Annotated in this window: 47 protein-coding genes, 2 pseudogenes and 1 riboswitch; of the genes and pseudogenes, 22 read left to right on the forward strand and 27 right to left on the reverse strand. The window is 72.9% G+C overall.

Going from position 1 to position 56884, the window contains the following annotated elements:
• A pseudogene (locus ACFYWG_RS32290) lies at positions 1-480 on the forward strand (2-oxoacid:ferredoxin oxidoreductase subunit beta); the annotation flags it as partial.
• Between the two features lie 48 nt (positions 481-528).
• Here ACFYWG_RS32290 and ACFYWG_RS32295 read toward each other — a convergent pair.
• Positions 529-915 (reverse strand): winged helix-turn-helix transcriptional regulator, encoded by a 387-nt coding sequence (locus tag ACFYWG_RS32295; RefSeq protein WP_389204398.1) that lies wholly within the window; start codon positions 913-915, stop codon positions 529-531.
• 90 nt (positions 916-1005) lie between these two features.
• On the opposite strand from ACFYWG_RS32295, the gene ACFYWG_RS32300 reads away from it, so the two are divergent.
• Together ACFYWG_RS32300 and rarD are read left to right on the forward strand one after the other, a co-directional pair.
• Positions 1006-1860 (forward strand): SDR family oxidoreductase, encoded by an 855-nt coding sequence (locus ACFYWG_RS32300; protein WP_389204399.1) that lies wholly within the window; start codon positions 1006-1008, stop codon positions 1858-1860.
• Positions 1861-2010: 150 nt separating this feature from the next.
• Positions 2011-3024 carry an EamA family transporter RarD gene (gene rarD / locus ACFYWG_RS32305; RefSeq protein WP_376330913.1) on the forward strand — a complete coding sequence of 338 codons (1014 nt, stop codon included), beginning with the start codon at positions 2011-2013 and terminating at the stop codon, positions 3022-3024.
• Between the two features lie 80 nt (positions 3025-3104).
• Here the strand turns inward: rarD and ACFYWG_RS32310 are convergent.
• Positions 3105-4352 (reverse strand): annotated as a pseudogene (locus ACFYWG_RS32310) (MFS transporter); the annotation flags it as partial.
• On the opposite strand from ACFYWG_RS32310, the gene ACFYWG_RS32315 reads away from it, so the two are divergent.
• Entirely contained in the window at positions 4351-4800 is a 450-nt protein-coding gene (locus ACFYWG_RS32315) for a winged helix-turn-helix transcriptional regulator (RefSeq protein ID WP_389204400.1), read from the forward strand. The pseudogene ACFYWG_RS32310 and the gene ACFYWG_RS32315 overlap by 2 nt on opposite strands.
• 57 nt (positions 4801-4857) lie before the next feature.
• Here the strand turns inward: ACFYWG_RS32315 and ACFYWG_RS32320 are convergent, their stop codons facing one another.
• The gene (locus tag ACFYWG_RS32320) at positions 4858-5481 is read right to left on the reverse strand and encodes a CGNR zinc finger domain-containing protein (RefSeq protein ID WP_385419473.1); all 624 of its coding nucleotides are present in this window, start codon (positions 5479-5481) and stop codon (positions 4858-4860) included.
• Positions 5482-5502: 21 nt separating this feature from the next.
• Here ACFYWG_RS32320 and ACFYWG_RS32325 point away from each other — a divergent pair, with 21 nt between their 5' ends.
• Positions 5503-5982: a VOC family protein gene (locus ACFYWG_RS32325; protein ID WP_376330918.1), complete on the forward strand. Its 480-nt coding sequence runs from the start codon at positions 5503-5505 to the stop codon at positions 5980-5982.
• 172 nt (positions 5983-6154) lie between these two features.
• Complete coding sequence (locus ACFYWG_RS32330; protein ID WP_389204401.1) at positions 6155-7105, forward strand: M28 family metallopeptidase; 951 nt, start codon at positions 6155-6157, stop codon at positions 7103-7105.
• A 24-nt stretch (positions 7106-7129) separates the two neighbouring features.
• On the opposite strand, the gene ACFYWG_RS32335 is transcribed toward ACFYWG_RS32330, so the two are convergent.
• Positions 7130-8512 carry a tetratricopeptide repeat protein gene (locus ACFYWG_RS32335; protein WP_389204402.1) on the reverse strand — a complete coding sequence of 461 codons (1383 nt, stop codon included), beginning with the start codon at positions 8510-8512 and terminating at the stop codon, positions 7130-7132.
• Between the two features lie 160 nt (positions 8513-8672).
• Between ACFYWG_RS32335 and ACFYWG_RS32340 the strand changes: the two genes are divergently transcribed.
• The 3 genes from ACFYWG_RS32340 (at position 8673) to ACFYWG_RS32350 (ending at position 11060) form a co-directional block, all read left to right on the forward strand.
• Entirely contained in the window at positions 8673-9173 is a 501-nt protein-coding gene (locus ACFYWG_RS32340; RefSeq protein ID WP_376330924.1) for a DUF6668 family protein, read from the forward strand.
• Entirely contained in the window at positions 9170-10378 is a 1209-nt protein-coding gene (locus ACFYWG_RS32345; protein WP_389204445.1) for an amidase, read from the forward strand. Before ACFYWG_RS32340 ends, ACFYWG_RS32345 begins: the two co-directional genes overlap by 4 nt.
• A gap of 100 nt (positions 10379-10478) precedes the next feature.
• Positions 10479-11060, forward strand: coding sequence for a flavodoxin family protein (locus tag ACFYWG_RS32350; protein ID WP_383504517.1), 582 nt, complete (start codon positions 10479-10481; stop codon positions 11058-11060).
• Between the two features lie 303 nt (positions 11061-11363).
• Here ACFYWG_RS32350 and ACFYWG_RS32355 read toward each other — a convergent pair whose 3' ends face one another.
• Together ACFYWG_RS32355 and ACFYWG_RS32360 are read right to left on the reverse strand one after the other, a co-directional pair.
• Complete coding sequence (locus tag ACFYWG_RS32355; RefSeq protein WP_389204403.1) at positions 11364-12593, reverse strand: outer membrane lipoprotein carrier protein LolA; 1230 nt, start codon at positions 12591-12593, stop codon at positions 11364-11366.
• Positions 12594-12823: 230 nt separating this feature from the next.
• On the reverse strand, positions 12824-13834 hold the full coding sequence (locus tag ACFYWG_RS32360; RefSeq protein WP_376330930.1) for a polyprenyl synthetase family protein: 1011 nt from the start codon (positions 13832-13834) through the stop codon (positions 12824-12826).
• Between the two features lie 508 nt (positions 13835-14342).
• Positions 14343-14512, forward strand: a riboswitch (cyclic di-AMP (ydaO/yuaA leader).
• 3 nt (positions 14513-14515) lie between these two features.
• Between ACFYWG_RS32360 and ACFYWG_RS32365 the strand changes: the two genes are divergently transcribed.
• Positions 14516-15319, forward strand: coding sequence for a transglycosylase SLT domain-containing protein (locus tag ACFYWG_RS32365; RefSeq protein ID WP_383504523.1), 804 nt, complete (start codon positions 14516-14518; stop codon positions 15317-15319).
• Here the strand turns inward: ACFYWG_RS32365 and ACFYWG_RS32370 are convergent.
• Positions 15283-16131, reverse strand: coding sequence for an HAD family hydrolase (locus ACFYWG_RS32370; RefSeq protein ID WP_383504526.1), 849 nt, complete (start codon positions 16129-16131; stop codon positions 15283-15285). The two genes, ACFYWG_RS32365 and ACFYWG_RS32370, sit on opposite strands and share 37 nt — an antisense overlap.
• 186 nt (positions 16132-16317) lie before the next feature.
• Between ACFYWG_RS32370 and ACFYWG_RS32375 the strand changes: the two genes are divergently transcribed.
• From ACFYWG_RS32375 to ACFYWG_RS32390, 4 genes are all read left to right on the forward strand, one after another.
• Entirely contained in the window at positions 16318-17388 is a 1071-nt protein-coding gene (locus ACFYWG_RS32375) for a GNAT family N-acetyltransferase (RefSeq protein ID WP_389204446.1), read from the forward strand.
• A 20-nt stretch (positions 17389-17408) separates the two neighbouring features.
• Positions 17409-18695 (forward strand): glycosyltransferase, encoded by a 1287-nt coding sequence (locus tag ACFYWG_RS32380; RefSeq protein WP_389204404.1) that lies wholly within the window; start codon positions 17409-17411, stop codon positions 18693-18695.
• 194 nt (positions 18696-18889) lie between these two features.
• On the forward strand, positions 18890-19699 hold the full coding sequence (locus tag ACFYWG_RS32385) for a polysaccharide deacetylase family protein (RefSeq protein WP_389204447.1): 810 nt from the start codon (positions 18890-18892) through the stop codon (positions 19697-19699).
• Positions 19700-19859: 160 nt separating this feature from the next.
• The gene (locus tag ACFYWG_RS32390) at positions 19860-20624 is read left to right on the forward strand and encodes a hypothetical protein (protein WP_385419496.1); all 765 of its coding nucleotides are present in this window, start codon (positions 19860-19862) and stop codon (positions 20622-20624) included.
• Between the two features lie 48 nt (positions 20625-20672).
• On the opposite strand, the gene ACFYWG_RS32395 is transcribed toward ACFYWG_RS32390, so the two are convergent.
• The 5 genes from ACFYWG_RS32395 to ACFYWG_RS32415 all read right to left on the reverse strand — a co-directional run bounded on the left by ACFYWG_RS32395 (position 20673) and on the right by ACFYWG_RS32415 (position 27862).
• Positions 20673-21818, reverse strand: a complete 1146-nt coding sequence (locus ACFYWG_RS32395) for a glycosyl hydrolase (protein WP_389204405.1) — start codon at positions 21816-21818, stop codon at positions 20673-20675.
• On the reverse strand, positions 21815-22255 hold the full coding sequence (locus tag ACFYWG_RS32400) for a hypothetical protein (RefSeq protein ID WP_389204406.1): 441 nt from the start codon (positions 22253-22255) through the stop codon (positions 21815-21817). Before ACFYWG_RS32400 ends, ACFYWG_RS32395 begins: the two co-directional genes overlap by 4 nt.
• Positions 22252-24063, reverse strand: a complete 1812-nt coding sequence (locus ACFYWG_RS32405) for a glycosyltransferase (RefSeq protein ID WP_389204448.1) — start codon at positions 24061-24063, stop codon at positions 22252-22254. Before ACFYWG_RS32405 ends, ACFYWG_RS32400 begins: the two co-directional genes overlap by 4 nt.
• Before the next feature lie 204 nt (positions 24064-24267).
• Complete coding sequence (locus ACFYWG_RS32410; protein ID WP_389204407.1) at positions 24268-26679, reverse strand: lipopolysaccharide biosynthesis protein; 2412 nt, start codon at positions 26677-26679, stop codon at positions 24268-24270.
• 4 nt (positions 26680-26683) lie between these two features.
• On the reverse strand, positions 26684-27862 hold the full coding sequence (locus tag ACFYWG_RS32415; protein ID WP_389204408.1) for a DegT/DnrJ/EryC1/StrS family aminotransferase: 1179 nt from the start codon (positions 27860-27862) through the stop codon (positions 26684-26686).
• Positions 27863-28265: 403 nt separating this feature from the next.
• Here ACFYWG_RS32415 and fahA point away from each other — a divergent pair, with 403 nt between their 5' ends.
• The 8 genes from fahA to ACFYWG_RS32455 all read left to right on the forward strand — a co-directional run bounded on the left by fahA (position 28266) and on the right by ACFYWG_RS32455 (position 37910).
• Positions 28266-29477 carry a fumarylacetoacetase gene (fahA, locus tag ACFYWG_RS32420; RefSeq protein WP_389204409.1) on the forward strand — a complete coding sequence of 404 codons (1212 nt, stop codon included), beginning with the start codon at positions 28266-28268 and terminating at the stop codon, positions 29475-29477.
• A gap of 178 nt (positions 29478-29655) precedes the next feature.
• Positions 29656-30594, forward strand: a complete 939-nt coding sequence (locus tag ACFYWG_RS32425) for a M56 family metallopeptidase (protein WP_376331052.1) — start codon at positions 29656-29658, stop codon at positions 30592-30594.
• 144 nt (positions 30595-30738) lie between these two features.
• Positions 30739-31527, forward strand: coding sequence for a GntR family transcriptional regulator (locus ACFYWG_RS32430; RefSeq protein ID WP_376330948.1), 789 nt, complete (start codon positions 30739-30741; stop codon positions 31525-31527).
• Between the two features lie 36 nt (positions 31528-31563).
• Entirely contained in the window at positions 31564-31791 is a 228-nt protein-coding gene (locus ACFYWG_RS32435) for a ferredoxin family protein (protein ID WP_003992261.1), read from the forward strand.
• 15 nt (positions 31792-31806) lie between these two features.
• A complete protein-coding gene (locus ACFYWG_RS32440) occupies positions 31807-33153 on the forward strand; it encodes an ABC transporter substrate-binding protein (protein ID WP_389204410.1) in 1347 nt (448 codons plus the stop codon).
• Positions 33150-34040 carry an ABC transporter permease gene (locus ACFYWG_RS32445; RefSeq protein ID WP_389204411.1) on the forward strand — a complete coding sequence of 297 codons (891 nt, stop codon included), beginning with the start codon at positions 33150-33152 and terminating at the stop codon, positions 34038-34040. The genes ACFYWG_RS32440 and ACFYWG_RS32445 overlap by 4 nt, the downstream gene beginning before the upstream one ends.
• Positions 34024-34842 (forward strand): ABC transporter ATP-binding protein, encoded by an 819-nt coding sequence (locus ACFYWG_RS32450; protein WP_389204412.1) that lies wholly within the window; start codon positions 34024-34026, stop codon positions 34840-34842. The genes ACFYWG_RS32445 and ACFYWG_RS32450 overlap by 17 nt, the downstream gene beginning before the upstream one ends.
• Before the next feature lie 11 nt (positions 34843-34853).
• Entirely contained in the window at positions 34854-37910 is a 3057-nt protein-coding gene (locus tag ACFYWG_RS32455) for a fumarate reductase/succinate dehydrogenase flavoprotein subunit (RefSeq protein ID WP_389204413.1), read from the forward strand.
• 43 nt (positions 37911-37953) lie between these two features.
• Here ACFYWG_RS32455 and recQ read toward each other — a convergent pair whose 3' ends face one another.
• The 15 genes from recQ to ACFYWG_RS32530 all read right to left on the reverse strand — a co-directional run bounded on the left by recQ (position 37954) and on the right by ACFYWG_RS32530 (position 56510).
• A complete protein-coding gene (gene recQ / locus ACFYWG_RS32460; protein WP_389204449.1) occupies positions 37954-40041 on the reverse strand; it encodes a DNA helicase RecQ in 2088 nt (695 codons plus the stop codon).
• 406 nt (positions 40042-40447) lie between these two features.
• Positions 40448-42097 (reverse strand): NADH-quinone oxidoreductase subunit NuoN, encoded by a 1650-nt coding sequence (gene nuoN / locus ACFYWG_RS32465; RefSeq protein WP_383510219.1) that lies wholly within the window; start codon positions 42095-42097, stop codon positions 40448-40450.
• Positions 42094-43665 carry an NADH-quinone oxidoreductase subunit M gene (locus ACFYWG_RS32470; RefSeq protein WP_376330958.1) on the reverse strand — a complete coding sequence of 524 codons (1572 nt, stop codon included), beginning with the start codon at positions 43663-43665 and terminating at the stop codon, positions 42094-42096. The genes nuoN and ACFYWG_RS32470 overlap by 4 nt, the downstream gene beginning before the upstream one ends.
• A gap of 5 nt (positions 43666-43670) precedes the next feature.
• The gene (gene nuoL / locus ACFYWG_RS32475; RefSeq protein ID WP_376330960.1) at positions 43671-45635 is read right to left on the reverse strand and encodes an NADH-quinone oxidoreductase subunit L; all 1965 of its coding nucleotides are present in this window, start codon (positions 45633-45635) and stop codon (positions 43671-43673) included.
• A gap of 15 nt (positions 45636-45650) precedes the next feature.
• Positions 45651-45950, reverse strand: a complete 300-nt coding sequence (gene nuoK / locus ACFYWG_RS32480; RefSeq protein ID WP_003992252.1) for an NADH-quinone oxidoreductase subunit NuoK — start codon at positions 45948-45950, stop codon at positions 45651-45653.
• Complete coding sequence (locus ACFYWG_RS32485) at positions 45947-46789, reverse strand: NADH-quinone oxidoreductase subunit J (protein WP_389204414.1); 843 nt, start codon at positions 46787-46789, stop codon at positions 45947-45949. Before ACFYWG_RS32485 ends, nuoK begins: the two co-directional genes overlap by 4 nt.
• Entirely contained in the window at positions 46786-47451 is a 666-nt protein-coding gene (gene nuoI, locus ACFYWG_RS32490; protein ID WP_376330964.1) for an NADH-quinone oxidoreductase subunit NuoI, read from the reverse strand. The genes ACFYWG_RS32485 and nuoI overlap by 4 nt, the downstream gene beginning before the upstream one ends.
• Positions 47444-48820 (reverse strand): NADH-quinone oxidoreductase subunit NuoH, encoded by a 1377-nt coding sequence (gene nuoH / locus ACFYWG_RS32495; protein WP_376330966.1) that lies wholly within the window; start codon positions 48818-48820, stop codon positions 47444-47446. The genes nuoI and nuoH overlap by 8 nt, the downstream gene beginning before the upstream one ends.
• Complete coding sequence (locus tag ACFYWG_RS32500) at positions 48817-51321, reverse strand: NADH-quinone oxidoreductase subunit G (protein WP_383510231.1); 2505 nt, start codon at positions 51319-51321, stop codon at positions 48817-48819. Before ACFYWG_RS32500 ends, nuoH begins: the two co-directional genes overlap by 4 nt.
• On the reverse strand, positions 51318-52664 hold the full coding sequence (gene nuoF, locus ACFYWG_RS32505; RefSeq protein ID WP_383510233.1) for an NADH-quinone oxidoreductase subunit NuoF: 1347 nt from the start codon (positions 52662-52664) through the stop codon (positions 51318-51320). The genes ACFYWG_RS32500 and nuoF overlap by 4 nt, the downstream gene beginning before the upstream one ends.
• Positions 52664-53524: an NADH-quinone oxidoreductase subunit NuoE gene (nuoE, locus tag ACFYWG_RS32510; protein ID WP_376330970.1), complete on the reverse strand. Its 861-nt coding sequence runs from the start codon at positions 53522-53524 to the stop codon at positions 52664-52666. The genes nuoF and nuoE overlap by 1 nt, the downstream gene beginning before the upstream one ends.
• A complete protein-coding gene (locus tag ACFYWG_RS32515; RefSeq protein WP_376330972.1) occupies positions 53521-54843 on the reverse strand; it encodes an NADH-quinone oxidoreductase subunit D in 1323 nt (440 codons plus the stop codon). Before ACFYWG_RS32515 ends, nuoE begins: the two co-directional genes overlap by 4 nt.
• Entirely contained in the window at positions 54840-55586 is a 747-nt protein-coding gene (locus tag ACFYWG_RS32520; protein ID WP_376330973.1) for an NADH-quinone oxidoreductase subunit C, read from the reverse strand. Before ACFYWG_RS32520 ends, ACFYWG_RS32515 begins: the two co-directional genes overlap by 4 nt.
• Positions 55583-56137 (reverse strand): NADH-quinone oxidoreductase subunit B family protein, encoded by a 555-nt coding sequence (locus tag ACFYWG_RS32525; protein WP_007383964.1) that lies wholly within the window; start codon positions 56135-56137, stop codon positions 55583-55585. Before ACFYWG_RS32525 ends, ACFYWG_RS32520 begins: the two co-directional genes overlap by 4 nt.
• A gap of 13 nt (positions 56138-56150) precedes the next feature.
• Positions 56151-56510, reverse strand: coding sequence for an NADH-quinone oxidoreductase subunit A (locus ACFYWG_RS32530; RefSeq protein ID WP_019755222.1), 360 nt, complete (start codon positions 56508-56510; stop codon positions 56151-56153).
• Positions 56511-56884: the final 374 nt, after the last annotated feature.

Here is a 56884-nt window from a genome sequence, read left to right on the forward strand (position 1 = left end):
ACCGAGGTGCTGCGCCAGGCCGCCGCCCACCAGGGCACCGCCCTGATCGAGATCTACCAGAACTGCAACATCTTCAACGACGGCGCCTTCGAGGTCCTGAAGGACAAGCAACAGGCCGAGGAAGCGGTGATCCGCCTGGAGCACGGCAAGCCGATCCGCTTCGGCACCGACGGCTCCAAGGGCGTCGTGCGGGACCAGCTCACCGGGGACCTGCGGGTGGTGGCGGTGACGCCCGGCAACGAGAGCCAGATCCTGGTCCACGACGCGCACGCGCCCTCCCCGACCACGGCGTTCGCGCTGTCCCGGCTGGCCGACCCCGACACCCTGCACCACACCCCGATCGGCGTGTTCCGCTCGGTCGACCGGCCCGTCTACGACACGCAGATGGCCGACCAGCTCGAGAAGGCCGTCGAACAGCACGGCAAGGGCGACCTGGCCGCCCTGCTGGCCGGCGGCGACACCTGGACGGTCGTCGGCTGACCATACAGGAGCACTGACCGCACAGGAGCACCGCGAGGCCCGGGACCGCTACAGAGCGGCCCGGGCCTCGTCGTAGGTGCGGCGGGCCTGCTCCACGTCGTCCATGCGCCGGTGCGTCCACCGGGCGAGGGCGCGGACCTGCTCGGCGGCCTCGCGGCCGAGGTGGGTGAGGGAGTAGTCGACGCGCGGGGGGATGACCGGCCGGGCGTCGCGGTGGACCAGCCCGTCGCGCTCCAGGGTCTGCAGGGTCTGGGTGAGCATCTTCTCGCTGACCGCACGGCCCCCGGTGGCGCCGACGGCGCGGCGCAGTTCACTGAACCGGTGCGAGCGCTCCAGGAGCTCGATCAGCACGAGCACGCCCCAGCGGCTGGTGACGTGCTCCAGGACGAGCCGGTGCGGGCAGAGGGCCTCGTTCCCCCGGTCACTTACTGGCATGCCCGTACCTTACTTCAAAGTGGGTACTTTCCCACGGTTAGCGCCACTCCTATGGTTAGTGCCATCGCACCCCACAAGGAGAGTCATCCCATGAGCATCGTCGTCACCGGAGCCACCGGACACCTCGGCCGCCACGTCGTGGAGCAGCTGCTGGAGAAGGTCCCCGCCGGGCGGATCACCGCCGTCGTGCGCACCCCGGAGAAGGCCGCCGGCCTGGCGGAGCGCGGCGTGCGGATCGCCACGGCCGACTACAACGACCCGGCGTCCTTCGGCGGCCTGTTCGCGGCCGGCGACAAGGTGCTGCTGGTGTCGGGCAACGAGTTCGACAAGGGCCGGGTGCAGCAGCACACGGTCGTCATCGAGGCGGCCGAGGCGGCCGGTGTGGCGCTGCTCGCCTACACCAGCGCCCCCAGCGGCCTGACCGCCGCGCTCGCCGACGACCACCGGGGCACCGAGAAGGTCCTGGTCGAGTCGGGCGTGCCCTACACGCTGCTGCGCAACGGCTGGTACCACGAGAACTACACCGAGAACCTCGCCCCGGTGCTGGCGCACGACGCGGTCGTCGCCGCCGCCGGTGACGGCAGGGTCTCCTCCGCCTCCCGGGCCGACTACGCCGCCGCCGCCGTCGCCGTGCTGACCGGCGAGGGGCACGAGAACACGGCGTACGAGCTGGGCGGCGACACCGCGTGGAGCTTCGCCGAGTACGCGGCCGAGCTGAGCCGGCAGACCGGGAAGGACATCGCCTACGACGCCGTCTCCCCCGAGACCCTGGTCGCCGTCCTGACCGGCGCGGGCGTGCCCGAGCCCTTCGCGCGGATCCTCGCGGGCGTCGACGTCTCCATCGAGAAGGGCGAGCTGGTCGTCCCCGGCGGGGACCTGTCCCGGCTGATCGGCCGCCCGACCACTCCGCTCTCCGAGGCCGTCGCCGCGGCCCTCAGGGGCTGACTCCGGAACCCCGTCGCCGTCCTCGCGGACCCGCCACCGCCGCACCCCCGGGACTGTCATGACCGTATGGCGATACGGGCATGACAGCCGGGGGTACCCGGCGTTACCGTCGTCCACGCGGACACACGGCAAGGCGCGAAGGAGGGGCCCGTGACCGGCAAGCCGAGGGGTGAGCGGCACATAGGACTGCTGAACGGCTTCGCGGCCTACGGGATGTGGGGCCTGGTGCCCCTGTTCTGGCCCCTGCTGAAGCCCGCCGGCGCGGTGGAGATCCTCGCCCACCGGATGGTGTGGTCGCTGGTCTTCGTCGGGGCCGCGCTGCTCGTGCTGCGCCGCTGGGCCTGGGCGGGCGAACTGCTGCGGCAGCCGCGCAAGCTCGGGCTGGTCACGGTCGCCGCCGCCGTCATCACGGTCAACTGGGGCCTGTACATCTGGTCCGTGAACTCCGGCCACGTCGTGGAGGCCTCACTCGGGTACTTCATCAACCCGCTGGTCACCATCGCGATCGGCGTGCTGCTGCTGAAGGAGCGGTTGCGGCCCGTGCAGTGGGCGGCCGTCGCGACCGGCTGCGCCGCGGTGGTCGTGCTGACCGTCGGCTACGGCCGGCCCCCGTGGATCTCGCTGGCGCTGGCCTTCTCCTTCGCCACGTACGGCCTGGTGAAGAAGAAGGTGAACCTCGGCGGCGTGGAGTCGCTCGCCGCCGAGACCGCGATCCAGTTCCTGCCCGCGCTCGCCTTCCTGATGTGGCTGGGCGCACAGGGCGAGTCCACCTTCGCCGCCGAGGGCGCGGGGCACGCGGCGCTGCTCGCCTCGGCCGGCATCGTCACCGCGCTCCCGCTGGTCTGCTTCGGCGCCGCCGCCATCCGCATCCCGCTGTCCACCATCGGGCTCCTGCAGTACATGACGCCGGTCTTCCAGTTCCTGCTCGGGATCCTCTACTTCCACGAGGAGATGCCGCCGGAGCGCTGGGCCGGGTTCACGCTGGTGTGGCTGGCGCTCGCGCTGCTCACCTGGGACGCGTTGCGCACCGCCCGCCGCGCCTCGCGGGCGCTCACCAGGGAGATCAGCGCGCCCAGCGCCACCAGGACGACCGGCACGGACAGCGCCGCGCGGAAGGCCGAGAGCGTCTCCTCGGGGCCGGACCCGGTGGAGGCCAGGCCGTAGACGGCCGTCACCGCGGAGATGCCGACGGCGGAGCCGAACTGCGTCGCCGTGGTGAGCAGCCCGCCCGCCAGGCCCTGCTCCGACTCGCCCACCCCGTCCGTCGCGGCGATGGTCAGCGGACCGTAGGCCAGGGCGAAGGCGAGGCCCGACAGGAAGAGCGTCGGGAACATCATGGCGTAGGACCAGTCCATGCCGACCGGCAGGAACAGCGCGTAGGCGGCCACCGCCAGGGCGAACCCGCCGACGATCACCCGGGCGTTGCCGAAGCGGGCGACCAGCCGCGGGGTGAGGGTCGGGGCGAGGACGGCGTCGATGCCCATGACCAGCAGAGCGAGGGCGGTCTCCATGGACGACCAGCCGCGCAGCTCCTGCAGGTAGAGCGTGACGACGAACTGGAAGCCGAAGAACGCGCCGAGGAACAGCAGCGCTCCCAGGTCGGCCCGCACGACCGGGCCCTGGCGCAGGATGCCCAGGCGGACCAGCGGATCGGGGCAGCGGCGTTCGACCACGACGAAGGCGGCGGCCAGGAGCAGCGCCGCGAGGCCCGTGGCGAGGGTGAGCGGCCACTGGTGCAGTCCGTGCTCCAGGCGCACGACGGTGTAGGCGGCGAGCAGCATGGCGCCCGCGGCGGTGGCCGCGCCGGGCAGGTCGAAGGGGCGCCGGCGGGAGGGCGGAGCGTCGCGCCGGGGAATCAGGCGGACGGCCGCGGCGAGCAGGGCCGCGGCCAGCAGCACGGGTGCGAAGAACACCCAGCGCCAGCCCAGCTCGGTGAGCAGTCCGCCGATCACCAGGCCGAGGGAGAACCCGGCCGCGCCGGTCCCGGCGAAGATCAGCAGGGCCTTGTTGCGCTTGGGTCCCTCCGCGTAGGAGGTGGTGATCAGGGAGAGCGCGGCCGGGGTCATGAAGGCGGCGGCGACGCCCGTGACGAACCGGGCGACGATCAGCATCCAGCCCTCGGTCGCGAAGCCGCCGAGCCCCGAGAAGGCGAGGAAGACGGTCAGCCACAGCAGGAACATCCGCCGCCGGCCGAGCAGGTCGGCGGCCCGGCCGCCGAGCAGGGTGAAGCCGGCGTAGCCGAGGACGTAGGCGCTCATCACCCAGGCCGCGGTGCCGGTGGTCAGGCCGAGGTCGGAGCGGACGGCGGGTACCGCCACCGCCATCATCGCGACGTCGATGCCTTCGAGGAAGATCGTTCCGCACAGGACGAGCAGCAGCGCCCAGGCCCGCGTGCCCATGAATCCACACTCCTCCGCTGGAGACCGGTTACGCAAGCGAGGGTCGGTTCCCTCTTGTAACCAGGACCACCCTGCGGCAGCATCGGCAGACATGGAAGAAGGCACTTCGAAGTCACCGAGTAACTGCGCGAGCACCGTGGACTACGGCGACGCGGACCCCTTCCAGTGGGACACCCGGGAGGACTGCCAGGTCCGGCAGATCCTCGACCGGATCGCCGACAAGTGGTCGCTGCTCGTCATCGCGCTGCTGGAGAACCGGCGGCTGCGCTTCACGGAGCTGCGCCGGGAGATCGACGGGGTCAGCCAGCGCATGCTCACCGTCACGCTGCGGTCGCTGGAGCGGGACGGCCTGGTGGAGCGCACGGTCCACCCGGTGGTGCCGCCGCGCGTCGAGTACGAGCTGACCTCGCTCGGCAGGACGCTGCACAGCACCATCCAGTCCCTGGTGACCTGGACGGAACAGCACCAGGACGAGATCGCCGCGGCCCGCACCGCCTACGACGCCCGCGCCGCCGGGGACACCGCGCCCACGGCGTCGTAGGCGCAGCGGGGGCCAGGACGGCGGCCTGCGGCGCACGCCCCGGGGGAGGTGCCGCGACTACGGCGTCGCGGGCGCGCGGCGGGCGCGGTGCGCCCGGACCTTGTGGCGGTTGCCGCAGTGCTCCATCGCGCACCAGCGGCGGCGGCCCGGGCGGGAGGTGTCGACGAAGAGCAGACGGCAGTCGTGGGCGCCGCACTCGCGCACACGGCCGGCGTGCGGCCCCGTGAACAGGGCGACGGCGTCCCGCGCGACGGTCGACAGCAGACCGGTACCGGTGGCGCCGGGAGCCCAGGCGTGCCGGCCGTCCGGTGTCATGCGGGCGACGAGCGGGGGCGCGGCCGCCGCCGCGTTGACGGCGTCCACGTGGGTGCCGCGCGGCGGGCGGCCGTGCGCGCGGTCGGCGGTGAACAGGAACAGCGCGTCGCGCAGGGCGCGGGCGCGCCGGAGCTCCTCGGCGGAGACGGTGAGATCCAGCCCGTCGGGCAGCCGGCTGCGCGCGGCCCAGGCGATCAGGTCGGCGGGCTCGTGCAGCACCTCCCAGCGGGCGAAGGCACCGGGGCCGCCGGTGGTGAGCAGTTCCAGGCACAGGGCGCCGGGATCGAAGCGGAAGGGCTTGCCCTGAGCCGTGACCAGGGTCAGGCCGTGGGACGGTTCCGGCGATTCGGCAGCGCGTTCGCTCACCTCACCAGTATAAGTGGTTACATGACGCAGACTCCGGAAACCCCGGCCCCGACCCCCGTCCATTTCAAGGTCGTCATCGACGCCGGGAACCCGCAGGCGCAGGCCGACTTCTGGGCCGCCGCCCTGCACTACGAGATCGAGGACAACAGCGCCCTCATCGAGAAGCTGCTCGGATTCGGCGCCCTGCCCGAGGAGGCCACGGTCTCCTTCCACGGCCGCCGGGCCTTCCGGGACCTGGTCGCCGTGCGCCACCCCGGGGACCCGGTGGAGGAGGAGAGCGGTACCGGGCTGGGGCGGCGGCTGCTGTTCCAGCGGGTACCGGAGGCCAAGACGGTCAAGAACCGCCTCCACCTCGACCTGCACCCGGGCCGGGGGCGGCGCGAGGAGGAGGTCGCGCGGCTGGAGGAGCTGGGGGCGAGCGTGCTGCGGCGGGTGAAGGAGCAGGGCGGCGAGTGGGTCCTGATGGCGGACCCGGAGGGGAACGAGTTCTGCGTGCAGTGACTCCCAACTCCTCCCCTTTCTTGACCGGTTGACGAGACCGTCATCTCCAACTCGGTGGCCGATTCGCAGCCTTGACGGAAAGTCAGTACCAGCTTCACCATCTGGGCACCCCATTCACTCCGGGCTGCCCGTGGACACCCCACGGCTTCCCGACGGAATCCGGAGTCCCCACATGAAGCTCTCCGTTTCCGCGCGCACCGTCGCCGCGGGCGGCATGGCGACCGCCATGCTCCTGACCGGCGGTGCCGTGGCCGGCGCCGCGTCCTCCGCTCCCTCCGGAGCGGCGGCCGCGCCCGACATACCGGTGGCGAACGTCAAGACGCACCTGTCCCAGCTGCAGTCCATAGCCACCGCCAACGGCGGCAACCGCGCGCACGGCCGGACCGGCTACAAGGCCTCCCTGGACTACATCAAGGCCAAGCTGGACGCGGCCGGGTACACCACCTCCGTCCAGCAGTTCACCGCCTCCGGCCGCACCGGCTACAACCTCGTCGCCGACTGGCCCGGCGGTGACACGAATCAGGTCGTGATGGCCGGCTCGCACCTCGACAGCGTCTCCTCCGGTCCCGGCATCAACGACAACGGCTCGGGCTCGGCCGCCGTGCTGGAGACCGCGCTCGCCGTGTCCCGGGCCCAGTACAAGCCCACCAAGCACCTGCGGTTCGCCTGGTGGGGCGCCGAGGAACTCGGCCTCGTCGGCTCCCGCTACTACGTCAACCGGCTCACCAGCGGCGACCGTTCACGGATCAGCGCCTACCTGAACTTCGACATGATCGGCTCCCCGAACCCGGGCTACTTCGTCTACGACGACGACCCGGCGATCGAGAAGACCTTCAAGGACTACTTCACCGGCATCGGCGTCCCCACCGAGATCGAGACCGAGGGCGACGGCCGCTCCGACCACGCGCCCTTCAAGAGCGCGGGCGTGCCGGTGGGCGGGCTGTTCACCGGGGCGAGCCGGACGATGACCTCGGCGCAGGCGGCCAAGTGGGGCGGCACGGCGGGCCGGGCCTTCGACCGCTGCTACCACTCCTCCTGCGACACCACCGCCAACATCAACGACACCGCCCTGAACCGCAACAGCGACGCCCTCGCGTACGCGGTGTGGGAGCTGTCCGAGTAGCGGTCCCGGCCCGGCCCCGTCCGCCTAGGCGCCGCCGGCGCGTGCGGTGAGGCGGCCCATGCGGGCGCGGGCGGACTCCAGTTCCTCGATCTCCTCCGCGGCCGCACCGCCCTCGGCGGCGAGTTCGGTCCACAGGGCGATCAGCTCGTGCCCCAGCTCCAGCCCGGTCGCCGCGTCGCGCACCGCCCGCCAGGCGGTCGCGGCGCTGCGCACGTTGCCGTAGGCACCCTCCGCGTCACCGGTGCGGCGACGGGCGCCGGCCAGGTCCAGCGACATCCGGAAGGCCCGGAGCGGATCGCCCGCCAAGTAGGAGATGTACGCGCCGAGTTCGCGCAGCCGGAGCACCTCGGGGTGCTCCGGCCCGAGCGTGCCGGACGCCCGGGTGACGGTCTGCTCGGCCAGTTCGGCGGCCGCGTCGAGCCGGCCCTCCTTCACCGCCTCGTTGATCCGCACGACCGGCTCCGCGAGCAGCGCGGGGGCGGTCGGGTCGCCCGGGGCGGTGAGGGGCTCGTCCCCGAGCACGGCCTCCGCGACGGCGTCGAAGCCGCGCGGCGGGGTGGGCTTGGGGTCGGGGTCGGCCGCGAGCAGGGCGGCCTCGGGCACCGGGGCGGGCCGCCGTGCCGGGGCGTCCTCCGGCCCGGGCAGCGGCCTGACCTCCATGGCCGGGGGCGGGCCGAAGGAGCCGGTCGGGGGTGCGACGGTGCCGGGGGGCGCCGGCGGGACCGGGGGCGCGTCGTCCCGGACGGCGCGCAGTGCGAAGGTCGGGACGGGCTCACCGGCGGGCTGCGGCTCGGGCACCGCCCGCAGCGGGAACGTCGGGGCGGCGCCCCGCTCCGGCGCGGGACGCAGGACGTGTGTGGCGCTGTCCTCCCGCCCGGGCCGCGGCGGCTCGGACGCACCGGGAGCAGGCCGCTGCGGCTCGCGCACCGCGGGATCGGACTGCCGCGGCTCGGGGGCGCCGGGAACACCGGGAACGCCCGGAGCAGGATGCTGCCGCTGCACGGCGGCTCCGAGGACCGGACCCTGCCGCTCGGGAGCGCCGGGAGGAGGCGCCTGCGGTCCGGGCGCCTTGGGGACCGGTTCGGAGGTGAAGTGACTGGAGCCGTCCGGGTCGACCCGCAGCGGGACGACGTAGCCGATGCGCTCGTCGTCCACCGTGGCCAGCACGGGGTGCCCGGTCGCCAGGGCGATGTGGTGCAGGCGGGCGAGGACGGCCCGCTGGATCTCCTCGCCGGGGGCCGCGAAGACCGGGACCCCGCCGACCGACGCGCCGTCGGACGCCCCGCCCGGACCCGCCGGGGAGTCCGTGCCCGCCCGGGGGACGTGGACCTCGATCGGCGCCGCCGGGGTCGCCGCGCGCACGGCCTGCTTGTGTTCCCGCTTCTTCTCGCGGCTGAGTCGAGACATCGTCCCCTCACTCGGCGTCGTACACCTACTGTCGAGTGTGTCCGCTCGCCCACGCTTCTCACGTCACCGCGGTGTCACAGGCTCGTCCCAAGGACAACGCCCGCCGGAGGGGATCGTTCCGCGGGGGGCGGGCACCGAACACACGAGGGAGGAGCGGGGCATGCAGACAGGGCGGCAGGGGCCGGAGATCTGGTTGCGCGGCCCGGTGGCCGCGCCCGGTCCGGGAGCGCCGGGGCACGCGCTCGACCGTGCCGCGCCACGGGCCTTCTCGTGGGTCGGCACGCACGGCGGCGCGGGGGTCTCCACCCTCGCCGCGGTCTACGGCGGGCACGACAGCGGCCGCTCCTGGCCCGGTGCGGGCGCCCCGCGCTCGGTGCTGCTGGTCGCCCGGACGCACGCGACCGGTCTGGCCGCGGTCGCCGCGGCCGTGGAGACCTTCCGGCGCGGTCAGGCGCCGCCCGGGCTCGACCTCGACGCAGTCGTCCTCGTGGCCGACGCCCCGGGGCGGCTGCCGCGCCCGCTCGCCCAGCGCGTCAGGTTCCTGGAGTCGGTGATCGACGTGTACCGCGTGCCGTGGGTGACGTCCTGGCGGCTGGGCGAGCCGGCCGGGCCGCCCCGTGAGACGGAGGCCCTGGCCCGCCTGACCGGAGCGGCACGCTGACGGCGCCGCCCCCGTCCGCCACGCTCGTCGCGGCGGCCGTACGCTCCCGGCGCCTGCGCGCGGCCGACGTCACCGCGGCCGCCCTGCACCGGATCGACCGGGCGGAGCCGGACCTGTGCGCGTTCCTGGAGGTCTGGCCCGCGGAGGCACGGCGCCGGGCGGCGGAGGTGGACGCGCTCCTGGACGAGGGCCTCCCGCAAGCCTCCGGCCGCCCCGGCCGCGGCCCGAACGACGAGCCCCTCCTCCTCGCCGGGGTGCCCGTCGCCGTGAAGGGCCGGTACGGCCTGAGGTCCGCGGGGGCGCTGGTGGAAGCCGGGTGCGTGGTCGTGGGGGCCACCTCCGTGCCGGGGCCGGGGACGGCGTGGCAGACCTGGGGGCTCGGGGCCCGGGGGCGGACGGTGAACCCGTGGCGGGCCGACCGGACCCCCGGAGGCTCCTCGGCCGGGGCCGCCGTGGCGGTCGCGGCCGGACTCGTACCGCTGGCGACCGGCGCCGACGGGGCCGGATCGGTGCGGATCCCGGCGGCGTGGTGCGGGGTCCTCGGACTGAAGGCGACGAACGGACGGCTGCCCACCGCCGACCGTACGGGGCTCGCCGCCCCCGGCGTGCTCGCCCGCTCGGCGTCGGACGCCGCCCTGTGGTGGCGGGTGGTCTCGGGGGAACCGCCACCGCCCGCGACCGCCCTGCCCGTCCCCGCCGTCTGGTCCCCCGACCTGGGGTTCGCCGCGCCCGACCCCGGGCCGGTCGCCCTGGCCCGGGCGGCCGTGGAGCGGCTCGTGGCCGCGGGTGTCGTCCGGCTCGTCCGGCCGCGTGTGCCGGTGGAGCTCGCCGATCCCGGGCCGGCGTGGCTCGCGCTGCGGGCGGCCGGGGCCGGGCGGCCGGCGGAGGGTGCGGGAGCCGGGCTCGACGAGGCCCACCGGGTGCGGGCGCTGAACGACCGGCGGCTGGCCGGGCTGTTCGGGGACGCCGAGCTGTTGCTCACCCCCACCGCGCCCACGGCGCCGCACGGCCACGACGGCCCCGGGGACCGCTACTCCACCTCCCTCACCTGGGCGTTCAACCTCAGCGGGCATCCGGCGCTGAGCCTGCCCGCCGGGTTCGGCGGGGACGGCTGCCCGGCCGGGCTGCAGCTGGTCGCACCGCACGGACGGGAAGCGCTGCTGCTGGCCGTGGCCCGGGAGGCGGAGACCCGGACCCCGCGCTGAACACCACCCCTGGCGGATTTACTTGCGCGCGCATATGATGCAGGCGCGTGTAGATGCATGCGCCTGCATTTGACCTACGCCCATCCATCAGGGGGACGCCATGACCCGCCGCTTCCTTTTCGTCCTGGGCAGTGCCCGCTCCGACGGCAACTCCGAGCTCCTGGCCCGCCGGGCCGCCGAGCAGCTGCCCGCGGACGCCGAGCAGCAGTGGCTCGACCTCGGCACCCACCCCCTGCCGGACTTCGAGGACCTGCGGCACGACAGCGACCACGTCCGCCCGACCGAGGGCAACGTGGCCCTGCTGCTCGACGCCACGCTCGCGGCGACCGACATCGTGATCGTGTCGCCCCTCTACTGGTACTCGGTCTCCGCGCAGACCAAGCGCTACCTGGACCACTGGTCGGGCTGGCTGCGCACGCCCGGCCTGGACTTCAAGCAGACCCTGGCCGGACGGACGCTGTGGGGCGTGACCGCCCTCGCGCACGAGGAGCAGGTCGTCGCCGACCCGCTGATCGGGACGCTGCACAACTCGGCCGCGTACATGGGCATGCGGTTCGGCGGGGTGCTGCTCGGCAACGGCAGCAAGCCCGGTGACGTGCTGGCCGACAGCGAGGCGCTGGCCCGGGCCAAGACGTTCTTCGCCCAGGAGGCCCCGTTCGCGCGGTTCCTGTACGAGGAGTGAGCGCCCGGCAGGAGCAGCGACGCCCCGACCGCCAGGGCCGGGACGGCCAGGCCGGCTGGAGCGACCCCGGCCGCATGCGGACGGCGGTGGCCGTGCCGGAGCCGTAGGGACCGGGAAGCCGAAGGCGCCGCCCGCCGGGGCCGCCGGGTCCGGACGGCCGGCGGGGAGCCGGCCGCCGCGGGAGCGCTTCGTGAGCGCGCGGGTGGCGACGACCGGCTCCGCGGCGGACGCTCCGCCCTCCGCCTCATCGTCCCTTGACGGCCCCGGCCGCGCGCTGCCGGTTCCCCCGGCGCGCGAGGGGAGTCACTTGCCGGCGTCGGCCGCCTTCACCAGCGCGTCCTTGGTGACCGCACCGACGTAGACCTGGCCGTCGTCGGTGACGAGGGCGTTGATCAGGCGGGTGGAGAAGACCGTGCCCGAGCCGAACTCGCCGGTGACCTTGTCGCCGAGCGAGTCGACGAACCCGCCGAGGTCGCCCCCGCCGCCGGAGGGAACGCCCTCGCCGCCGGTGTCGAAGGTCGCGATCGCGTTCCAGCCCTCGCCGATGGTCTTCATGCCGTCGCCGTCCCGGCCGAGGTCCTTCCCGGACTTCGGGGCGTGCTTCTCGAGGTCCTTCTCGAAGTCCTTGCCGAAGCCCTTGCCGAAGTCCTTGCCGGCATCCTTCTCCTCGGTGACCTTCGCGCCCTCGGGCGGGGTGAAGTCGAAGGTGGAGGCGGCCGGCCGGGAGAAGTCGACCTTGGTGAAGCCGGCGTCGACGACGGCCGAGCCGCCGCTCGCGGGAACCAGGGTGAACTTCAGCGGCATCCCGGTCTCGGCGTCCACCGCCACGGTGACGGCACCGACCGTCGAACCGGACTGCTTCGGCTTGACGACCAGCTTGTAGGCGTCGCGGTCGGCGACCCGCGCGGTGCCGTCCACCGTGACGGAGGTGGTGCCGTCGACGGCCTTCAGCACCTCCTCGGCGAAGTCCTTCGGCGTGGCGGGCGGCTGCTCCTTCCCGGCCTTCGGGCTCTGCGCACCGGTGCCGTGGTAGACCTCGCCGGACTTGCTGTCGTAGGCCCAGACGTCCTTGCCGTTGTGGATGACGCTGTACTCGGCCGCGTCCTCCAGCAGGGAGAGCTTCTGCCGGTCCGGGCCGTCGGCGGCGACGCGCAACGTGTGCGTGCCGGAGGCGAGTCGGGTGAGCTTGGCGGTCGGGTCGGCGGAGGAGCCGTCGCCGCCGCTCGCGGCTCCGGACAGCAGGCCGGACTCCAGGCCGCCGAGGTCCGGCAGACCCAGGTCGGTGGTGATCTTCACCGTGCCGGACAGCTGCTCGACGTCCGACTCGGCGATCTTCTCGATGAGCTGCTGGGCGGTGATCTCCGGGAGGTCGGGGTCGCCGGAGTCGGCGAGTGCGGGGACCAGGCCGATCGTCGCAGCCGCCACCCCGATCACCGTGACCGGGACGACGTACCGAGCGGCCCTGCGCCGCCGGGAGCCCTGCTCGTCGGCCTCCCCGCCGGTCGTGCTGTCGTCGGATGCGTACGGTGCCATGTGTGCCTTACCTCCGTCGTCGGCGGCGGCTGTCCGTGTCGTGCACGCACTCGTCCCTGAGCCGCCATTCTCACCCGAACAGGTGAGGGTGGTGTCTTCCGTGCTTTCCATCTGACCAAAAAGGCCGACCGGATACGTCAGACCGCGGGCTCAACTCCGCGTACTGCTGGGGTATGACACACGGGGGTTGCTCCTCCCCCGACCCGTAGGGGTCGAGGGAGTCACGGCGGCTAGCCGGCGCGGTGCACCACGGCGTCGCACAGCTCCAGCAGCGCCGTCTTCGCGGCGCAGTCGGGCAGCGGCGCCAGCGCCGAGCGGGCGTCCCGGGCGTAGCGGACGGTGTCCTGGCGGGCCTGCTCCAGCGCCGGGTGGGCGCGCAGGCGCCGCAGCGCCTCGGCGTGCCGGGCGTCGTCGGTGAGGTCGGAGTCGAGCAGTTCGCACAGGGCGACGTCCTCGGCGAGGCCGAGCCGGGCGGCCCGCTCGCGCAGCCGGAGCACCGGCAGGGTGGGGATGCCCTCGCGCAGGTCGGTGCCGGGGGTCTTGCCGGACTCGTGGGAGTCGGAGGCGATGTCCAGGACGTCGTCCGCGAGCTGGAAGGCGACACCGAGCCGCTCGCCGTACTGGGTCAGGACGTGCACGACCCCCTCGTCGGCGCCGGACATCATCGCGCCGAACCGGCACGAGACGGCGACGAGCGAGCCGGTCTTGCCGCCCAGCACGTCGAGGTAGTGCTCGACGGGATCGCGGCCGTCCTGCGGTCCGGCGGTCTCCAGGATCTGGCCGGTCACCAGCCGTTCGAACGCCTCGGCCTGCACCCGCACGGCCTCCGGGCCGAGGTCGGCCAGGATGTGCGAGGCGCGGGCGAAGAGGAAGTCGCCGGTGAGGACCGCGACGGAGTTGCCCCAGCGGGTGTTCGCGCTCGCGACGCCGCGGCGCACGGCGGCCTCGTCCATCACGTCGTCGTGGTACAGCGTGGCGAGGTGGGTCAGCTCCACGACGACGGCCGAGGGCACGATCCCCGGCGCGTACCGGTCGCCGAACTGGGCGGCGAGCATCACGAGCAGCGGCCTGAACCGCTTGCCGCCGGCGCGCACCAAGTGCTGGGCGGCCTCCGTGATGAAGGGCACCTCGCTCTTGGTGGCCTCGAGCAAGCCTTCCTCGACAGCCGTCAGTCCGGCCTGGACATCGGCTTCCAGAGCCTGGTCCCGCACGCTCAGCCCGAACGGCCCGACGTCGGTCACGAGGGGTCTCCTGTCTGCTGGTGTCTGCCGGTGCTTACGCGGATTGTCGATAGGTCGCTGCCCTCACTCGAGTCAGCGTATCCGGTCACGTTTCGATCACCGCCAGCGCCCATGGTTACAGGCCGGGTGGTATCCGATCACGACCGCAATGTTTTCGATCAGGTCATATGAGCAGACATTTATCGCCTTACCCGGAGGTAGTGACCTATGCCTGATTTGCCCTTATGAGTAAGCGAATCGCCGTTTGCGGAATTTGCTCCACCAGGCGTGATCAGTGAGTTGAATCACGCCCACCCTTTCACGGCCCGTGGCAGACCGCCGCTCCTACGCCCTTTCCCGGCACGCGAGTTGAGCCTTGGCCAATGCAAAGGATCAAGCTGCCCCATACCGGTCGACCAAGGTCAACAAGCGTCATATGTGACTCCGGTGCTTGTTCCCGACATGTGCTCTCGCATACGTTCCCGCCCTGTCCGGCGGACGCCGAATCCTGCCACCGCCCGGACACCCATCAACCGACTCACTCACGCAGGGCAGGAGCGGGGGACCCAGGTACGTCGCCGGTCCGCACCGCGGAACGGCTCGGGGTGAAGCCGCGCACGGCACACGGTGCCGCACGCGGCCGGGCACCTCCCGGCCCGAACCCGACAGCTCACCTCGCAGGCGCCGGAGAGGAACATCGCCATGCCCGGACGAGGCAAGCACCGTCGCGCCCGCATGAACCCGATCACCCGTGGTGTCGTCGCAGCCGGCACCGGCGGGGCGGCCCTGACCCTGCCGCTCCTCGGCGCGGCCCACGCCGTCGCCGCCGAGCCGCAGAGCGCGCCCGCCGCGCACGTCCTGCCGCAGGCCGCCCAGCCCGCGAAGTCGCTGACGTACACCGTCGCCAAGGGCGACACGCTCTACCGCATCGCCGACACCCACGACGTCTCCGGCGGCTGGAAGCAGCTGTACAAGGACAACCGCGCGGCCGTCGGCGACAACCCGAAGCTGATCCACCCGGGTCTGAAGCTGAAGGTGAAGGGCGCCGAGGCCACCACCCCCGGGAAGAAGGCGGCCCCGTCGTCGGCGCCCGCCGAGAAGCCCGCCGTGAAGCCGGCCGCCGCGCCCGCGGTGAAGCCCGCCGGCGGTGTCGCCCAGGCCACCCAGGCCTCCGCGAAGACCTACGCGGACAACCTGGACGGCTGGATCCGCGAGGCGCTGGACATCATGGCGCAGAAGGGGATCCCGGGCACCTACGACGGCATCCACCGCAACATCATGCGCGAGTCCTCCGGCAACCCCCTGGCGATCAACAACTGGGACTCGAACGCGGCCAAGGGCACCCCGTCCAAGGGGCTGCTCCAGGTCATCGACCCGACCTTCGCCGCCTACCACGTGGACGGAACCCCCTTCGACCCGTACGACCCGGTCGCCAACATCACGGCGGCCTGCAACTACGCGGCCGACCGCTACGGCTCGATCGACAACGTCAACGGCCCGTACTGAGCCGCCCCGCCCAGCAGTCGCTCGAGGACGACGGCGATGCCGTCGTCCTCGTTCGACAGGGTCACCTCGTCGGCCACCGCCTTCAGCTCGGGGTGGGCGTTGGCCATCGCCACCCCGCGCGCGGCCCAGTCGAACATCGGGATGTCGTTGGGCATGTCACCGAAGGCCAGGGTGTCCTCGGGCCGCAGCCCCAGGTGCTCCGCCGCCAGCGCCAGGCCCGTCGCCTTGGTCACCCCGCACGGCTGCAGCTCCACCGTGCCCGGCCCGGACATCGTGACCGTCGCCAGTGAGCCGACCACCGAACGGGCCGTCGCCGCCAGTTCGTCGTCCGACAGGTAGGGGTGGCGCAGCAGCACCTTGCTGATCGGCGCGCACCACAGGTCGTCGCGCCGCTCGACGCGGACCGCGGGCAGGGTCGGGTGCGGCATGAGGTAGCCCGGCTCGATGAGCGTCAGGCCGTCCACACCGTCCTGGTCGACCGCCGCGTACACCTGGCCCACCTCGGCCTCGATCTTGCCCAGGGCGGTCTCCGCCAGCTCCCGGTCCAGCGTGATGGACCACAGCAGCCGGTCCGCGCCGGCGTCGTACACCTGCGCGCCCTGTCCGCACACCGCGAGCCCCGTGCAGCGCAGGTCGTCCAGGAGGGGCCGCACTCTGGGCGCCGGGCGGCCCGTCACCACGAGGTGCTGGGCGCCGGCGTCCGCCACCCGCGCGAGCACGGCAAGAGACCGGTCGGACAGGGTGTCGTCGCCGCGCAGCAGCGTCCCGTCCAGATCGGTGGCGATGAGTGAATAAGCGAGGGGTGCGGCCATGATCAGAGAATACGGACAGTGCACCCCTTCGTTTCATCGTGCTGCGGACACCGATTGCCCGGTTGAAGGCCTCTGCACCGGTTGGCAACAACATGCTCCGTTACCTACCCGAGGGACCGTCCCGGGCGGTACCTTCCATGTGTCCAGGGGGGACTTGATCGGGGGGTCGGGTTGAGCAGTGGACGCATACGTGTGGCCGGGCCCGGGGAGCTCGGCGAAGAGGAGCGGGAGCACTGGCGTGCGCTGCGCGCCGCCTCCCACGCTCCGCGCAACCCCTTCATGGAACCGGAGTTCACCGAGGCCGTCGGCCTGGTGAGGCCGCGGGCCCGCGTGGCCGTGGTCCACGACGGGGCGCAGCCGGCCGGCTTCCTGCCGTACGAGCGCGGCCCGTTGGGGCAGGGCCGGGCCATCGGGCTCGGCGTCTCCGACGCCCAGGGCGCGATCCTGCGTCCCGGCCTGGCCCTGGAAACGGGCGAACTGCTGCGGGCCTGCTCGCTGTCGAGCTTCGCCTTCGACAACCTGGAGGCGGAGCAGCGGCTGTTCGTCGGGCACGCGGCCGAGGAGCACGCCACGTTCGTCGTCGACGTGGAGAAGGGCTACGAGACCTACGAGTCGGTGCTGCGCGGCCGGTCGCCGAAGTTCCTCAAGACGACCCTGGCCAAGGAGCGCCGGCTGGGACGGCAGGTGGGCGCGCTGCGCTTCGTCTTCGACGAGCGCGACCCGGCCGCGCTGCGCACGCTCATGGAGTGGAAGTCGGCGCAGTACCGCAGGACGGGGCGCCGGGACCGGTTCGCGCAGGAGTGGATCACCCGGCTCGTGGGGCGGCTGGCCCGGACGCGGGCGGCGCAGTGCAGCGGCACACTGTCCGTGCTGTACGCGGGTGAGCGGCCCGTCGCCGCCCACTTCGGACTGCGCTCCGCCTCGGTCCTGGCCTGCTGGTTCCCGGCCTACGACCCGGAGTTCGCGAAGTTCTCGCCGGGTCTGGTGCTGCATCTGCGCATGGCCGAGGCGGCGGCCGCCGAGGGCATCGCCACGCTCGACCTGGGGCGGGGGGCCGCCGAGTACAAGGACGCGCTGAAGACGGGCGAACTGCCCGTGTACGAAGGCGCGGTGCTGCGGCCGGGGGCGGGCGCGGTACTGCACTGGCTGCGCCGCGAGCCGGTACGCCGCGCGCACAGCTTCGTCCGCGCCCGGCCGCCGCTGGCGGCCCTGGCGGCGCGGACCCTGAAGGGCGCGGCCCGGCTGCGCCGTACCTGACACCAGTGGAGGGAGGGCGCATGGCCCGTACGGCACGTGCGCGGCAGGAGATACGGCGGTTCCTGGCCATCGGGGCGGTACAGGTCGCCGAACTGGACCTCGACGGCGAGGAGGCGGTGCTCGTCCCCGGCCCGGGCAGTCCCCCGGTCACGGCCGGGGAGGTGTTCGTGCTGGTGCGCAGAAGGGGCCGGCCGGTGGGCACGCTGCTCGCCCACGTGCCGCGGGGCGCCGACCCGAAGGCCGTGCTGGCGGCCCGGGCGGCGATGGAGTGCCCCGCGGTTCCCGTCACGGAAGGGGGGCGGTCCGGCAAGCCGCCGTTCGCCAGTGTCGTCGTGGCCACGCGGGAACGGGCCGGGCAGCTGGCCCGCGCGCTGGACTCCCTGCTGGCGCAGGACCATCCGCGCTTCGAGATCGTCGTCGTGGACAACGCGCCCGTGACGGACGAGACGCGGGAGCTGGTGGAGCGGAAGTACGCCGAGCGTGTGCGGTACGTCTGCGAGCCCGTTCCGGGGCTCGCAGCCGCGCACAACGCGGGGCTGGCCGCCGTGGCCGGCGAGGTGGTGGCCTTCACCGACGACGACGTGGTCGCCGACCCGCGCTGGCTGCGCGAGCTGACCGCGCCGTTCGCCGCGGACGCCCGGCTGGGCTGCGCCACCGGCCTGATCCTGCCCGCACGGCTCACCACCCCGGCCCAGGTCCTGCTGGAGAGCCACGGCGGCTTCGCGAAGGGCTTCACCCCGAGGACGTACGACCCGGCGAGGCCCCCGGGCGACGAGCCGCTGTTCCCGTTCACGGCGGGGCGGTTCGGCTCCGGCGCCAGCATGGCGTTCCGGACGCGGGTGCTGCGCGAGGTGGGCGGTTTCGATCCGGCCACCGGCGCGGGGACGGCCGCCCGGGGCGGTGACGACCTGTACTGCTTCGTCCGGGTGCTGGCCGAGGGCCACCGGCTGCACTACACGCCGTACGCCCTGGTCTGGCACCACCACCGGGAGACCTGGCGGGACCTGGAGACGCAGGCCTACGGCTACGGGGCGGGGCTCACCGCCTACCTCACGGCGGTGCTGGTGAACCGGCCCGGGCTGCTGCCGGCGTTCCTCGCGCGGCTGCCGCGCGGCCTCGCCCACGCCCGTGCGCTGACCGCCGTACGGGAGGCCCCGGGCGGCGGAACGCCGGGCGACCACGACGTACGGACCCACCCCTGGCCGCGGCGGCTGTCCCGGCTGCAGCGCAGGGGCATGCTGTACGGCCCGGTCGGCTACCTCAGGGCGCGGCGGGCGCTGCGCGTGGCGGCGCGGGGGGCGAGATGAGGCCGGACGGCCAGGACCGGGCGGGTCGTCGGACCCGGCAGGGGCGCGCGGCGCGCGGACGGCGCGACATGGGCGGCTCCACGGTCGCGGGTGACACGGGTGGCTCCACGGTCGCGGGTGACATGAGTGGCACCGCGGTCGCGGGCGGTGCGGAGGGTGCCGGTGTCGTGGGCGACACGGGCGGTGCCGCCGTCATGAGGGACGCGGGCCGTGCCGGTGTCGTCCCCGTTTTCCTCTACCACTGCGTCAGCGACGATCCGCCGGACTGGATCGCCGAGTTCACAGTGACGCCGAAGCAGTTCGCCGCGCACCTGGACGCCGTGGTCCGCAGCGGGCGCACCCCCGTCACCATCAGCGCGCTCGCCGATCACCTGGCGGGGCGGGCACCGCTGCCGCCGCGGCCGGTGCTGCTCACCTTCGACGACGGGTTCGCCGACCTGCCCGGCCCCACCGCCGAGGCACTGGCCCGGCGGGGGCTGCCCGCCACCGCGTATCTGACCACCGGCGCCGTCACCCCGGGCGGCCGCAGTCTGCTGCCGCCCGCCCCGATGATGACCCTGGACCGGGCCGCGGAGCTGGAACGTTCCGGCATGGAGATCGGCAGCCACACCGTCACCCACGCCCAGCTCGACACGCTGTCCCAGCGGGACCTGGCGTACGAACTGCGCACGTCCAAGGCGGTGCTGGAGGACGCCCTCGGGCACGAGGTGCGCCATCTGGCCTATCCGCACGGCTACAACAGCCCGCGGGTGCGGGCCATGTCGGCCCGGGCGGGCTACGAGACGGCGACCGCCGTCCGGCACGCGCTCAGCTCCGAGCGCGACGAGACCCACCGCATCGCGCGGCTCATCGTCCGGCGGTCCCACACCCTCGCGCAGGTGGAGGGCTGGCTGGCGGGGAGGGGCGCCCGGATCGCCCCGTACCGGGACGGGCCGAGGACGATCGCCTGGCGCTGGTACCGGCGGGGCCGCGCGTTGGTCAACGGCCCCGAGTTCGCGGGCTGACCGGGTGGGGCCGGGCCTCCCGGGCCCACCCGCACCGAGGCCTGCCGTTCGATGCCCCATCGTGATGCGCGGGCGTACAACCCCGCGTCGATGCCGGCCGTCTGTAAGGCGCCCGAGGGATGAGCCCTCGGTGCCTGTGCGTACGGAGAATGGGGATCAGGTGGGGAAGCAGGTCTGGAGGGTCGCCGTGGCCGGTGCCGCGGCGGCGGTGTTCACGGCCGTGGCGGCGGTGCCGGCCGCGGCGGCCGAGGGTGGGGCCTCGTTCACCCGTGTCCAGGTGAACGGCGGCAAGCCGATCGTGATCGGGGTGTCGAAGGAGGTCGCGGCGCCGGCCTCCTTCCGGATGTCGACCACGCGCGAGTGGAAGTGGCCGGCGGTCTTCCTGTACCGGAGCGGCGGGGACGACCGGCTGTGGCACGCCATCGAGACGAGCGACTGCCACAGGGTGAGCTCGGGCGTCTGCGACTTCGACGAGACGATGTACTTCGACCCGAGCGTGTGGGACATGCGCAACAGCGAGGCCGGGGCCTGGAAGGTCGGCGCCGAGGTGTACTTCCAGGGCGGCGGCGGTGACGTCGACGACGAGGGTCTGACGGTCCACGTCAAGCGCAACTCCCGCCTGAGCGTCAACGCCTCGCCCGAACCGGTGGCCGAGGGCGGGACCCTCACCGTGACCGGAAAGGTCACCCGGGCCGACTGGGAGACCAGGAGGTACGCCTCCTACGGAGGCCGCCTGGTGAGCCTGCAGTTCAAGCCGGCCGGCGCCGCCTCCTACACCACGGTCAAGAAGGTGTACGCCAACGGCTCGGGTGATCTCCGCACGACCGTGAAGGCCTCCACGACGGGTACGTGGCGCTGGGCGTACTACGGCAACACCACCACCGGGCCGTCGACGTCGTCCGGGGACAGCGTCGTGGTCCAGTGAGGTCCGCGGCCCCTGCCGGCAGGCCGGCAGGGGCCGGGTCCGCACCGCTCAGTCGAGCGGCTGGTCGAGGTACGGGTCCGAGACCGCCGTGCGCAGGCTGTCCCAGGCCGCGTCGTTCGCCAGGGCCAGGTCGCAGTGGGGCCCGGGGTCGCGGTAATTCCATTGCAGGGCCGCCTTGACGCCGTCCAGTCGCTTCAGCACGGCGGGGACCCGGGCGTACCACTCGGCCTGCCGGTCCGGGCGGTCCGGGTCGGCGGCGGTGCCGAACTCGGAGAGCATCAGCGGCTTGCCGCCGGAGACGTGCTCGCGGATCCAGGCGTGCGTGGCCTCCTGGGTGCGGGCGAAGGTGCGCCAGCCGGTGTCGTGGCAGCGGTAGTAGTTGTACTGGTTGTAGCCGACCCAGTCGACGTAGTCGTCGCCCGGGTACATGGCCTTCATCGTGTCGGCGTGGTCGAGGTAGCCGGTGGTGATCCACGTCCACACCACGTTGCCGACGCCCAGCTCCCCGAACCGGTCGTGGATGTGCCGCCAGGCCCGCACGAACTCAGCGGGCGTGCCGTTGGCCGGGGTGCGGGTGTCCATCTCCAGGTCGAAGGAGAGGAAGACCTTCTTGCCGTAGTCCTTGATGCGCCGGGCCTGGACGTCGATGACCTTCTCGTCCAGTTCCCCGGCGGCGATCTGCCGCCACGTCGGCTGCTGCTGCTTCGTGCCGCCCCACCATTTGCTCTCCCAGGACAGCAGCAGCATGCGGTCCTCGCCGACGCGCCGCTCCTCCGGGGTGAGCAGCTGCCCTTCACGGCGGGTGCCGGCGGGCAGCGACATGTCGTGGTACGTGTACACGATGTCGAGCTTGCGGCCCACGCGCTGCTCGTAGGCGCGGACCTTTTCCGGCAGGTCGTCCCGCTCGTGCGGCACGAACGCGCCGAACCAGGCCCCGCAGGGCGGCTCCAGCAGGGCCGTGGGGCGGCAGCCGGCCCGCGAGCCGGCCGCACCCGGTTCCGGCCCGGAGGCGTTGCGCAGCGCCAGGACGGCGACCAGGACGGCGCTGACGACCGTCGCGGACGTGACCAGCAGCCGGCGGCGTTTCGAGGCGAACGGCCCGCCGGGGCGCCGCTCCTCGGAGGGCTCCCGGCGGGGCGGTCCGGCCGCGGCCGGACCGCGGCGGAGGAAGGGGCGGGGACGGTCGAACCTCACTGAGCGGAACCCTCCGGTGTCGTCGGCGTCGTCGGCGCCCGCGGGGAGGCGCGCAGCGGCGGGCAGAGCGCGGCGAGCGTGGTCAGCAGCGTCAGCGTCAGCAGGACCCGCTGCGCGCTGAAGGTGTGCGTGGCGATCAGGACGGTCGCGACGAGCATGACGGCCGCGATGCTGACGAACAGGGCCAGCATCAGCCGCTCCAGCAGGTCGGAGCGGCGGGCGAAGTCCGCCTCGCGGCGCTCGGCCGGGCCTTCCGCGGGCCGGGCCGCCAGGGCGGGCGCGCACACCCGGATCAGGGCGGCGCCCGGTCCGGCCGCCAGGAAGAGCACGACCGCGGCGCCGCGCAGCGGTGACCCGCCGGGCAGCGCCAGCGCGGCGAGGGCGAGCCAGCCGCCGAAGGGGGGCACCATCCGGACCACGAGTTCCTGCGGTGTCATCGCTCCGCTCCCCCTGACTTGTTCAGTTCGTAGAGCCACCCGGCGCTGTTCTCCGCCACCAGCTCGAACCGCGGCGAGGCCGCGACGGAGGCGCGGATGCGGTCCAGCTGCGCCTTGGTGAGCTGCCCGTTCATCTCGGAGTTGGCGTACTGGCCCTGGGTGAGCAGCAGGTAGGCGCGGGCCGGCCGCTCCACGCCTGCCATGTCGGTGGCGAGGGTCGCGGCCGGCCGGGCGACGATCTCGTCGACGTGGCTGCGCGCGTCGTCGAGGAACCAGTAGTGGTCGACGCTCCCGTAGGAGTCGTGGGCCAGCGGGTAGTTGCGGTTGGCGGCGACGACGAGGGAGCCGTCGGGCGCCCGGTCGAACAGCTGCCGCACGAGGGACACCTCCTGCGGCGGGAAGTAGTTGATCCGGTCCTTGCCCGAGTAGGCGGGGACGAACGCCAGGGTCCCGACCAGGAGCGCGCCCAGGGGCACCCAGGTGGCGCTCCCCCACCGGCCGGTCGCCGGGAGGGTGCTCCGGGCGCTGCCGGTCTCCTGCGCGGGGTCCGCGGCCGGGGCGCCCGCCCGGGGCAGGATCGCGGCGGCGGCGAAGAAGGCCGCGCCGGGGAGCATGAACAGCAGGACCCTGAAGATCATCTCGCTGCCGTAGCTGCTCGCCGCGACCATGGGCAGCGGGGCCGCCGCGATCAGCAGCAGCGGCCGCGCCCGGTGGCGCAGCACCCGCCGGCGCAGCACGCCGGCCGCGGCGAGCAGCAGCACCGAGCCGGACAGCAGCCGGGCGGCCCAGGAGGTGGCGACGGCACCGGTGCCGGTCGGGGTGGCGCCGTAGCCGGTCTCGACGTTGGCGCCGACGTCCCCGACCGAGCGGATCATGTCGGGCATGGCGGCGGACAGGAACGGCAGCGCCGCCGTGAGGCACCAGGCCAGGAAGATCACGACGGTGGTGGCCACGGGCACCCAGTCGCGGTGGCCGCGGCTGAGGCACAGCGCGAGCAGGCAGACGACGAGCATGCCCGGGGTGAGCTGGTGGGAGATGACGATCGCGGTGACCAGCAGCGTGACGAGCACCGTCCACACCGCGGGCCGCGGCCCGGCGCCGCCCGCCGCGGACCGGCCGAAGCGGCGCAGCACCACGGCGAGCACGCCCAGGTGCAGCGCGTACGCCACCGACTGGGGCGAGAAGTAGTCCTGCCCGACCCAGTTGGCGACGTAGAAGAGCCAGACGGCGGTCCAGATCAGCCGCCGGTCCTCGGTGAAGGTGCGGTAGATCAGCAGCAGTGGGAGCAGCAGCATCAGGCTGGAGACCAGGGGCCACCAGGCCATGAACATCGTGGACGACTCCACGCCCAGCAGCCGCACCAGGGCGGCCTGGGCGGCGAAGAAGCCCGGCCACTGGTCGTAGACGGCCATGTCGCCGACCTGGTCGGCCGTCTGGAGGCCGCCCGCCGTCAGCAGGTGGTCGATGACCGCGTCGTGCTTCCACGCCCAGGCGTACAGCGGCGTCGGGTAGAGCACTGCCTGGGTGGCCCGCTCCATCACCAGCAGCCCCAGCACGTACGCCGCTCCCCAGGCTCCCGGGCGTCGCGGATCGCGGACCGTGCGGAAGAACCCGGCGGTGAGGACCGCGAGTCCCGCCCAGAACGCCGGGTGCAGCGCGCTGACCAGCCCGTAGTCGTCCAGTCGCGACACGTCGGTGTGCCGCACGGCGTAGACCCAGAGCGCGAGCGCCACGAGCAGGGGGAGGCCCGGTCCGGTGAGCGCGCCGCGCCCCGGCAGGACGGGGGGCAGGTCCGACAGGTCCGTCACCGGCTCGCGCACGGCGCCCGGCGCCTCCGGGGAGGCGGGGCCGACCGGCTGCCCGGCGGTCCCCGGACCGGGGTCCGGGGTGCCGGGGGTGTCCGCGCCGTCCCGTGCGGCTGCGGGTTCCGGCGTGGATCTCTCCCTCGGAGTGGCTGGCGGACGCACGGTGGTTCCCCCCTGGCGGTTCGGCTCTGTTCGGCTCTGGCTTGATCAGTCGCGGCGGCCGGTGGGCGGCCGGTCGGCGGTGCGGCCGGCCGGCGGCACGTCCGCGGGGCGGCCGGCCGGTGGTCGGCCCGTGATGCGGCGGGCCGCGGAACGAGTGGTGCGGACGAGGCTCCCCGCCGGTGCGGCACGGCGTGCGAGCGGCAGGAGCGGGGCGAGCGCGGCGAGGACGCACAGGGCGGCGAGCAGCGCCGGCGCGAAGGGCGCGAGCGCCTCACGCCACACCCAGCCGCCGACCGCGGCGAGGTACAGCAGCCCCCACCGCCCCTGCCACGGCACGCGTCCGGCCACGCGGGCGAGCAGCGGCCACAGCGGCACGAGGCACAGCAGCAGGCAGACCGGCGGCGCCCAGCGCAGCAGCGGCTCGGGCCCGCCGAGCCCCAGCACGTCGGCGAGGAAACCGGCCGCCCGCTCGTACCACGCCCCCTCCACCGGCCGCGGTCGCCGTCCGAGGGCGATCGGTGCGGTGTGGAGGGCGAGCAGGGCGGCGGCCAGGGCGGTGCCGGGCAGCCAGGGGTCGCGCCGGGCGGACAGGGTGACGGCGGCGGCGAGCACCACCAGCAGCACGGCGCCCGCGCTGAGCGACGGCAGCGGCAGGCCGTGCAGCAACTGCCGTCCCGTCGGCGCCGTTTCGCTGGGGTGCGCGAGCCAGGGCAGGTCGCGCAGCGGGGCGCAGAAGAAGATCACGGCGGCGCCGAGGAGACTCCACAGGGCGCCGCGCAGCCGCCGCTCCCCCGGGTCCTGTCCGGTGGGCGGGTCCGCCGGGCCGGGCGGACTGCCCGTCTCCTGGTGCGCCGACGCCCCGCGCGCGGGGGCCTCCCCGGGCACCTGGGCTCCCCGGGCGGCTCCCTCCGGCCGTACGACGATCGCCAGCGTGTCCGCCTGGAGGGCCTCGCGTTCGTAGCCCGGGCGCCCGATGAACAGGGTGACCGTGTCCTGGTCGCCGCTCCCGGGCCGGTGGGCGGCGTCGCGGGCCCAGGTCGTGCCGTACCCGGCGGTGGCGTTGAGTCTGGCCCAGCGAGTGCCGTAGGCAGGGGGGTCCGGGTCCGGGTCGGCGGGCGGGAGGGGCGCGGGCGGCGGGCTGTCGTCCGGGCGCAGGGCCGCTCGCAGCCCGACGGCGGAGACGACGGCGATCAGGGTCATGCTCAGCAGCACCGCCCAGCCGGCGCCGGCGATCCCGGCCGGGGTGAACAGCACGGCCGCGCAGCCCAGCACCAGGGCGCACATGGCGCCCTGGAGGGCGGCGAGCACGCCCGTGCGCCCCTGGACGCGCAGGACGCCGATGTACAGCTCCACCACGACCCGCGGCAGCGCACCGAGGGCGAGCAGCCGCAGCACGGTCGAGCCGTGTTCGGCGTAGTCGGGGCTGAAGGGCGTGAGGATGTACGGGGCGAACAGGACCAGGACCGCCACGACCGGGACCAGCAGCAGCGTCATGCGGCGCAGGGCGCCCCGGACGCCGTCGGCGAGCCGGCGGGGGTCGTGCGAGGCGTGGGCGGTCAGGGAGGAGGCCATGTTGATGGCCATGAACTCCATCGTGCCGCCGACGGTGTACGCCACGTAGAAGTAGCCGTTCTCCGCCGCGCTGAAGCGGACCGCGACCATCACCGGCAGCAGGTTGATCATGGCGAGGCTGAACAGCGCGCCCAGGGAGTCACCGGCCAGGAACCGGCCCATGTCCCGCAGCTTCGGGGGGTCCTTGTCCCGGTCGGCGCGGGCCTGCCGCGGGATGAGCCGGCGGAAGATCAGCCAGCCCAGCGGCAGCGTGGAGAAGGCGATCGCCACCGCCCAGGAGACGAAGATGCCGAGCACGGGCAGGGTGCCGGCGAACACGGCCAGCAGGACCAGCTTGCCGACGGAGAACACGGCGTTGCCGGCCGGCACCCACTCGGCCTTGCGCAGGCCGGTGAGCACGCCGTCCTGGAGGGTGAGCAGCGCCCAGGCCACGCACGCGGCGACAAACACCGCGCCCGCCCAGGGCGTGCCCAGCGGCGCGTACGAGGCGCCCCACGCGTCCAGCGTGAGCAGGAAGACGGCGGCGGCGAGGGCGACGACCAGCGAACTGGCCGCGTAGGTGCCCCACACCAGGCGCCCGGTCTCCCGGCCGGCGCGCGGGACGAAGCGGACGACGGCGCCGATCATCGTGGTCGCGGTGATGCTGGCGAGCAGCCGCATCGCGGCGATGGCGGCCGAGCCCTGGCCGACCGCCTCCTCGGCGTAGTAGCGGGCCGCCACCAGCCAGAAGCCCAGCCCCAGGACGGCCGAGACGCCGGTGCTGAGCATGAGGAAGTAGGCGTTCTTGAACAGCGAGTCGTGGGTGTGCCCGCTGTCGGCAGGCCGCGGTCCGCCGCTGTCGCCGGCGCGCGCGGCGGCGGACTCGTGCACCTGGGTCTCAGCCACGGAACTACCCCAGCCCTCCCGCTGTCGGCCCGCTCCCGCACAGTGCGTCCGGTACGTCGGCCGGCCGCGCCCCGGACCGCTCCAGCACCTCGACGACCGTCCGCGCCCGCAGCGGGTCCACGGGCAGCGCGTGCCGCGCGAACCAGCGGGCCGCCTCGGGGGCCGGTGAGGGGTCGGTGAACTCAGCACCGGCGTAGTCGTCCAGCGGCGGGTCGTACAAGTAGCCGACGACGATGCCCTGTCGGGCCAGGGCCGCGATCGCCGCGTCCCGGTCCGCCACGAACAGCGGCACCCGGAACAACGGCTGTGTCCCGTACGCGTCACGGGGCCTGGCCCACGGCGTGCCCAGCAGCAGCTCGGTGCCCGCGCGGCAGGCGTCCAGCACCTCGTCCAGCCGGCCGAGCCTGCGCTCGACGCGGCCGAGGCGGAGCGGGCCGGACTCCAGGCGGTAGTCGTGCATGTCGACGCGCACCCACGGGTCGTGGGCGTCGAGCCCGGGCGCGCGCCGGGCGGCGCGGGCCAGTTCCTGCGGGCGCAGCGGCATGCGGATGTCGTCGCGGTCGGCCAGGCCGAGCAGCCGCACCGCGGCCCACGCGGCGCGGCGCAGCCGCAGCCCGCGCACCGCCGCCTCGGCGAAGGGCCGGACCGCGAAGGCGAGTTCGGAGACCGTGCTGCCCGGGGCGAGCAGTCCCGCGCGGGTCTTCTCCACCGCCTCCCGCAGCCCCGGGTCGGCGAGCGCGAGCATGCCCCCGGCCTTGGCGCCCACGTGCTTGGACAGGCTGAACGCGGACGCCTCGCCCCACGCGCCGACCGGCCGGTCCCCGATCCGGCTGCCGATCGCGTGCGCCCCGTCCTCGAACAACGGGATGCCGAGGGCGTCGCACGTGTGCCGCAGCCGCGGCGCCGGGTCCGGGTTGCCGTAGAGGTTCGTCGTCAGCACGGCCGACACCGAGCCCCACACCTCGTCCGGCACGGCATCGACGTCGATGGTCGCGTCGAACGGGTTCAACGGCGCCTGCACGGGCCGCAGTCCGGCCGCGAGCACGACGAAGAAGATCACGTCGTCGTCGACCGGCGACATCAGCACCCGCCCGCCGGGCGGGCACCAGTGGCGCAGCGCCACGTACAGCCCGAAACGGCACGACGGTACGTACACACATTCCCGGCCGAGCCGCGTGCGCATGATGTCTTCCAGCCGTTCGAGCCGTGAAGCATGCCGCAGCGGACCCGGACCGGCCTCCCCTATGGCCATCCGCCCCCCTGGTGTGCCGTCGGAACGCCCCCTCCCCGAGGCCTTCCGGCACCCGCCCAGAGTCGCCCCGTTCGCACCGCTCCGTCAAGATTGCGTCGCGTCCTGTGGATAACTTCCGGCACGTACGCATGTGGTGCCCCGTCCGGCGCGCCGGTCACGCCCCCCCCCGGCCGGTCCGGCCCGTCCGGCCGGTCCGTACGGCGGGCCCACCTGCCCCGTTCGTCCCGTTCGCCTCCGCGGCCCCTGCCCGAACCGGGTGCGTCGCACGTAACGTGTGGCAGGACCACGGACACGTGGCGACGACATGGCACACCCGAAAGCGAGGCAGCACCCGATGCCCCCCTTCGATGTCCCCGAGGGTGACCCCTTCGGCCCGCACAACCTGCCGTACGGCGTGTTCTCCCTCCCCGGTTCCGACGACCGGAAGGTGGGTGTCCGGCTGGGCGGCCATGTGCTGGACGCGGGCGCCGCGGCCCACGCACTCGGCTCCCCGTTCGCCTCCCTGCTCGCGCAGCCGACCCTCAACCCGCTGCTGGCCGCCGGGCGCACCGCCTGGTCGGACGTGCGCCGGGCGCTCACCGCGTGGGTGACCGTGCCGTCCCACCGCGAGGCCCTCGGGGAGCTGTTCCACCCGCTGTCCTCGGTGACCCTGCACCTGCCCTTCGAGGTCGCGGACTACGTCGACTTCTACGCCTCGGAGAACCACGCCCGGAACGTGGGGCAGATCTTCCGGCCCGACGCCGAGGACTCCCTCACCCCCAATTGGAAGCATCTGCCGATCGGCTACCACGGCCGTTCCGGCACGGTCGTGGTCTCCGGCACGGAGGTCCAGCGGCCCTCGGGCCAGCGCAAGGCGCCCGCCGACGCCGCGCCGGTGTTCGGGCCGTCGGTCCGCCTGGACATCGAGGCGGAGGTCGGCTTCGTGGTCGGCGTGCCGTCCCGGATGGGCGCGCCGGTGGCCCTGGCCGACTTCCGCGAGCACGTGTTCGGGCTGTGCCTGCTCAACGACTGGTCCGCACGCGACATCCAGGCCTGGGAGTACGTGCCCCTCGGCCCGTTCCTCGGCAAGTCCTTCGCCACGTCCGTGTCCGCGTGGATCACCCCGCTGGACGCCTTGGAGGAGGCGCGGGTCGCGCCCCCGGCCCGGACGCACGGGCTGCTGCCCTACCTGGACGACGCCGGCGAGGAACCCGGCGGCTACGACCTGCGCATCAGCGTCGCGATCAACGGCCACACCGTCTCCGAGCCGCCCTTCTCCACCATGTACTGGACGGCCGCCCAGCAGCTGGCCCACATGACCGTCAACGGGGCGTCCCTGCGCACGGGCGACCTCTACGGCTCGGGCACGGTCAGCGGCCCGGCCGAGCGGGAGCGCGGCTCCCTGCTGGAGCTGACGTGGAACGGCCGCGAGCCGCTGGAACTGCCCGACGGCAAGCGGACGTTCCTGGAGGACGGCGACGTCGTCACCCTCACGGCCTGGGCCCCCGGGCCGGACGGCGTACGGGTGGGGCTGGGCGAGGTGACGGGGCGGATCGCGGCGGGCTGAACGGTCCCGTTCCGCAGGCCCGCACCGGCATCGGCCGGATCCCCGCGCGGCTGACGCACACCGCCCCCGCCCGTCATACTGGGCGCAGGGCGGTGTGCCCGTTCGTGCGCACGGGGGCCGCCCTCCCCCGCACGACCCGTAGCCGCCCCTTTTCCACCAGGAACCGGAGCCCGTGGCCATGACCGTCTGCCTGCTCCTGCTGAGCCTTGTCGCCGTGACGGCCGCCGTCCCCGCTCCGCGCGCGCTGACCCGGGCCTCCTGGCCGGAACGGGAGCCGGTGGTCGCGCTGTGGGTGTGGCAGTGCCTGGTCGCCACCGTCCTGCTGTGCTGCGTGACGGCGCTCTCGCTGGGGGCCGCGGCCGTCTTCGGCACGGTCCGCGCCCAGCTCTTCGCCCCGGCGCCGCCGGCGGTGACCGCGGCGTACGACCTGTCCGCCGCCCCGCCGTGGGCCGCCGCCCTCACCTTGCTGCTGGCCTGCGGGGCCGCCTGGACCACCGCGATGCTCGCCCGCGAACTCGTCGAGGCGCGCCGCCGCCGGGCCCGGGCCCGCGCCCATCTGCGCGAGCGCGCCCCCGACCTGCCGGCCGGCCTGCCCGCGGCCCGCGGACCGCTGCTGGTCCTGGAGGACGAGTACCCGGACGCCTGGTGGATGCCCGGCAGCCCGCCCCAGCTGATCGTCACCACGGGTGCGCTGCACCGGCTCACCGGCCACCAGCTGGACGCCGTGCTCACCCACGAGCGCAACCACGCCCGCGCCCACCACGACTGGCTGCTGCACCTGTCCACCGCGCTGGCCACCGGCTTCCCGCGGGTCCCGCTGTTCGCGCACTTCTGCGACCAGACCCACCGTCTGGTCGAACTCGCCGCCGACGACACGGCCTCGCGCCGCTGCGGCCACCTGACCACCGCCCTGGCCCTGATCGAGCTGAACCAGCACCGCGGCGTGCTCTCCTGCGCCTCCAGCCACCGGCTGCTGGGCGAGCGGGTCGACCGGCTGCTGGAGCCGCCGCCGCGACTGGACCGCCGGCACCGCGCGCTGACCACCACCACGGCCGCGCTCGTGCCGCTGGTGCCCCTGCTCATCGCGTTCGCCCCGGGACTGACGGCCCTGTCGTAGGGCGCGGGGCGCGGTCCCGCACCGGTGGCGGTTCGGGCCGCCGGGCCGCCGAAAGGCCAGCTCAGCAGTCGGACCGGTCGCCTTCCCGGTGGCGCAACATTGCCGCAACACCACTTTCCCTACCGGATGGGTATGGTCCGGTCCATGCCCAGTGACCGCATCCGAGACCACGCCGGACAGGGAGCCGCGACCACCGTCGCCGCCCACCGCGCGCGGCGACGGCTGCGCGCCGACCGGGCCCGGCAACTGGCCGACCTGCTGCGCAGGCAGCTGCTCACCGGCGCCTTCCCCGACGGCGCCCTCCCCCACGAGTCGACCCTCGCCGCCGACTACGGCGCCGGCCGCAACACGGTCCGCGAGGCCCTCGACCTGCTGCGGGCCGAGGGCCTGGTGGAGCGCAGACCCGGCGTCGGCACCGTGGTCACGGCCCACAAGTACCCCCACGGCCTGGACCGCCTGATGGGCCTCGCGGAAACCCTGCGCGAGCACGGCCGGGTCACCAACGAGGTCCGCACGATGGGCCCCGCCCCGGCACCCGCGCCGGTCGCCGCCCGCCTCGACCTGGCACCCGGCACCGACGTCCTGTACATCGAGCGCCTGCGCAGGCTGGGCGGTCTGCCCCTGTCCCTCGACCTCACCTACATCCCCCTCGACATCGGCACCGCGCTGCTCGGCGCCGACCTCGAGAACACCGACGTCTTCCGGCTGCTGGAAGCCGTCACCGGTCGGCGTCTCGGCCACGCCGAGATCACCCTCGAAGCGGTCAGCGCGGACGCCCACTCGGCCGCCGTGCTGGAGGCGCCGCACGGCGCCGCCGTCCTGATGCTGGAGCGCCTGACCCACCTCGAGGACGGCCGCCCGGTCGACCTGGAGTTCATCCGCTTCCGCGGCGACCGCATCGCCATGAGCGGCTCCCTGCACCGCAACCGGTAACCCGCCACCCGCTTGCCCACCTTCCTGGAGACAGCCATGCCCTTGGCGCCCCAGCGGGCCGACGTGCCCGTGACCATCGACGAGTCGAAGTGCATCGACGGCTGCACGCTCTGCGTGGACATGTGCCCGCTGGACTCCCTCGCCATCGACGAGCGCAACGGCAAGGCCTACATGCATGTCGACGAGTGCTGGTACTGCGGCCCGTGCGCGGCGCGCTGCCCCACCGGGGCCGTCACGGTCAACATGCCCTATCTGCTCCGGTGAGAGGCCCGAACTCCCATGAAACGCACAGCAGTCGCCCTGTCCGCGCTCGTCCTCCTGCTCCCCCTCGCCGCCTGCGGCGGTGACGCCGAGGCCGGCGCCGGCTCCACGGTCACCGTCACCGTCGGCTACCAGTCCCGGACGATCAACACCGTCACGGCGGGCACCCTGCTCCGCTCCCTCGGCTCCTTCGAGAAGCAGCTGAACGCCCTGGACGACGGCGTCCGCTACGAGGTGGACTGGCAGGACTACGCCACCGGCGCGCCCATCACCGCGCAGATGACCGCCGGGAAGATCGACATCGGTTCGATGGGCGACTTCCCGCTGCTCATCAACGCGGCCCGCGGCAAGCAGCTGAACAACCCGACCCGCCTGGTCTCGGTCACCGGCTACAACCTGCGCGGCGGCCTCAACACCATCGTGGCCGCGCCCGGATCGAAGCTGGACTCACTGGCCGACCTGAAGGGCAGGAAGGTGTCCACGAGCGTCGGCTCGGCCGCCGACGGCACCCTCGTACGGGCCCTGCAGCGGGCCGGCATCGACCCGGACCGCGGGATCGAGAAGCTGAACCAGCAGCCCTCCGTCGGCGCCTCCGCGCTCGCCGCGGGCAGCGCCGACGCGCTGTCGCAGTTCGTCGCCTGGCCGGGCCTGCTCGCCTTCCAGGGCAAGGCGAAGGCGATCTACGACGGTGCCCGGCTCGACCTGCCCACCTTCCACGGCGTCACCGCACGCCAGGACTTCGCCACCGAGCGCCCCGCCGTGCTGGAGGCGTTCCTCAAGGCCCAGGCCGAGGCGACGGACTACCTCCACGCGCACCCGGTCGCCGCCGCCGAGAAGGTCGCGAAGGCCACCGGACTGCCCGCCGAGGTCGTCTACCTGTACAACGGCGCCCACGGCATCGCCACCTTCGATCCGGCCCTCAGGCCCCCGCTCGTCGCCGCGCTGAAGAAGGACGTCGCGATCCTGAAGTCGGCGAAGCTCACCGGCGACGTGGACGTCGACTCCTTCGTCGACGACCGGTACCTGAAGAAGGCGCTGGGACCCGCGGCGTACGCCGAGCACCTCGCCACGAAGCCCGCCCCCGCCGCGAGCGAGGTCTGGCCCGAGGGCGCGTCCGAGACCCTCACCTTCCCCTCCCCCGCCGCGCTGCTCCGCCACCTCGCCGGGCACCGCGAGGGGATCCGGGCCGCCTACGTGCCCGACGCCACCACCGGCACCCTGTGGTTCGCCGACAAGGCCGTGTGGGTGGCCGACGGCGCCGAGCTGCTGCCGTTCGTCGCTCCCGACACCGCACGGGCCTACGTCGCCGCGCACAGCGGGGCCCGGGTCGTCTCCTACACCGACGCCCTGGAGCGGGCGTCGTGAGGCGGTACGCGCTCCGGGTGGCCTCCCTGGCCGCCGCCCTCGGCCTGTGGCAGGTGCTGACCGGCAAGGACGTCGACCTGTGGCTGCGGTTCTCGCAGTTCCCCACGGTCACCGACGTGGCCCGGGCCTTCGGCGCCCGGCTGTCCGGGCCGGACTACTGGACGGACCTCACCGACAGCCTCGTCCGCATCCTCACCGGCTTCCTGCTGGCCGCCGTCCTCGGCGTGGCCACGGGCGTGCTCGTGGCGCGCTCGCGGCTCGCCGAAGACCTGCTCGGCCCGGTCCTGGAGGTGGTCCGGCCGGTCCCCGCCATCGCCCTGGTCCCGGTCGCGATCCTGCTGTTCCCCTCCAACGAGCAGGGCATCGTCTTCATCACCTTCGCCGCCGCCTATTTCCCGGTCCTGGTCTCCACCCGGCACGCCGTCCGGGCCCTGACCCCCGTGTGGGAGGAGGCCGTACGGACCATGGGCGGCGGCCGGTGGCGGATCTTCGGCTCCGTCGTCCTGCCGGGCGCGCTGCCCGGCGTCTTCGGCGGCCTGTCCGTCGGCATCGGCGTGTCCTGGATCTGCGTGATCTCCGCCGAGATGATCTCCGGCCAGTACGGCGTCGGCTACCGCACCTGGCAGGACTACACGGTCGTCGACTACCCCGGCGTGTTCGTCGGCATGGTCACCATCGGCGTCCTCGGCTGGCTCACCTCCACCGCGGTGGAACTCCTGGGCCGCCGCCTCACCCGCTGGCTGCCGCGCACCGCGTACGGCACGGCGGCCCGGGCGCACCGGGCGGACCGGCGCGCCACCCCGGCATCCGCCCCCGCCGGCGGCACCCCGTCCGGCGCGCCCGGCGGCGCCCGAACCCAGGAGGCACGCGATGAGCACCTCGTCTGAGACCGTCTCCGCCACCGACTCCGCGGCGCGGCGGCCCGGTCCCCCGGACGGCCCGCCCGGCGCCCCGGTCCGCGGCACCCGCCTCACGCTCGGCGGGGCCGGTCTCGGCCGCCCCGGCGCGCCCGCCCTGGACGGCGTCGACCTGGACGTCGCCCCCGGCGAGATCCTCACCGTCGTCGGCCCGTCCGGCTGCGGCAAGTCGACCCTGCTGCGCACCCTGGCCGGTCTGCTGCCCCCGCTCACGGGCGCCCTCACCGAGGACGGACGGCCGCTGACCGGCCCCTCGGCCGAACGCGCCCTGGTCTTCCAGGAGGACGCGCTGCTGCCCTGGCGCACCCTGCGCGCCAACATCGAACTCCCCCTCGCCATCCGGGGAGTGCCCCGCGCCGCCCGGCGGGAGCAGGCCCGTTCCTGGCTGGAGCGGGTCGGACTCGGCGCGCAGGAGAAGCAGTTGCCGCACCGCGTCTCCGGCGGACAGCGCCAGCGCGTGCAGCTGGCGCGCGCCCTGGCCGGGCATCCCCGCGCCGTGCTCATGGACGAGCCGTTCGGCGCGCTGGACGCGCAGACCCGGGCCGGCATGCAGGACCTGCTGGTCGAGGTGTTGCGGGGCACCGGCGCCACCGTCGTCTTCGTCACCCACGACGTGGACGAGGCACTGTTCCTCGGCGACCGGGTGGCCCTGCTCGGCGCGGGCCGCCTCCTCTCCGTCCGGGACGTCCCCCGCCCGCGCGACCGCTCCGCCCACGACGACCCGGCCCGCAGGGCCCTGCGGCGCGACGTCCTCACCTCGCTCGGTACGTGAAAGGCACCCCGGTGACCACCTCCGTGAAACCCCCTGCGGACATCCCCCTGGCCGTCCCGTCCCTCGCCGACGCCGAGGAGCTCAGCTGCGACGTCCTCGTCATCGGCGGCGGCACCGCCGGCACCATGGCGGCCCTGACCGCCGCCGAGCACGGCGCGGACGTGCTGCTGCTGGAGAAGGCCCACGTCCGCCACTCCGGCGCGCTCGCCATGGGCATGGACGGCGTCAACAACGCCGTGGTCCCCGGCCGCGCCGAACCCGACGACTACGTCGCCGAGATCACCCGCGCCAACGACGGCATCGTCGACCAGTCCACCGTCCGCCAGACCGCCACCCGCGGCTTCGCCATGGTGCAGCGGCTGGAGTCGTACGGCGTGAAGTTCGAGAAGGACGAGCACGGCGACTACGCCGTCCGCCAGGTGCATCGCTCCGGTTCCTACGTGCTGCCGATGCCGGAGGGCAAGGACGTCAAGAAGGTCCTGTACCGGCAGTTGCGGCGGCGCGAGATGCGGGAGCGGATCCGCATCGAGAACCGGGTGATGCCGGTGCGTGTCCTCACCGCCGGGGGGCGGGCCGTGGGGGCGGCCGGCTTCCACACCCGCACCGGGCGGTTCGTGCAGGTCCGCGCGGGCGCGGTCGTCCTCGCGACCGGCGCCTGCGGGCGCCTCGGCCTGCCCGCCTCCGGCTACCTGTACGGCACCTACGAGAACCCCACCAACGCGGGCGACGGCTACGCCATGGCCTACCACGCGGGCGCCGAGCTCACCGGCATCGAGTGCTTCCAGATCAACCCGCTGATCAAGGACTACAACGGCCCGGCCTGCGCCTACGTCGCCAACCCCTTCGGCGGCTACCAGGTCAACCGGCACGGCGAGCGCTTCGTCGACTCCGACTACTGGTCGGGCCAGATGATGGCCGAGTTCGCGGCGGAGGTGGCCTCCGACCGCGGTCCCGTCTACCTCAAGCTGAGCCACCTGCCCGAGGAGTCGGTCTCCGCGCTCGAAGACATCCTCCACTCCACCGAACGCCCCACCCGGGGCACCTTCCACTCCGGCCGCGGCCACGACTACCGCACCCACGACGTCGAGATGCACATCTCCGAGATCGGCCTGTGCGGCGGCCACTCCGCCTCCGGCGTCCGCGTCGACGACCACGCCCGGACGACCGTGCCCCGCCTGTACGCGGCCGGCGACCTGGCCTGCGTGCCGCACAACTACATGATCGGCGCGTTCGTCTTCGGCGACCTCGCGGGGGCGGACGCCTCTCAGTACTCGGCATACCAGGGGGAGTTGCCGGACGACCAGCTGCGGGAGGCGCACGAGCTGATCTACCGCCCACTGCGCAACCCCGACGGCCCGCCGCAGCCCCAGGTCGAGTACAAGCTGCGCCGCTTCGTGAACGACTACGTGGCCCCGCCCAAGTCCGGTGCCCGGCTGTCACTGGCCCTGGAGGCGTTCGAGCGGATGCGCGCCGACATCGCGGAGATGGGCGCCCGCACCCCGCACGAGCTGATGCGCTGCGCCGAGGTGTCCTTCATCCGCGACTGCGCGGAGATGGCCGCCCGCTCCTCCCTGGCCCGCACGGAGTCCCGCTGGGGCCTCTACCACGACCGCCTCGACCATCCGCGGCGCGACGACGCGTCCTGGTTCCACCACCTCGACCTGCGCAAGTCCCCTGGCGGCGCGATGGAGTTCACGGCCCGGCCCGTGGCCCCCTACCTCGTCCCCGTCGACGGCTTCGACCCGGTCGGCGGTGCGCCCCGGCACCTCGGCGAGGTCCACGCCGAGGACGTGGCGACAGCCGGCTCGCGGGACGTGGCGCCGGTGGCCACCCGCACGGAGGCGACCGCGCCGCTCCCGCCCACCGCGGGGGCGGCCCCCTCCCTCCAGCCGGCCGGTGACCGCTCCGCCGGACGGCTCCTCGAACTCGTCGCCCTCGCCGACGAGCAGCCCGAACTCGGCGCCCTGCGCCCCTATTTGACCGACCCGGCAGCGGCCGTGCGCCGCGAGGCCGTCGCCGTGCTCACCGAGACCCTCCCGCCGGGAACGGGCCCCGCTCTCGCCTCGGCGCTGCGCGACCCGGCCGCCGAGGTCCGTGCCGCCGCGGCGGCGTCCCTGCGGGAGCTGGTCGAGACGCTCCCGCCCGGGCCCGGCCTCCGGGACGGCCTCGTCGCCGCCCTGGCCGAGCCGGACCCGGTGGTGCGGGCCGCCGCCCTGGACGTCCTGCGCGCCCTGCGGCTCGGCGACGCCGGCCTGTTCGCCGCGTCCCTCTCCGACTCCGACATCGCCGTACGGACCGAGGCCGTCCGGGCGCTGGTCTCGGTGGACGCCGTCGGGGAACTGGCCGCCGCGGCTGCGGCGGACCCGTCCCGCGAGGTCCGGGTCGCCATCGCCAAGGGCCTGGCCACGGTGGGCGCCGCGCACCCACCGACCCCCGCGGCGAGCGACCACACGGCCGGTGCCCCGGCCGACGGCACAGCGACGGCCGGGGGCGGGTCCAGGACCGACGGCGGGTCCAGGACCGACGGCGAATCCAGGACCGACGGCGGGTCGAGCACCGACGGCGGACCAGCGGCAGGTGCTGAGGCGGACACCGGCCATGGATCCGGCGCAGGCTCCGCACTGGCAGTCGGCGCTGGATCCCGGACCGGCTCCGCAACGGACACCGGCCGTGGCTCCCGGGCCGGCTCCGGAGCGGAGGCCGGGTTCGTGACCGGGGCGCTCGCCGGGCTGCTCGACGACACCGACGCCCTGGTGCGCGCGGCCGCCTATGCAGCCCTGGGCACCACCGGCTGCCCCGGGCCCCTCGCCGCCCGGGCGGTGACCGCCCTGTCGGAACCGGCCTGGCAGGTGCGGGCCGGTGCGGCGACGGCCCTGTCGGTCGCCGCTGCCGACGTGGCCGTCCCGGCTCTCGCCAAGGCCCTGGCGGACACCAACGCCGACGTCCGCAAGGCCGCCGTCCTGGCCCTGACCCGGCACGGCACGACCGGAGAGGCCCGGGCGGCGCTCGCCACGGCGACGGCGGACACCGACGCGGACGTCAGGGCGTACGCGGCACGGGCGTTGTGACGCCCGCGACCCCCCGCCCGGAGCCGGAGGGCGGCTGCAGGCCCTACATCCAGTCGTCGGGCTCCGGCTCCTCCTCCGTCTCCGGCCAGAGGTCCGGCTCGTCCGCTCCCCGGCCGGAGGCGGAAGCCGGACCACCGGCGGCACCGGGGGCGGGAGCCGGTGCCCGGCCGGTGCCGTCGGCCGTCGGCGCGGCGGTGTCGGACGACCGGGCCGACAGCCCGTCGCTGCCCGGAGCCGGATCGTCGGCCGGTGCGTCCAGCGAGGCGAGCACCTCCAGGACGCCCTCCCCGTACGTCACCCGCTTCTTCTCCCCCACCCCGCTGATCCCGGCCAGCTCCGCCACCGACGTGGGCCGCGCCAGGACGATCTCCCTGAGCGTCGCGTCGTGGAAGATGACGTACGCCGGGACGCCCTGTTCGCGGGCCTGCTCGGCGCGCCAGGCCCGCAGTGCCTCGAAGGCCGGCTGGAGCTGCGCGGGCAGCTCGACGGCGGCGGCCTTGCCCTTGCGCTCCCCACGCCCGGCACCGGAGGAGCCGGACCGGCCGGTCACCGGCCTCTCGGGCTCCTTGCGCAGCGGCACCTCCCGCTCCCGCCGCAGCACCGCACCGCTCGCCTCGGTCAGCACCAGCGTGCCGTAGTCGCCCTCCACCGCGAGCAGGCCCTGGGCCAGCAGCTGGCGGATGACGCCCCGCCACTCCGGCTCGCTCAGGTCCTCGCCGATGCCGAACACGGACAGCTGGTCGTGGTCGAACTGGATGACCTTGGCGGTGCGCTTGCCCAGCAGGATGTCGACGATCTGCACCGCGCCGAACTTCTGCCCCCGCTCGCGCTGCAGCCGCACCACCGTCGAGAGCACCTTCTGGGCGGCGACCGTGCCGTCCCAGGTCTCCGGCGGGGTCAGGCAGGTGTCGCAGTTGCCGCAGCCGGCAGGGTCCGGGTCCTGGCCGAAGTAGGCGAGGAGCTGGCCCCTGCGGCACTGCGCCGTCTCGCACAGCGCCAGCATCGAGTCCAGGTGGGCCTGTGCCCGCCGCCGGAAGGCCTCGTCGCCCTCACCGGACTGGATGAGCTTGCGCTGCTGGATGACGTCGTTGAGTCCGTAGGCCATCCAGGCCGTCGACGGCAGGCCGTCCCGGCCGGCCCGGCCCGTCTCCTGGTAGTACCCCTCGACCGACTTGGGCAGGTCCAGGTGGGCGACGAAGCGGACGTCCGGCTTGTCGATGCCCATGCCGAAGGCGATGGTCGCCACCACGACCAGGCCGTCCTCGCGCAGGAAGCGCGACTGGTGGGCGGCGCGCGTGCCCGCGTCCAGGCCCGCGTGGTACGGCACCGCCTCGATGCCGTTGCGGCTGAGGAACTCCGCGGTCTTGTCCACGGAGTTGCGCGACAGGCAGTAGACGATGCCCGCATCGCCCGGGTGCTCCTCGCGCAGGAAGCTCAGCAGCTGCTTCTTCGGGTCGGCCTTGGGCACGATGCGGTACTGGATGTTGGGCCGGTCGAAGCTCGCCACGAAGTGCCGGGCCGCCGGCATGTTCAGCCGCTGGGTGATCTCCTGGTGCGTGGCTCGGGTCGCCGTCGCGGTCAGGGCGATCCGCGGCACGTCGGGCCAGCGCTCGCCGAGCAGGGACAGCGCCAGGTAGTCCGGCCGGAAGTCGTGCCCCCACTGGGACACGCAGTGCGCCTCGTCGATCGCGAAGACGGAGATCTTGCCCCGCGAGAGCAGGTCCAGCGTGCTCTCCAGCCGCAGCCGCTCCGGCGCCAGGTACAGCAGGTCGAGCTCCCCGGACAGGAACTCGGCCTCGACCATCCGCCGCTCGTCGAAGTCCTGCGTGGAGTTCATGAACCCGGCGCGCACGCCCGCGGCACGCAGCGCGTCGACCTGGTCCTGCATGAGCGCGATCAGCGGGGAGACCACCACCCCGGTGCCCGGTCTGACCAGGGCGGGGATCTGGTAGCACAGGGACTTCCCGGCGCCGGTCGGCATGAGCACCACGGCGTCCCCGCCGGACACCACGTGCTCGACGACCGCCTCCTGCTCGCCCCGGAAGGCCTCGTACCCGAAGACCCGGTGCAGCGTGGCCAGGGCCTCGTTCTCGGTCACTGCCATCTCGGCGATACCGCCCGTCCCGCCCATCGTCGTGTCCCCCGTACGTCGTCCCTCGACCACTGCGTCCACGATAGGCGCACCCACCGACAGCACCCGAGTTGTCCACAGGCAGCGCCCGTGTCCCTCCGTCACCGACCGGCGACCGCCCGCTTCCCTCCGTATCTGCCCGTCCTGTGTCCGACATGCGTTCGACACCGCCCGAGGCCGAGGCCGAACCCGAGGAGCCACCCCGGCGCCCCTCCGGGCGTGCCGCGCGGAACACCGGCGGACCGGCCCGCCACCAGAACGCCGGCAGACAGCCCCCCTCCCCCCGGGACAGAACACCGACAGACCGGCCCGCCGCCCCACACGCCGACGTACCGGCCCGCCGGACAGAACGGCGGCCCGGCTCCCCCCGAGAGGAGCCGGGCCGTCGTCCCGCCGCGGGCCGGGGTCAGCGGACGAAGACGCCCGCCTGCCCCGCCAGGTCCAGGAAGTACTGCGGTGCCACACCGAGCACCAGCGTGACCGCCACGCCCACGCCGATCGCCGCCATGGTCAGCGGCGACGGCACCGCCACCGTCGGGCCCTCCGGCCGCGGCTCGCTGAAGAACATCAGCACGATGACGCGGATGTAGAAGAACGCCGCGATGGCCGACGAGATCACGCCGATGACGACGAGCGGGGCGGCCCCGCCCTCCGCCGCCGCCTTGAACACGGCGAACTTCCCGGCGAAGCCGGACGTCAGCGGAATGCCGGCGAAGGCCAGCAGGAACACCGCGAACACGGCGGCGACCAGCGGCGAACGCCGGCCGAGCCCCGCCCACTTGGACAGGTGCGTCGCCTCACCGCCCGCGTCGCGCACCAGCGTGACCACGGCGAAGGCGCCGATCGTCACGAACGAGTACGCGGCCAGGTAGAAGAGGACGGACGAGACGCCGTCGGGCGTGGTCGCGATGACACCCGCGAGGATGAACCCGGCGTGCGCGATCGAGGAGTACGCCAGCAGGCGCTTGATGTCGGTCTGCGTGATCGCCACGATCGCACCGCCCAGCATGGTGACGATCGCCACGCCCCACATCACCGGCCGCCAGTCCCAGCGCAGCCCGGGCAGGACGACGTACAGCACCCGCAGCAGCGCGCCGAAGGCCGCCACCTTGGTCGCCGCGGCCATGAAGCCGGTCACCGGGGTCGGGGCGCCCTGGTAGACGTCCGGCGTCCACATGTGGAAGGGCACCGCGCCCACCTTGAACAGCAGGCCCATGACCAGCAGCGCGGCGCCGACCAGCAGCAGCGCGTCGTTGCCCATGGTGCCGGCGAGCGCCGGGTCGACGTCCTGCACCGTGCCGTCGACGACCTGCGCGATCGTCGCGTACGACATCGAGCCCGCGTAGCCGTAGAGCAGCGCGATGCCGAACAGGGTGAACGCGGAGGCGAAGGCGCCGAGCAGGAAGTACTTGACCGCCGCTTCCTGGGACATCAGCCGCTTGCGGCGGGCCAGGGCGCACAGCAGGTACAGCGGCAGGGAGAAGACCTCCAGGGCGACGAACAGCGTCAGCAGGTCGTTGGCCGCCGGGAAGATCAGCATGCCGGCCACGGCGAACATCAGCAGCGGGAACACCTCGGTGGTGGTGAACCCGGCCTTGACCGCGGCCTTCTCGCTTTCGCTGCCCGGCACCGAGGCGGCCTGGGCGGCGAAGGAGTCGACGCGGTTGCCGTGCGCCGCCGGGTCCAGGCGCCGCTCGGCGAAGGTGAACAGGCCCACCAGGGCCGCCAGCAGGATGGTGCCCTGCAGGAACAGGGCCGGTCCGTCGACGGCGATCGCGCCCATCGCCGCGATGCGCGCCTTGGTCGTGCCGTAGCCGTCGGCCGCCAGGGCGACGACCGCGGCGAAGGCGGCCGCGAGGGCCACGACGGAGACGAACATCTGGACGTGATAGCGGGATTTGCGCGGTACGAACGCCTCGACCAGGATCCCGACGATCGCCGCTCCCACGACGATCAGGGTGGGCGCCAGCTGGCCGTACTCGAACTTCGGCGCGTCGATCTTGGTGATCGGGTCGGCCGCGGTTGTCCACAGGCTGTGGACGGCTGATGCGCTCACTTGGCCGCCTCCACCTCGGGCTGGGGGTCCTTCTTCTGAACGTCGGACATCGTCTGCTCCACCGCGGGGTTGACGATGTCCGTGACGGGCTTCGGGTAGACGCCCAGGAAGATCAGCAGTACGACCAGCGGGGCGACCACCACGAGCTCACGGACCCTGAGGTCCGGCATCGCGGACACCTCCGGCTTCACCGGGCCCGTCATCGTCCGCTGGTACAGGACGAGGGTGTAGAGCGCGGCGAGGACGATGCCGAAGGTGGCGATGATGCCGATGACCGGGTAGCGCGTGAACGTGCCGACCAGGACCAGGAACTCACTCACGAACGGCGCCAGCCCCGGCAGCGACAGGGTCGCGAGACTGCCGATCAGGAAGGTGCCGGCGAGCACCGGGGCGACCTTCTGCACCCCGCCGTAGTCGGCGATGAGCCGCGAGCCGCGCCGGGAGATCAGGAAGCCCGCGACCAGCATCAGCGCGGCCGTCGAAATGCCGTGGTTGATCATGTACAGCGTCGCGCCGGACTGGCCCTGGCTCGTCATCGCGAAGATGCCCATGATGATGAAGCCGAAGTGGGAGATCGACGCGTAGGCCACCAGCCGCTTGATGTCGCGCTGGCCGACCGCGAGCAGCGCCCCGTAGATGATGCTGATCAGCGCCAGGACGAGGATCACCGGCGTGGCCCACTTGCTGGCCTCCGGGAAGAGCTGGAGGCAGAAGCGCAGCATCGCGAAGGTGCCGACCTTGTCGACGACCGCCGTGATGAGGACCGCGACCGGGGCCGTCGACTCCTGCATCGCGTTGGGCAGCCAGGTGTGCAGCGGCCACAGCGGCGCCTTCACCGCGAAGGCGAAGAAGAAGCCGAGGAACAGCCAGCGTTCGGTGCTGGTCGCCATGTCCAGCGTGCCGTCGGCCCGGGCTGCGGCGATCTCCTGGAGCGAGAAGTTCCCCGCGACCACGTACAGGCCGATGACCGCGGCCAGCATGATCAGGCCGCCGGCCAGGTTGTAGAGGAGGAACTTCACCGCGGCGTACGAGCGCTGCGTCGCCGCCGTCTTCTCGCCGTGCTCGTGGGCACGGTCGCCGAAGCCGCCGATGAGGAAGTACATCGGGATCAGCATGGCTTCGAAGAAGATGTAGAAGAGGAAGACGTCCGTGGCCTCGAAGGAGAGGATCACCATCGCCTCGACGGCCAGGATCAGGGCGAAGAAGCCCTGCGTCGGCCGCCACCGGCTGCTGCCGGTCTCCAGGGGGTCGGCGTCGTGCCAGCCCGCCAGGATGATGAACGGGATGAGCAGGGCGGTGAGCCCGATGAGCGCCACGCCGATGCCGTCCACGCCCAGTTCGTAGCGGACGCCGAAGTCGGCGATCCAGGCGTGGGACTCGGTGAGCTGGTAGCGGTCGCCGTCCGGGTCGAAGCGGACCAGGACGGTCGCCGCCAGGGCGAGGGTGGCGAGCGAGAAGAGCAGCGCCAGCCACTTGGCGGCGGTGCGCTTCGCGGCCGGGACGGCGGCCGTGGCGATCGCCCCGATCGCCGGGAGCGCCGCTGTCGCTGTCAGCAGAGGAAAGGACATCGGTATCAGACCGCCCTCATCAGCAGGGTCGCGGCGACGATGACCGCGGCGCCGCCGAACATCGAGACCGCGTAGGAGCGGGCGAAGCCGTTCTGCAGCTTGCGCATCCGCCCGGAGAGGCCGCCGACCGAGGCCGCCGTGCCGTTGACCACGCCGTCGACCAGGGTGTGGTCGACGTAGACGAGCGAGCGCGTGAGGTGCTCGCCGCCGCGGACCAGGACGACGTGGTTGAAGTCGTCCTGGTACAGGTCGCGCCGGGCCGCCCGGGTGAGCAGCGAGCCGCGGGGCGCGACGGCCGGGACCGGGCGGCGGCCGTACTGCGCCCAGGCGAGGGCCACACCGATGACCATGCACGCCACGGTCGCGCCGGTGACCACGCCCGCGCTGATCGGCGGGTGGCCGTGGCTGTGACCGGTGACGGGCTCCAGCCAGTGCAGGAACCGGTCGCCGATGCTGAAGAACGCGCCGCCCGCCACCGAGCCGACCGCCAGCAGGATCATCGGGACGGTCATGATCTTGGGCGACTCGTGCGGGTGCGGCGGGGTGTACGCGCCGCGGGTCTCGGCCGCGGGCTCCACGTCGGGGCTCGCCGGCGACGGGGTCGGGGCGTTGCGCCAGCGCTCCTCGCCGAAGAACGTCATCAGCATCACGCGCGTCATGTAGAAGGCGGTGACGGCCGCGCCGAGCAGGGCGCAGGCGCCGAGGATCCAGCCCTCGGTGCCGCCCTTGGCGAACGCCGCCTCGATGATCTTGTCCTTGGAGAAGAAGCCGGACAGGCCCGGGAAGCCGATGATCGCCAGATAGCCGAGGCCGAAGGTGACGAAGGTGACCGGCATGTACTTCCTCAGGCCGCCGTACCTGCGCATGTCGACCTCGTCGTTCATGCCGTGCATGACCGAGCCGGCGCCGAGGAAGAGACCGGCCTTGAAGAAGCCGTGCGTCACCAGGTGCATGATCGCGAAGACGTAGCCGATGGGGCCGAGGCCGGCGGCGAGGACCATGTAGCCGATCTGCGACATGGTCGAGCCGGCCAGGGCCTTCTTGATGTCGTCCTTGGCGCAACCGACGATCGCACCGAAGAGCAGCGTGACCGCGCCGACGATGGTGACGACCAGCTGCGCGTCCGGGGCTCCGTTGAAGACGGCCGCGGAGCGGACGATGAGGTAGACACCCGCGGTCACCATGGTCGCGGCGTGGATGAGGGCCGAGACCGGGGTCGGGCCCTCCATCGCGTCCCCGAGCCAGGACTGCAGCGGCACCTGGGCGGACTTGCCGCAGGCGGCGAGCAGCAGCATCAGGGCGATCGCGGTGAGCTTGTCCTCACCGGCCGCTCCGGCGAGCCCGGCCTCCTCCTGGCCGCCGAGCACCGGCCCGAAGGCGAAGGTGCCGAACCACAGGAACATCAGCATGATCGCGATGGACAGGCCCATGTCGCCCACGCGGTTGACCAGGAAGGCCTTCTTGGCGGCCGTCGCGGCGCTGGGCTTGTGCTGCCAGAAGCCGATCAGCAGGTAGGAGGCGAGACCGACGCCCTCCCAGCCGACGTACAGCAGCAGGTAGTTGTCGGCGAGGACGAGGATCAGCATCGCCGCGAGGAACAGGTTCAGGTAGCCGAAGAAGCGGCGGCGCCGCTCGTCGTGCTCCATGTACCCCACGGAGTACAGGTGGATCAGCGTCCCGACGCCCGTGATCAGCAGCACGAACGTCATGGACAGCTGGTCGAGCTGGAAGGCGACGTCCGCCTGGAAGCCCTCGACCGGGATCCAGCTGAACAGGTGCTGGCTCATGAGCCGCTGGTCGGCGTCCTGGGCGAGCATGTCGCTGAACAGCACCAGGCCGAGCACGAAGGAGACGGCCGCGAGCAGGGTGCCGAGCCAGTGGCCGACGGCGTCCAGCCGGCGTCCGCCGCACAGCAGGACCGCAGCTCCGAGCAGGGGCGCCGCCACCAGCAGCGCAATCAGGTTCTCCACTTTTCTCCCGACCCCTTACAGCTTCATCAGGCTGGCGTCGTCGACCGAGGCCGAGTGGCGGGCACGGAACAGGGACACGATGATCGCCAGCCCGACCACGACCTCCGCGGCGGCGACGACCATCGTGAAGAAGGCGATGATCTGGCCGTCGAGGTTGCCGTGCATGCGGGAGAAGGCGACGAACGCGAGGTTGCAGGCGTTGAGCATCAGCTCGATGCACATGAACACCACGATCGCGTTGCGCCTGATCAGCACACCGGTGGCGCCGATGGTGAACAACAGGGCCGCGAGGTAGAGGTAGTTGACGGGGTTCACTTCGACGCCTCCTCGGACCGCTGGAACTTCGCCGGCCCGACCGCCCTGCGCTCCAGGCGCTCCTCGGCCCGCTGCTCCAGGGCCTTGAGGTCGTTGAGCGCCTCCTGCGACACGTCACGGACCTGGCCGCGCTCGCGCAGCGTCTTGCTGACGGTGAGGTCGGACGGGGTGCCGTCGGGCAGCAGGCCCGCGATGTCGACCGCGTTGTGCCGGGCGTAGACACCGGGCGCCGGCAGCGGCGGCAGGTACGTGCCCGTGCGCACGCGCTCCTCGGCCAGCTCCCGCTGCGTCTTGGCCCGCTCGGTGCGCTCGCGGTGGGTGAGCACCATGGCGCCGACGGCGGCCGTGATGAGCAGGGCGCCGGTGATCTCGAACGCGAAGACGTACCGGGTGAAGAGGAGGGCGGCGAGGCCCTCGACGTTGCCCCCGGCGTTGGCCTGGCCCAGGCCGTTGAACTCCTTGAGGGAGGCGTTGCCGATGCCGGCGATCAGCAGGACGCCGAAGCCGAGTCCGCACAGCAGGGCGAGCCAGCGCTGGCCCTTGATGGTCTCCTTCAGGGAGTCCGCCGCGGTGACGCCGACCAGCATCACCACGAACAGGAACAGCATCATGATCGCGCCGGTGTAGACGACGATCTGGACGACGCCCAGGAAGTAGGCGCCGTTGGCGAGGTAGAACACCGCCAAGATGATCATGGTCCCGGCCAGGCACAGCGCGCTGTGCACGGCCCTCTTCATGAGGATGGTGCACAGGGCGCCGATCACCGCGACCGTGCCGAGGATCCAGAACTGGACGGCCTCTCCGGTGGAGGTGGAGTAGGCGGCGAGCTGGGAGGTCATCGGCCGACCACCTTCTCCGACGCCGGCTCGGTCCCGCCGAAGGTCGTGTCGGCCTCCTGCACGACCTCGCCCTTGGAGTGGGCGACCTGCCGCTCGGTGCCCGGCGCCGCCTCCGTCACCAGGCCCCGGTAGTAGTCCTGTTCGTCCGTGCCGGGGTAGATGGCGTGGGGGGTGTCGACCATGCCCTCCTCCAGACCGGCGAGCAGCTGCTCCTTGGTGTAGATGAGGTTGGCGCGGCTGGAGTCGGCCAGCTCGAACTCGTTGGTCATGGTCAGCGCGCGCGTGGGGCACGCCTCGATGCACAGGCCGCACAGGATGCAGCGGGCGTAGTTGATCTGGTAGACGCGCCCGTAGCGCTCGCCCGGCGAGTAGCGCTCCTCGTCGGTGTTGTCGGCGCCCTCCACGTAGATCGCGTCGGCGGGGCAGGCCCAGGCGCACAGCTCGCAGCCGACGCACTTCTCCAGGCCGTCCGGATGGCGGTTGAGCTGGTGCCGTCCGTGGAAGCGCGGAGCGGTGACCTTCTGCTGCTCCGGGTACTGCTCGGTCAGCCGCTTCTTGAACATGGCCTTGAAGGTCACGCCGAAGCCGGCCACGGGGTTCATGAAACCGGGCTTGGTGTCCTTCGGTTCTTCCGCCTGCGCACGCTCGATCTCGTCAGCCATCGGACGCCTCCTTTCCCTCCGTGGATCCGCCCGGAGATCCGTCGCTCCGGGTATCGGGCCCGCCACTGACGATCAGCTCCCGCTCACGGCGCGAGCGCCGGCGCGGAACCGGCGGGAGTTCCTGTCCCGGCAGGGGCGGTACGGGGAACCCGCCCGCCATGGGGTCGAAGGCGGCCGGGGCCTCGGCGGGCTGCTCGGCCTTCCTGCCCTTCTCGCGGAACATGTCGGCGACGAAGGACAGCAGCAGCAGGGCGAGCACCGCGCCGCCGACGTAGAGCGCGATGTCGGCGAAGTCGTAGCCCTCGTTGCGCAGGGCCCGGACGCTCGCGACGAGCATCAGCCACACCAGCGAGACCGGGATGAGGACCTTCCAGCCGAGCTTCATCAGCTGGTCGTAGCGGACACGCGGGAGGGTGCCGCGGATCCAGATGAACATGAACAGCAGCAGCTGGACCTTGACGGTGAACCACAGCAGCGGCCACCAGCCGTGGTTGGCGCCCTCCCAGAAGGTGCTGATGGGCCAGGGGGCCCGCCAGCCGCCGAGGAACAGCGTGGTGGCGACGGCCGAGACGGTCACCATGTTGACGTACTCGGCGAGCATGAACATCGCGAACTTGATCGACGAGTACTCGGTGTTGAAGCCGCCGACGAGGTCGCCCTCGGACTCCGGCATGTCGAAGGGGGCGCGGTTGGTCTCGCCGACCATGGTGACGATGTAGAGGATGAAGGAGACCGGCAGCAGCACGATGTACCAGCGGTCGGTCTGCCCCTCCACGATCGTCGACGTCGACATCGACCCGGAGTAGAGGAACACGGAGGCGAAGGCGGCGCCCATCGCGATCTCGTAGGAGATCATCTGGGCGCAGGAGCGCAGGCCGCCCAGCAGCGGGTACGTCGAGCCGGAGCTCCAGCCGGCCAGGACGATGCCGTAGATGCCGACCGAGGCGACCGCGAGGATGTACAGCATCGCGATCGGCAGGTCGGTGAGCTGCATGGTGGTGCGCTGGCCGAAGATCGAGATCTCGTTGCCGGCCGGACCGAAGGGGATCACCGCGATCGCCATGAAGGCGGGGATGGCCGCGATGACCGGCGCGAGGACGTACACCGCCTTGTCCGCGCGCTTGACGATCACGTCTTCCTTCAGCATCAGCTTGATGCCGTCGGCGAGCGACTGGAGCATGCCCCACGGGCCGTGCCGGTTGGGTCCGATGCGCAGCTGCATCCAGGCGACGACCTTGCGCTCCATGACGATGGAGATCAGCACGGTCACCATCAGGAAGGCGAAGCAGAACACCGCCTTGATGACGACCAGCCACCACGGGTCGGTGCCGAACATCGAGAGGTCTTCAGCGGCGAGGGACGGGCTCATGCCTCCACCTCCTTGGGGGCCTCGCCGGCGAGGGTCGCCGGGCCGATGCGGACGAGGGAGCCGGGCCGCGCCCCCGTGTCGGAGGCGACGCCGCCACCGGCGGAGTTCAGCGGCAGCCACACCACCCGGTCGGGCATGTCGGTGATCTGCAGCGGGAGTTCGACGGCTCCGCGGGGTCCGGTCACCGCGAGGAGGTCGCCGTCCTTGACGCCCGCCTCGGCGGCCGTCGGGGCCGACACCCGCGCGCGTGCGGCGTGCCGGGTCCCGGCGAGTGCCTCGTCGCCCTGCTGCAGGACGCCCTGGTCGAGCAGCAGCCGGTGCCCGGCGAGCACGGCCTCCCCGGCGGCCGGGCGGGGCAGCGCGGCCGCGGTCTCCAGGGGTTCGCCGGCCCGCGGGCCGTCCCAGGCGCCGAGCCGGTCGATCTCCGCGCGCACGGTGCGCAGATCCGGCAGCCCCAGGTGGACGTCCATGGCGTCGGCGAGCATCTGCAGCACGCGCGCGTCGGTGGGCGCGAGGGTGCGGGTCATCTGGTCGGGCTTGAGCGCGGCCTCGAAGAAGCGGATCCGGCCTTCCCAGTTGAGGAAGGTGCCGGCCTTCTCGGCGACCGCGGCGACCGGCAGGACCACGTCGGCCTTGCGGGAGACCTCGCTGGGCCGCAGCTCCAGCGAGACCAGGAAGCCCACCTCGTCCAGCGCGGCACGCGCGCGTGCCGGGTCGGGCAGGTCGGCGATCTCCACGCCCGCCACCAGCAGCGCCTGGAGTTCGCCGGTCGCGGCGGCCTCCACGATCTCGCCGGTGTCGCGGCCGTAGCGGTGCGGGAGGCCGGCCACGCCCCAGACGGCGGCGACCTCGTCCCGCGCGCGCGGGTCGGTCGCCGGGCGTCCGCCCGGCAGCAGCGACGGCAGGGCGCCCGCCTCGATCGCGCCGCGCTCCCCGGCCCGGCGCGGGATCCACACCAGGCGGGCGCCGGTCGCGGCGGCCGTGCGCACCGCGGCGGTCAGTCCGCCGGCCACGGCGGACAGCCGCTCGCCGACCACGATGACCGCGCCCTCGGCGCGCAGCGCCTCGGCAGCGGTGGCGCCGTCGCCCTCCAGTCCGGCACCGCTCGCGAGCGCGTCGAGCCACTCGGTCTCGGTGCCGGGGGCCGCCGGCAGCAGGGTGCCGCCGGCCTTCTCCAGACCCCGGGTGGTGTGCGTGGCGAGGGAGAAGGTCCGCTGCCCGTGCTTGCGCCAGGCCTTGCGCAGCCGCAGGAAGACGCCGGGCGCCTCCTCCTCCGCCTCGAACCCGACCAGCAGGACGGCGGGGGCCTTCTCCAGCGCGGTGTAGGTGACTCCGGTGCCGTCGAGGTCCCGGCCGCGGCCGGCGATCTGGGCGGCCAGGAAGTCGGCCTCCTCGCTGCTGTGCACCCGCGCGCGGAAGTCGATGTCGTTGGTGTCGAGCGCCACGCGCGTGAACTTGCTGTACGCGTAGGCGTCCTCGACGGTGAGGCGGCCGCCGGTCAGGACGCCGGTGCGGCCCCGGGAGGCCAGCAGCCCCTGCGCCGCGATCTGCAGCGCCTCGGGCCAGGAGGCCGGCTCCAGGTCGCCCTCGGCGTTGCGCACCAGGGGCGTGTCCAGCCGGTCGCGCTGCTGCGCGTACCGGAAGGCGAAGCGGCCCTTGTCGCAGATCCACTCCTCGTTGACCTCGGGGTCCTCGGCCGCGAGGCGTCGCATGACCTTGCCGCGCCGGTGGTCGGTGCGGGTGGCGCAGCCGCCGGAGCAGTGCTCGCACACCGACGGGGAGGAGACCAGGTCGAAGGGCCGGGAGCGGAACCGGTACGCCGCCGAGGTCAGTGCGCCGACGGGGCAGATCTGGATGGTGTTGCCGGAGAAGTACGACTCGAACGGGTCGCCCTCGCCGGTGCCGACCTGCTGGAGCGCGCCCCGCTCGATCAGCTCGATCATCGGGTCGCCCGCGACCTGGTTGGAGAACCGGGTGCAGCGGGCGCACAGCACGCACCGCTCGCGGTCCAGCAGCACCTGCGTGGAGATCGGGACGGGCTTGGCGTAGGTCCGCTTGCGGCCCTCGAAGCGGGAGTCGGCGTCGCCGTGCGACATGGCCTGGTTCTGCAGCGGGCACTCGCCGCCCTTGTCGCAGACGGGGCAGTCCAGGGGGTGGTTGATGAGCAGGAGCTCCATCACCCCCTTCTGGGCCTTCTCCGCGACCGGGGAGGTGAGGTGGGTCTTGACGACCATGCCGTCGGTGCAGGTGATGGTGCAGGAGGCCATCGGCTTGCGCTGGCCCTCGACCTCGACGATGCACTGGCGGCAGGCGCCCGCCGGGTCCAGGAGGGGGTGGTCGCAGAACCGGGGGATCTCGATGCCGAGCTGCTCGGCGGCCCGGATGACCAGGGTGCCCTTGGGCACGCTGATCTCGACGCCGTCGATCGTCAGCGACACGAGGTCCTCCGGGGGGACCGCCGCCTCTCCCCCGCCGGAGGGAGAGCTGGTGGTCACGGTCATGCGTTCACCTCCGTGCGGTCGGCCCAGGCCGTCGACCTGGCCGGGTCGAAGGGACATCCCCGGCCCGTGATGTGCTGCTCGTACTCCTCGCGGAAGTACTTGAGCGAGGAGAAGATCGGCGAGGCGGCGCCGTCGCCGAGGGCGCAGAAGGACTTGCCGTTGATGTTGTCGGCGATGTCGTTCAGCTTGTCGAGGTCGGACAGCTGCCCCTTGCCGGCCTCGATGTCGCGCAGCAGCTGCACGAGCCAGTAGGTGCCTTCGCGGCAGGGCGTGCACTTGCCGCAGGACTCGTGGGCGTAGAACTCCGTCCAGCGCGTGACGGCGCGGACCACGCAGGTGGTCTCGTCGAAGCACTGCAGCGCCTTGGTGCCGAGCATGGAGCCGGCGGCCCCCACGCCCTCGTAGTCGAGGGGGACGTCCAGGTGCTCGTCGGTGAACATCGGGGTCGAGGAGCCGCCCGGCGTCCAGAACTTCAGGCGGTGCCCGGGGCGCATGCCGCCGCTCATCTCCAGCAGCTGGCGCAGCGTGATCCCGAGCGGCGCCTCGTACTGGCCGGGGCTGGCGACGTGGCCGGAGAGGGAGTACAGCGTGAAGCCGGGCGACTTCTCGCTGCCCATCGACCGGAACCAGTCCTTGCCCCGCTGCATGATCGCGGGGACCGAGGCGATGGACTCGACGTTGTTCACCACGGTCGGGCAGGCGTAGAGGCCCGCGACGGCGGGGAAGGGGGGACGCAGCCGCGGCTGGCCGCGGCGGCCTTCCAGCGAGTCGAGCAGCGCGGTCTCCTCACCGCAGATGTAGGCGCCCGCGCCCGCGTGCACGGTGATGTCGAGGTCGAGTCCGCTGCCCAGGATGTTCTCGCCGAGGAAGCCCGCCTCGTGGGCCTCGCGGACGGCGGAGTGCAACCGCCGCAGGACGGGGACCACTTCACCGCGCAGGTAGATGAAGGCGTGCGACGACCGGATCGCGTAGCACGCGATGATCATGCCCTCGACGAGGCTGTGCGGGTTGGCGAAGAGGAGCGGGATGTCCTTGCAGGTCCCGGGCTCCGACTCGTCGGCGTTGACCACGAGGTAGTGCGGCTTGCCGTCTCCCTGCGGGATGAACTGCCACTTCATCCCGGTGGGGAAGCCGGCGCCGCCGCGTCCGCGCAGTCCGGCGTCCTTGACGTAGGCGATCACCTCGTCCGGCGTCATCGCGAGGGCCTTGCGCAGCCCCTCGTAGCCGTCGTGGCGCCGGTAGACGTCCAGCGTCCAGGACTTGTCCTCGTCCCAGAAGGCCGACAGCACCGGTGCGAGCAGCTTCTCGGGGCTCATGTCTTTCAGCTCGGGTGCCAAGGTCATCACTCCCCCTCCTCGGCGGTGGGCCCGGCCGGGTGGGCCGGGTCGGAGGCCGATGTGTCCTGCGGCGCGTCGTGCGAGCTGAGGTGCTCCGTCGGGGACGGCTCGTGCGGCGCGTCCGTGCGGGCCTGCTCACCGCGCGGGTGCACCACACGCGCGGGGGACGCCTCGCCCTTGGCGAGCTTCAGGCCGACCAGGGAGGCGGGTCCGGCGCTGCCGCCCGCCTCGACGGCCCCGTCGCGCTCGTCGGGGAAGCCGGCCAGGATCCGGGCGGTCTCCTTGAAGGAGCACAGCGGCGCCCCGCGCGTGGGGGTGACCGGGCGTCCCGCGCGCAGGTCGTCGACGAGGCTCTTGGCGCTGGCCGGCGTCTGGTTGTCGAAGAACTCCCAGTTGACCATCACCACCGGCGCGAAGTCGCAGGCCGCGTTGCACTCGATGTGCTCCAGGGTGACCTTGCCGTCGCCGGTGGTCTCGCCGTTGCCGACGCCCAGGTGCTCCTGGAGTTCCTCGAAGATGGCGTCGCCGCCCATCACCGCGCACAGGGTGTTGGTGCAGACGCCGACCTGGTAGTCGCCGCTCGGCCTGCGCCGGTACATGGTGTAGAAGGTGGCGACCGCGGTGACCTCGGCGGTGGTCAGGCCGAGCATGTCGGCGCAGAACTGCATGCCGGTGCGGGTGACGTGCCCCTCCTCGGACTGCACGAGGTGCAGCAGCGGCAGGAGGGCGGAGCGGGAGTCCGGGTAGCGGGCGATGACCTCGCGCGCGTCGGTCTCCAGCCGGGCCCGGACGTCGTCCGGGTAGGCGGGCGCGGGCAGTTCGGGCATGCCCAGGCTGACGCCCCGCTCGGAGGATGAGGTGGTCACCGGTCGACGCCTCCCATCACGGGGTCGATGGACGCGACGGCGACGATGACGTCGGCGACCTGGCCGCCCTCGCACATCGCCGCCATGGCCTGCAGGTTGGTGAAGGACGGGTCGCGGAAGTGGACCCGGTAGGGGCGGGTGCCGCCGTCGGACACGACGTGCACCCCCAGCTCGCCCTTGGGCGACTCGACCGCCACGTAGGTCTGGCCGGGCGGGACCCGGAAGCCCTCGGTGACCAGCTTGAAGTGGTGGATGAGGGCCTCCATGGAGGTGCCCATGATCTTCTTGATGTGGTCGAGGGAGTTGCCGAGCCCGTCGGGTCCCAGCGCGAGCTGGGCGGGCCAGGCGATCTTCTTGTCGGCGACCATGACCGGTCCGGGCTCCAGCCGGTCCAGGCACTGCTCGATGATCCGCAGCGACTGGCGCATCTCCTCCAGCCGGATCAGGAAGCGGCCGTAGGAGTCGCAGGTGTCGGAGGTCGGGACGTCGAAGTCGTACGTCTCGTAGCCGCAGTACGGCTGGGCCTTGCGCAGGTCGTGCGGCAGGCCGGTGGAGCGCAGGATCGGGCCCGTCGCGCCGAGGGCCATGCAGCCGGCCAGGTCGAGGTAGCCGACGTCCTGCATGCGGGCCTTGAAGATGGGGTTCCCGGTGGCGAGCTTGTCGTACTCCGGGAGGTTCTTGTTCATCTTCTTCACGAACTCGCGGATCTGGTCCACCGCGCCGGGCGGCAGGTCCTGGGCGAGTCCGCCGGGGCGGATGTACGCGTGGTTCATCCGCAGGCCGGTGATCAGCTCGTAGATGTCGAGAATGAGTTCACGATCACGGAAGCCGTAGATCATGATCGTGGTGGCGCCCAGCTCCATGCCGCCGGTGGCGATGCACACCAGGTGGGAGGAGAGCCGGTTCAGCTCCATCAGGAGCACGCGGATGACGGAGGCGCGGTCGGGGATCTGGTCCTCGATGCCGAGGAGTTTCTCGACGCCGAGGCAGTACGCCGTCTCGTTGAAGAACGGCGTCAGGTAGTCCATGCGCGTCACGAACGTGGTGCCCTGCGTCCACGTCCGGTACTCGAGGTTCTTCTCGATGCCGGTGTGGAGGTAGCCGATGCCGCAGCGGGCCTCGGTGACGGTCTCGCCCTCGATCTCCAGGATCAGGCGGAGCACCCCGTGCGTGGAGGGGTGCTGCGGGCCCATGTTGACGACGATGCGCTCGTCGTCGGCCCGGGCCGCGGACTGGACGACCTCGTCCCAGTCGCCGCCGGTGACCGTGTAGACGGTGCCTTCGGTGGTCTCCCGGGGGGAGGCGTGGGAAGTGCTCATGAGTACGACCTCCGCTGGTCCGGAGCCGGGATCTGGGCGCCCTTGTACTCGACGGGGATGCCGCCGAGGGGGTAGTCCTTGCGCTGCGGATGGCCCTGCCAGTCGTCCGGCATCATGATCCGGGTCAGGGCGGGGTGGCCGTCGAAGACGATGCCGAAGAAGTCGTACGTCTCGCGCTCGTGCCAGTCGTTCGTCGGGTACACGGAGAACAGCGACGGGATGTGCCGGTCTCCGTCGGGGCAGCTGACCTCCAGGCGGATCACCCGGTTGTGGGTGAGCGAGCGCAGGTGGTAGACGGCGTGCAGCTCCCGGCCCTTGTCGTTCGGGTAGTGCACGCCGCTGACGCCGGTGCACAGCTCGAAGCGCAGCGCCGGGTCGTCGCGCAGGGTGCGGGCGACCGTCACCAGGTGCTCGCGCTCGATGTGGAAGGTCAGCTCGCCGCGGTCCACGACCGTCTTCTCGATGGCGTTGTCCGGGAGGAGTCCCTGCTCCTCCAGCGCCCCCTCCAGTTCGTCGGCGACCTCGTCGAACCAGCCGCCGTAGGGGCGGCTCGCCGGTCCCGGGAGCCGGACCGAGCGGACCAGGCCGCCGTAACCGGTGGTGTCGCCGCCGTTGCCGGCGCCGAACATCCCGCGCTGGACCCGGATCTCCTCGCCGCCCTGGCCGCGCTGGCCCGGCAGGTTCTCGGCGGAGAGCGCCTTGTCGGGGTTCACGCCGTCTGCGTCCTTGTGCGCGTCGCTCACCGCAGCAGCCCCTTCATCTCGATGGTGGGCAGGGCCTTGAGCGCCGCCTCCTCCGCCTCGCGGGCCGCCTCCTCGGCGTTCACGCCGAGCTTGGAGGACTGGATCTTCTGGTGGAGCTTGAGGATGGCGTCCATCAGCATCTCCGGCCGGGGCGGGCAGCCGGGGAGGTAGATGTCGACCGGCACGATGTGGTCGACGCCCTGGACGATCGCGTAGTTGTTGAACATGCCGCCCGAGGAGGCGCAGACCCCCATGGAGATCACCCACTTGGGGTTCGGCATCTGGTCGTAGACCTGCCGGAGCACCGGCGCCATCTTCTGGCTGACCCGGCCGGCGACGATCATCAGGTCCGCCTGGCGGGGCGAGCCGCGGAAGACCTCCATGCCGAAGCGCGCCAGGTCGTACCGGCCGGCGCCGGTGGTCATCATCTCGATGGCGCAGCACGCGAGTCCGAACGTGGCCGGGAAGACGGACGCCTTGCGCACCCAGCCCGCGGCCTGTTCGACGGTGGTCAGCAGGAAGCCGCTCGGCAGCTTTTCTTCGAGTCCCATGACGTGTGGCCCCTCAGTCCCATTCCAGGCCGCCGCGCCGCCATACGTACGCGTACGCGACGAAGACGGTGAGCACGAAGAGCAGCATCTCCACGAGCCCGAAGATCCCCAGGGCGTCGAAGCTGACGGCCCAGGGGTAGAGGAAGACGATCTCGATATCGAAAATGATGAAGAGCATCGCCGTCAGGTAGTACTTGATCGGGAAGCGCCCGCCGCCGGCCGGCGTGGGGGTCGGCTCGATACCGCACTCGTAGGCCTCGAGCTTGGCCCGGTTGTACCGCTTGGGCCCGATCAACGTGGCCATGACCACGGAGAAGATCGCAAAGCCTGCCCCGAGGGCTCCCAGTACGAGGATGGGCGCATAAGCGTTCACCGCTCCTCGCTCCTCTCAGTCGGCACTGACTGCTGGCGGTTGGCGTCGGGCTCACGTCCGCCCCACCGGTCCCCTGAACCCCGCCCGCCCCGGCGGAGATCGGGAACATGTGAAGCAGGTCACAAGCCCAACCGCGTGCATCTTATGCCCGACGCTCTGTGATCTGCGACACGGGGTATTGCACAAGCTTTGTGATCTCCACCACCTGACGATCGATCATGAAGTCGGATGAGCGGTGATCTTCACACGCGAAGCGTCCGAGTGATCACCAGAGGTGACATTTTGGCTCGTCAGCGCAGGCCGGAGGGGGCGTCTCAATATCAAGAAGGTTCGCGTGCATGCAAATTGGCGGTGGACTCGATCTCTTGATAGAG

The organism is Streptomyces sp. NPDC003456, from assembly GCF_042878735.1.
Classification (GTDB): domain Bacteria; phylum Actinomycetota; class Actinomycetes; order Streptomycetales; family Streptomycetaceae; genus Streptomyces.

Bases quoted from the DNA above. Each gene is read 5' to 3' on its own strand.
- ACFYWG_RS32295 (WP_389204398.1), bottom strand. From the start codon at position 915: ATGCCAGTAAGTGACCGGGGGAACGAGGCCCTCTGCCCGCACCGGCTC.
- ACFYWG_RS32300 (WP_389204399.1), top strand. From the start codon at position 1,006: ATGAGCATCGTCGTCACCGGAGCCACCGGACACCTCGGCCGCCACGTC.
- ACFYWG_RS32315 (WP_389204400.1), top strand. From the start codon at position 4,351: ATGGAAGAAGGCACTTCGAAGTCACCGAGTAACTGCGCGAGCACCGTG.
- ACFYWG_RS32325 (WP_376330918.1), top strand. From the start codon at position 5,503: ATGACGCAGACTCCGGAAACCCCGGCCCCGACCCCCGTCCATTTCAAG.
- ACFYWG_RS32330 (WP_389204401.1), top strand. From the start codon at position 6,155: ATGAAGCTCTCCGTTTCCGCGCGCACCGTCGCCGCGGGCGGCATGGCG.
- ACFYWG_RS32335 (WP_389204402.1), bottom strand. From the start codon at position 8,512: ATGTCTCGACTCAGCCGCGAGAAGAAGCGGGAACACAAGCAGGCCGTG.
- ACFYWG_RS32340 (WP_376330924.1), top strand. From the start codon at position 8,673: ATGCAGACAGGGCGGCAGGGGCCGGAGATCTGGTTGCGCGGCCCGGTG.
- ACFYWG_RS32350 (WP_383504517.1), top strand. From the start codon at position 10,479: ATGACCCGCCGCTTCCTTTTCGTCCTGGGCAGTGCCCGCTCCGACGGC.
- ACFYWG_RS32355 (WP_389204403.1), bottom strand. From the start codon at position 12,593: ATGGCACCGTACGCATCCGACGACAGCACGACCGGCGGGGAGGCCGAC.
- ACFYWG_RS32365 (WP_383504523.1), top strand. From the start codon at position 14,516: ATGCCCGGACGAGGCAAGCACCGTCGCGCCCGCATGAACCCGATCACC.
- ACFYWG_RS32370 (WP_383504526.1), bottom strand. From the start codon at position 16,131: ATGGCCGCACCCCTCGCTTATTCACTCATCGCCACCGATCTGGACGGG.
- ACFYWG_RS32380 (WP_389204404.1), top strand. From the start codon at position 17,409: ATGGCCCGTACGGCACGTGCGCGGCAGGAGATACGGCGGTTCCTGGCC.
- ACFYWG_RS32385 (WP_389204447.1), top strand. From the start codon at position 18,890: ATGAGGGACGCGGGCCGTGCCGGTGTCGTCCCCGTTTTCCTCTACCAC.
- ACFYWG_RS32400 (WP_389204406.1), bottom strand. From the start codon at position 22,255: ATGACACCGCAGGAACTCGTGGTCCGGATGGTGCCCCCCTTCGGCGGC.
- ACFYWG_RS32415 (WP_389204408.1), bottom strand. From the start codon at position 27,862: ATGCGCACGCGGCTCGGCCGGGAATGTGTGTACGTACCGTCGTGCCGT.
- fahA (WP_389204409.1), top strand. From the start codon at position 28,266: ATGCCCCCCTTCGATGTCCCCGAGGGTGACCCCTTCGGCCCGCACAAC.
- ACFYWG_RS32425 (WP_376331052.1), top strand. From the start codon at position 29,656: ATGACCGTCTGCCTGCTCCTGCTGAGCCTTGTCGCCGTGACGGCCGCC.
- ACFYWG_RS32430 (WP_376330948.1), top strand. From the start codon at position 30,739: ATGCCCAGTGACCGCATCCGAGACCACGCCGGACAGGGAGCCGCGACC.
- ACFYWG_RS32435 (WP_003992261.1), top strand. From the start codon at position 31,564: ATGCCCTTGGCGCCCCAGCGGGCCGACGTGCCCGTGACCATCGACGAG.
- ACFYWG_RS32440 (WP_389204410.1), top strand. From the start codon at position 31,807: ATGAAACGCACAGCAGTCGCCCTGTCCGCGCTCGTCCTCCTGCTCCCC.
- ACFYWG_RS32450 (WP_389204412.1), top strand. From the start codon at position 34,024: ATGAGCACCTCGTCTGAGACCGTCTCCGCCACCGACTCCGCGGCGCGG.
- recQ (WP_389204449.1), bottom strand. From the start codon at position 40,041: ATGGGCGGGACGGGCGGTATCGCCGAGATGGCAGTGACCGAGAACGAG.
- ACFYWG_RS32470 (WP_376330958.1), bottom strand. From the start codon at position 43,665: ATGTCCTTTCCTCTGCTGACAGCGACAGCGGCGCTCCCGGCGATCGGG.
- ACFYWG_RS32485 (WP_389204414.1), bottom strand. From the start codon at position 46,789: ATGACCTCCCAGCTCGCCGCCTACTCCACCTCCACCGGAGAGGCCGTC.
- nuoI (WP_376330964.1), bottom strand. From the start codon at position 47,451: ATGGCTGACGAGATCGAGCGTGCGCAGGCGGAAGAACCGAAGGACACC.
- nuoH (WP_376330966.1), bottom strand. From the start codon at position 48,820: ATGAGCCCGTCCCTCGCCGCTGAAGACCTCTCGATGTTCGGCACCGAC.
- ACFYWG_RS32500 (WP_383510231.1), bottom strand. From the start codon at position 51,321: ATGACCGTGACCACCAGCTCTCCCTCCGGCGGGGGAGAGGCGGCGGTC.
- nuoF (WP_383510233.1), bottom strand. From the start codon at position 52,664: ATGACCTTGGCACCCGAGCTGAAAGACATGAGCCCCGAGAAGCTGCTC.
- ACFYWG_RS32515 (WP_376330972.1), bottom strand. From the start codon at position 54,843: ATGAGCACTTCCCACGCCTCCCCCCGGGAGACCACCGAAGGCACCGTC.
- ACFYWG_RS32525 (WP_007383964.1), bottom strand. From the start codon at position 56,137: ATGGGACTCGAAGAAAAGCTGCCGAGCGGCTTCCTGCTGACCACCGTC.